Source organism: Streptomyces sp. NRRL F-5126 (genome assembly GCF_000721265.1).
Taxonomy (GTDB): domain Bacteria; phylum Actinomycetota; class Actinomycetes; order Streptomycetales; family Streptomycetaceae; genus Streptomyces.
This window is the reverse complement of record NZ_JOFZ01000011.1, coordinates 226,177-283,847: the sequence shown is the minus strand read 5'-3', so window position 1 is coordinate 283,847 and position 57,671 is coordinate 226,177. Positions and strand designations below refer to the sequence as shown.

47 protein-coding genes (2 of these 47 only partly in view) are annotated in these 57,671 nt (G+C 70.3%); 31 read left to right on the top strand and 16 right to left on the bottom strand.

Annotated features, from left to right (window positions below):
• Positions 1–74, bottom strand: partial view of a UDP-N-acetylglucosamine 1-carboxyvinyltransferase gene (gene murA, locus IH48_RS0124615; RefSeq protein ID WP_030908675.1) — the start only. The gene continues 1,273 nt to the left of window position 1, outside the view; only the first 74 of its 1,347 coding nucleotides appear in the window; it begins with the start codon at positions 72–74; its stop codon lies off the left edge, out of view.
• Between the two features lie 267 nt (positions 75–341).
• Between murA and IH48_RS0124610 the strand changes: the two genes are divergently transcribed.
• The 11 genes from IH48_RS0124610 (at position 342) to IH48_RS36345 (ending at position 16,671) form a co-directional block, all read left to right on the top strand.
• Positions 342–902: a YqgE/AlgH family protein gene (locus IH48_RS0124610; protein ID WP_030908667.1), complete on the top strand. Its 561-nt coding sequence runs from the start codon at positions 342–344 to the stop codon at positions 900–902.
• A 110-nt stretch (positions 903–1,012) separates the two neighbouring features.
• Positions 1,013–1,318 (top strand): DUF3039 domain-containing protein, encoded by a 306-nt coding sequence (locus IH48_RS0124605; RefSeq protein WP_030908665.1) that lies wholly within the window; start codon positions 1,013–1,015, stop codon positions 1,316–1,318.
• Positions 1,319–1,760: 442 nt separating this feature from the next.
• Positions 1,761–3,479: a beta-N-acetylhexosaminidase gene (locus IH48_RS0124600; RefSeq protein ID WP_051840506.1), complete on the top strand. Its 1,719-nt coding sequence runs from the start codon at positions 1,761–1,763 to the stop codon at positions 3,477–3,479.
• Between the two features lie 263 nt (positions 3,480–3,742).
• Positions 3,743–4,639 (top strand): FAD binding domain-containing protein, encoded by an 897-nt coding sequence (locus tag IH48_RS0124595; protein ID WP_030908661.1) that lies wholly within the window; start codon positions 3,743–3,745, stop codon positions 4,637–4,639.
• Positions 4,636–6,744: a (2Fe-2S)-binding protein gene (locus IH48_RS0124590; protein WP_051840504.1), complete on the top strand. Its 2,109-nt coding sequence runs from the start codon at positions 4,636–4,638 to the stop codon at positions 6,742–6,744. The genes IH48_RS0124595 and IH48_RS0124590 overlap by 4 nt, the downstream gene beginning before the upstream one ends.
• Complete coding sequence (locus IH48_RS0124585) at positions 6,741–9,065, top strand: molybdopterin cofactor-binding domain-containing protein (protein ID WP_030908657.1); 2,325 nt, start codon at positions 6,741–6,743, stop codon at positions 9,063–9,065. The genes IH48_RS0124590 and IH48_RS0124585 overlap by 4 nt, the downstream gene beginning before the upstream one ends.
• 159 nt (positions 9,066–9,224) lie before the next feature.
• Complete coding sequence (locus IH48_RS0124580; protein ID WP_199809994.1) at positions 9,225–9,764, top strand: hypothetical protein; 540 nt, start codon at positions 9,225–9,227, stop codon at positions 9,762–9,764.
• A gap of 1,732 nt (positions 9,765–11,496) precedes the next feature.
• Positions 11,497–12,786, top strand: a complete 1,290-nt coding sequence (gene mycP / locus IH48_RS35235; protein WP_234434369.1) for a type VII secretion-associated serine protease mycosin — start codon at positions 11,497–11,499, stop codon at positions 12,784–12,786.
• Positions 12,787–13,038: 252 nt separating this feature from the next.
• Positions 13,039–13,470, top strand: a complete 432-nt coding sequence (locus IH48_RS0124570) for a hypothetical protein (RefSeq protein ID WP_030908652.1) — start codon at positions 13,039–13,041, stop codon at positions 13,468–13,470.
• Between the two features lie 16 nt (positions 13,471–13,486).
• Positions 13,487–15,859 carry a hypothetical protein gene (locus IH48_RS0124565; RefSeq protein WP_051840502.1) on the top strand — a complete coding sequence of 791 codons (2,373 nt, stop codon included), beginning with the start codon at positions 13,487–13,489 and terminating at the stop codon, positions 15,857–15,859.
• Between the two features lie 92 nt (positions 15,860–15,951).
• Positions 15,952–16,671 carry a hypothetical protein gene (locus IH48_RS36345; RefSeq protein ID WP_158710349.1) on the top strand — a complete coding sequence of 240 codons (720 nt, stop codon included), beginning with the start codon at positions 15,952–15,954 and terminating at the stop codon, positions 16,669–16,671.
• A 202-nt stretch (positions 16,672–16,873) separates the two neighbouring features.
• Here IH48_RS36345 and IH48_RS0124560 read toward each other — a convergent pair whose 3' ends face one another.
• Together IH48_RS0124560 and IH48_RS0124555 are read right to left on the bottom strand one after the other, a co-directional pair.
• Positions 16,874–17,065 (bottom strand): DUF397 domain-containing protein, encoded by a 192-nt coding sequence (locus IH48_RS0124560; protein ID WP_030908646.1) that lies wholly within the window; start codon positions 17,063–17,065, stop codon positions 16,874–16,876.
• The gene (locus tag IH48_RS0124555) at positions 17,062–17,964 is read right to left on the bottom strand and encodes a helix-turn-helix domain-containing protein (protein WP_051840536.1); all 903 of its coding nucleotides are present in this window, start codon (positions 17,962–17,964) and stop codon (positions 17,062–17,064) included. The genes IH48_RS0124560 and IH48_RS0124555 overlap by 4 nt, the downstream gene beginning before the upstream one ends.
• A 296-nt stretch (positions 17,965–18,260) precedes the next feature.
• On the opposite strand from IH48_RS0124555, the gene IH48_RS0124550 reads away from it, so the two are divergent.
• The 6 genes from IH48_RS0124550 (at position 18,261) to IH48_RS0124525 (ending at position 23,372) form a co-directional block, all read left to right on the top strand.
• Entirely contained in the window at positions 18,261–18,854 is a 594-nt protein-coding gene (locus IH48_RS0124550; RefSeq protein WP_037843187.1) for a YdeI/OmpD-associated family protein, read from the top strand.
• Positions 18,855–19,088: 234 nt separating this feature from the next.
• Positions 19,089–19,460 (top strand): hypothetical protein, encoded by a 372-nt coding sequence (locus tag IH48_RS34520; RefSeq protein ID WP_051840500.1) that lies wholly within the window; start codon positions 19,089–19,091, stop codon positions 19,458–19,460.
• Positions 19,453–20,556, top strand: a complete 1,104-nt coding sequence (locus tag IH48_RS0124540; protein ID WP_030908639.1) for a polyprenyl synthetase family protein — start codon at positions 19,453–19,455, stop codon at positions 20,554–20,556. The genes IH48_RS34520 and IH48_RS0124540 overlap by 8 nt, the downstream gene beginning before the upstream one ends.
• Positions 20,557–20,647: 91 nt before the next feature.
• A complete protein-coding gene (locus IH48_RS0124535) occupies positions 20,648–21,835 on the top strand; it encodes an oxygenase MpaB family protein (protein WP_030908636.1) in 1,188 nt (395 codons plus the stop codon).
• A gap of 188 nt (positions 21,836–22,023) precedes the next feature.
• Positions 22,024–22,713 carry a hypothetical protein gene (locus IH48_RS0124530; protein WP_030908633.1) on the top strand — a complete coding sequence of 230 codons (690 nt, stop codon included), beginning with the start codon at positions 22,024–22,026 and terminating at the stop codon, positions 22,711–22,713.
• Between the two features lie 92 nt (positions 22,714–22,805).
• Positions 22,806–23,372 (top strand): hypothetical protein, encoded by a 567-nt coding sequence (locus IH48_RS0124525; protein ID WP_030908630.1) that lies wholly within the window; start codon positions 22,806–22,808, stop codon positions 23,370–23,372.
• Positions 23,373–23,438: 66 nt separating this feature from the next.
• Here IH48_RS0124525 and IH48_RS0124520 read toward each other — a convergent pair whose 3' ends face one another.
• Positions 23,439–25,469 carry a S9 family peptidase gene (locus IH48_RS0124520; protein WP_030908625.1) on the bottom strand — a complete coding sequence of 677 codons (2,031 nt, stop codon included), beginning with the start codon at positions 25,467–25,469 and terminating at the stop codon, positions 23,439–23,441.
• Between the two features lie 146 nt (positions 25,470–25,615).
• Here IH48_RS0124520 and IH48_RS0124515 point away from each other — a divergent pair, with 146 nt between their 5' ends.
• From IH48_RS0124515 to IH48_RS0124500, 4 genes are all read left to right on the top strand, one after another.
• Positions 25,616–27,202, top strand: a complete 1,587-nt coding sequence (locus IH48_RS0124515) for an MFS transporter (protein ID WP_030908622.1) — start codon at positions 25,616–25,618, stop codon at positions 27,200–27,202.
• Positions 27,203–27,305: 103 nt separating this feature from the next.
• The gene (locus IH48_RS0124510; protein WP_030908619.1) at positions 27,306–29,090 is read left to right on the top strand and encodes a DEAD/DEAH box helicase; all 1,785 of its coding nucleotides are present in this window, start codon (positions 27,306–27,308) and stop codon (positions 29,088–29,090) included.
• A 316-nt stretch (positions 29,091–29,406) separates the two neighbouring features.
• Complete coding sequence (locus IH48_RS0124505) at positions 29,407–30,048, top strand: IclR family transcriptional regulator (RefSeq protein ID WP_030908616.1); 642 nt, start codon at positions 29,407–29,409, stop codon at positions 30,046–30,048.
• A gap of 134 nt (positions 30,049–30,182) precedes the next feature.
• Positions 30,183–30,971, top strand: coding sequence for a S16 family serine protease (locus tag IH48_RS0124500; RefSeq protein WP_030908613.1), 789 nt, complete (start codon positions 30,183–30,185; stop codon positions 30,969–30,971).
• Between the two features lie 30 nt (positions 30,972–31,001).
• Here the strand turns inward: IH48_RS0124500 and IH48_RS0124495 are convergent, their stop codons facing one another.
• Both IH48_RS0124495 and IH48_RS0124490 read right to left on the bottom strand, forming a co-directional pair.
• A complete protein-coding gene (locus tag IH48_RS0124495) occupies positions 31,002–34,190 on the bottom strand; it encodes a discoidin domain-containing protein (RefSeq protein ID WP_158710348.1) in 3,189 nt (1,062 codons plus the stop codon).
• Between the two features lie 82 nt (positions 34,191–34,272).
• Positions 34,273–34,761, bottom strand: a complete 489-nt coding sequence (locus IH48_RS0124490; protein WP_030908607.1) for an Lrp/AsnC family transcriptional regulator — start codon at positions 34,759–34,761, stop codon at positions 34,273–34,275.
• 128 nt (positions 34,762–34,889) lie between these two features.
• On the opposite strand from IH48_RS0124490, the gene hppD reads away from it, so the two are divergent.
• Positions 34,890–36,059: a 4-hydroxyphenylpyruvate dioxygenase gene (hppD, locus tag IH48_RS0124485; RefSeq protein WP_051840497.1), complete on the top strand. Its 1,170-nt coding sequence runs from the start codon at positions 34,890–34,892 to the stop codon at positions 36,057–36,059.
• Positions 36,060–36,144: 85 nt separating this feature from the next.
• Here hppD and IH48_RS34515 read toward each other — a convergent pair whose 3' ends face one another.
• Complete coding sequence (locus IH48_RS34515; RefSeq protein ID WP_158710347.1) at positions 36,145–38,241, bottom strand: tetratricopeptide repeat protein; 2,097 nt, start codon at positions 38,239–38,241, stop codon at positions 36,145–36,147.
• 107 nt (positions 38,242–38,348) lie between these two features.
• On the opposite strand from IH48_RS34515, the gene IH48_RS0124475 reads away from it, so the two are divergent.
• From IH48_RS0124475 to IH48_RS0124465, 3 genes are all read left to right on the top strand, one after another.
• Positions 38,349–39,767 carry an FAD-binding oxidoreductase gene (locus IH48_RS0124475; RefSeq protein ID WP_051840492.1) on the top strand — a complete coding sequence of 473 codons (1,419 nt, stop codon included), beginning with the start codon at positions 38,349–38,351 and terminating at the stop codon, positions 39,765–39,767.
• Positions 39,768–39,862: 95 nt separating this feature from the next.
• Positions 39,863–40,066 carry a helix-turn-helix domain-containing protein gene (locus IH48_RS0124470; RefSeq protein ID WP_030908595.1) on the top strand — a complete coding sequence of 68 codons (204 nt, stop codon included), beginning with the start codon at positions 39,863–39,865 and terminating at the stop codon, positions 40,064–40,066.
• A 7-nt stretch (positions 40,067–40,073) separates the two neighbouring features.
• Positions 40,074–40,541: a Clp protease N-terminal domain-containing protein gene (locus IH48_RS0124465; RefSeq protein WP_030908593.1), complete on the top strand. Its 468-nt coding sequence runs from the start codon at positions 40,074–40,076 to the stop codon at positions 40,539–40,541.
• A 39-nt stretch (positions 40,542–40,580) separates the two neighbouring features.
• Here IH48_RS0124465 and IH48_RS0124460 read toward each other — a convergent pair whose 3' ends face one another.
• The 3 genes from IH48_RS0124460 to IH48_RS0124450 form a co-directional block, all read right to left on the bottom strand.
• On the bottom strand, positions 40,581–41,357 hold the full coding sequence (locus IH48_RS0124460; RefSeq protein ID WP_030908590.1) for an SAM-dependent methyltransferase: 777 nt from the start codon (positions 41,355–41,357) through the stop codon (positions 40,581–40,583).
• Between the two features lie 112 nt (positions 41,358–41,469).
• Positions 41,470–42,063: a pyridoxamine 5'-phosphate oxidase family protein gene (locus IH48_RS0124455; protein ID WP_030908587.1), complete on the bottom strand. Its 594-nt coding sequence runs from the start codon at positions 42,061–42,063 to the stop codon at positions 41,470–41,472.
• A 118-nt stretch (positions 42,064–42,181) separates the two neighbouring features.
• On the bottom strand, positions 42,182–43,861 hold the full coding sequence (locus tag IH48_RS0124450) for a beta-1,3-glucanase family protein (RefSeq protein WP_030908584.1): 1,680 nt from the start codon (positions 43,859–43,861) through the stop codon (positions 42,182–42,184).
• A 351-nt stretch (positions 43,862–44,212) separates the two neighbouring features.
• On the opposite strand from IH48_RS0124450, the gene IH48_RS0124445 reads away from it, so the two are divergent.
• On the top strand, positions 44,213–46,240 hold the full coding sequence (locus IH48_RS0124445; RefSeq protein WP_030908581.1) for a HelD family protein: 2,028 nt from the start codon (positions 44,213–44,215) through the stop codon (positions 46,238–46,240).
• 149 nt (positions 46,241–46,389) lie between these two features.
• Here the strand turns inward: IH48_RS0124445 and IH48_RS0124435 are convergent, their stop codons facing one another.
• The 5 genes from IH48_RS0124435 to IH48_RS36340 all read right to left on the bottom strand — a co-directional run bounded on the left by IH48_RS0124435 (position 46,390) and on the right by IH48_RS36340 (position 52,637).
• Complete coding sequence (locus IH48_RS0124435; protein WP_051840489.1) at positions 46,390–47,571, bottom strand: CapA family protein; 1,182 nt, start codon at positions 47,569–47,571, stop codon at positions 46,390–46,392.
• Positions 47,568–49,757 carry a prolyl oligopeptidase family serine peptidase gene (locus IH48_RS0124430; RefSeq protein ID WP_030908577.1) on the bottom strand — a complete coding sequence of 730 codons (2,190 nt, stop codon included), beginning with the start codon at positions 49,755–49,757 and terminating at the stop codon, positions 47,568–47,570. The genes IH48_RS0124435 and IH48_RS0124430 overlap by 4 nt, the downstream gene beginning before the upstream one ends.
• On the bottom strand, positions 49,754–51,040 hold the full coding sequence (locus tag IH48_RS0124425; protein WP_030908574.1) for an MFS transporter: 1,287 nt from the start codon (positions 51,038–51,040) through the stop codon (positions 49,754–49,756). The genes IH48_RS0124430 and IH48_RS0124425 overlap by 4 nt, the downstream gene beginning before the upstream one ends.
• A complete protein-coding gene (locus IH48_RS0124420) occupies positions 51,033–52,199 on the bottom strand; it encodes a HesA/MoeB/ThiF family protein (protein ID WP_051840487.1) in 1,167 nt (388 codons plus the stop codon). The genes IH48_RS0124425 and IH48_RS0124420 overlap by 8 nt, the downstream gene beginning before the upstream one ends.
• Positions 52,200–52,313: 114 nt before the next feature.
• Positions 52,314–52,637 (bottom strand): hypothetical protein, encoded by a 324-nt coding sequence (locus IH48_RS36340; RefSeq protein WP_158710346.1) that lies wholly within the window; start codon positions 52,635–52,637, stop codon positions 52,314–52,316.
• A gap of 102 nt (positions 52,638–52,739) precedes the next feature.
• On the opposite strand from IH48_RS36340, the gene IH48_RS0124415 reads away from it, so the two are divergent.
• The 3 genes from IH48_RS0124415 to IH48_RS0124405 are packed head-to-tail and all read left to right on the top strand — an operon-like array spanning position 52,740 to position 54,750.
• Positions 52,740–53,135, top strand: coding sequence for a GntR family transcriptional regulator (locus IH48_RS0124415; protein WP_030908570.1), 396 nt, complete (start codon positions 52,740–52,742; stop codon positions 53,133–53,135).
• Positions 53,132–54,052 (top strand): ABC transporter ATP-binding protein, encoded by a 921-nt coding sequence (locus tag IH48_RS0124410; protein WP_078849986.1) that lies wholly within the window; start codon positions 53,132–53,134, stop codon positions 54,050–54,052. Before IH48_RS0124415 ends, IH48_RS0124410 begins: the two co-directional genes overlap by 4 nt.
• A complete protein-coding gene (locus IH48_RS0124405; RefSeq protein ID WP_030908566.1) occupies positions 54,052–54,750 on the top strand; it encodes a hypothetical protein in 699 nt (232 codons plus the stop codon). The genes IH48_RS0124410 and IH48_RS0124405 overlap by 1 nt, the downstream gene beginning before the upstream one ends.
• 121 nt (positions 54,751–54,871) lie before the next feature.
• Here IH48_RS0124405 and IH48_RS0124400 read toward each other — a convergent pair whose 3' ends face one another.
• Positions 54,872–55,690 (bottom strand): helix-turn-helix transcriptional regulator, encoded by an 819-nt coding sequence (locus IH48_RS0124400; RefSeq protein ID WP_234434368.1) that lies wholly within the window; start codon positions 55,688–55,690, stop codon positions 54,872–54,874.
• A 132-nt stretch (positions 55,691–55,822) separates the two neighbouring features.
• Between IH48_RS0124400 and IH48_RS0124395 the strand changes: the two genes are divergently transcribed.
• Positions 55,823–56,887 (top strand): aldo/keto reductase, encoded by a 1,065-nt coding sequence (locus tag IH48_RS0124395; RefSeq protein WP_030908562.1) that lies wholly within the window; start codon positions 55,823–55,825, stop codon positions 56,885–56,887.
• A 129-nt stretch (positions 56,888–57,016) separates the two neighbouring features.
• A protein-coding gene (locus tag IH48_RS0124390) for an acetyltransferase (protein ID WP_030908560.1) crosses the window boundary here: on the top strand, positions 57,017–57,671 show its 5' portion. The gene runs 131 nt beyond the window's last position; only the first 655 of its 786 coding nucleotides appear in the window; the start codon lies at positions 57,017–57,019; the stop codon falls past the right edge of the window.

Below are 57,671 nucleotides of genomic sequence, written 5' to 3'. Positions count from 1 at the left end.
CGTACGCGTATCTCGCCCTCCAGCGGGGTGCCGCCGTGGACAAGCAGGACATCATCGGAGCCGGTGCCGGTCATGAATCTCGCGTTCCGGAGTGGGCGGGCGGGGGGTGGGCCGAACATACGGCCCGCACAAGCGTAAGGCGCGCCGGACCCCCCTCCGTAGGCCTGCGCAGGGGTCGGGAACGTAATGACTTCGGCACAACACCCTGCGTGCGGCGGCGCTCACGGGTGGTCGCCGGCACGGGAGTTGCCGTCCGCGCTCCCCGTGCACCCTGAACTGCGCGCACACGCGCCGCGTACGCGCGTGCCCACGGGAGCGCGGGATGCGGGATCATGTGTCGCATGACCGAGGTGTCCTCGCTCACAGGGCGGTTGCTCGTCGCCACACCGGCCCTGGCGGATCCGAACTTCGACCGGGCGGTCGTCCTCCTGCTCGACCACGACGGGGAGGGCTCGCTCGGCGTGGTGCTCAACCGCCCCACCCCGGTCGACGTCGCGGACATCCTTCAGCCGTGGGCCGAGCACACGGGCGACCCGGGCGTGGTCTTCCAGGGCGGCCCCGTCTCGCTCGACTCGGCGCTCGCGCTCGCCGTCATCCCGGGCGAGGAGGGCCCCATCGGCTGGCGCAGGGTGCACGGCGCGATCGGCCTCGTCGACCTGGAGACCCCGCCCGAGCTGCTGGCGCGTGCGCTCGGCTCGCTGCGGATCTTCGCCGGGTACGCGGGGTGGGGCCCGGGCCAGCTGGAGCGCGAGCTGAAGAAGGGCGCCTGGTACGTGGTGGAGTCGGAGCCGGGCGACGTGTCCTCGCCGCACCCCGAGGCGCTGTGGCGCGCCGTCCTGCGCAGGCAGCGGGGCGAGCTCGCCATGGTCGCGACATACCCGGACGATCCATCGCTCAACTGACGGGCGCCCCTCGCCCGACCGGCGGCGGCGCGAAAGCGTGAGCGCCCGGCTGCGGAGTGCTTCCACCCGCCCTCCGGGAAAACCACGGCCGATGAGTACTCTTGGCTGTTATGAGCACTCTTGAGCCCGAGCGCGGGGCAGGTACGGGCACCCTCGTGGAGCCGACACCGCAGGTGTCGCGAGGCGACGGCGACCACGAGCGCTTCGCCCACTACGTCCAGAAGGACAAGATCATGGCGAGTGCCCTGGAGGGCACCCCCGTGGTGGCACTGTGCGGCAAGGTGTGGGTACCGGGGCGCGACCCCAAGAAGTACCCGGTCTGCCCGATGTGCAAGGAGATCTACGAGTCCATGGGCCCCGGTGGCGAGGGCGACAAGGACAAGGGCAAGGGCGGCGACAGGAGCGGCAAGAAGTAGCGCCGCCGCGGGACGCCCGGGCCGCGCTGTTCCGCCCGGGGCCCGGGCGCCCCGCGCGGCCGGAGCTTCCCGGCCGCAGCCCGCGCGAACGCTTGCCCTCTTCCGGCTCAACCGTGCAGTGAAGGGCCCGCCGACCGCACCGTGCTGGTGGGCGACGCGATGGTGGACCCCGGTCTGCTCAGCGCGACGACGGACACCGCCGGGGCCGTCGCCGCGTCCGTGCCGTCGGACGTGCGGGTCCGTCAGGTGCTCTCCCGTGCCCGGTCTCGCGGCGCCGTCGTGGATCCCGCCCGGGGCTTGCCCTTGCCCTGCGCGCCCGGGCGGGCTCGCCCGGGCGCCCTTGCCGTATCCGCCTCCGTGTGCTGGTCTTTCGTAATTGGTACAGACCTGTTCGGGCCCGTCCGGTCCGCACCGGTCGGCCCGACCACTCGGCGGAGGAGCAATGGCGACACACCCCGCGACCCCGGACACCGCTCACCCGGCACTGATCCCCGCCCCAGGCGCCGCGCGCGCAGGCGGCGGGGACTTCGCCGTCCCGGCGGGACTGCGCGTGGACGCCGGGCCAGGGACGGAGGCGACAGCGCGCTGGCTGCGCGCGACGCTGGGCGCCGCGACCGGCCTGCCGCTCGCGGACGCCGCCGCGCCCGGCGGTGCGGGCGCCACGGACGGCGCGGGCGGTGCGGGACATGCCCGGATCGTCCTGCGCGTCGACGCGGACCTCGCCGCAGCCCGCGGCCCCGAGGCGTACACCCTCACCACCGCGCCCCCCGGCCGCGGCGACGGCGCGCCCGCCGTAACCATCGAGGGCGGCGGTCCGGCCGGCGTCTTCTGGGGCGCCCAGACCCTGCGCCAGCTGCTCGGCCCCGACGCCTTCCGCCGCGCGCCGCTCGACCCGGGCCGCGTCTGGCGGCTGCCCGCCGTCGCCGTCGAGGACGGCCCGCGCTTCGGCTGGCGCGGCCTGATGCTCGACGTCGCACGCCACTTCACGCCCAAGGAAGGCGTGCTGCGCTACCTGGACCTGCTCGCGGCGCACAAGCTGAACGTCCTCCACCTCCACCTCACCGACGACCAGGGCTGGCGCCTGGAGATCCGCCGCCACCCGCGCCTGACCGAGGTCGGCGCCTGGCGCCCGCGCACCAAGTGGGGCCACCGCGCGTCCGAACTGTGGAGCGAGACCCCGCACGGCGGCTTCTACACGCAGGACGACATCCGCGAGATCGTCGCGTACGCGGCCGAGCGGCACATCACCGTCGTGCCCGAGATCGACGTGCCCGGCCACTCGCAGGCCGCCATCGCCGCGTACCCGGAGCTCGGCAACGCCGATGCCGTCGACACGTCCGCGCTCGGCGTCTGGGACACCTGGGGCGTCAACTCGAACATCCTCGCCCCCACCGACGCCGTCCTGCGCTTCTACGAGGGAGTCTTCGAAGAGGTGCTCGAACTCTTCCCGTCGCGCTACATCCACGTCGGCGGCGACGAGTGCCCCAAGGAGCAGTGGAAGGAGTCCGCCGCCGCACGCGAACGCATCGCCGAGCAGGGCCTCGGCGACGAGTACGAGCTGCAGGCCTGGTTCATCAGGCACTTCGACACCTGGCTGACCGCGCGCGGACGCCGCCTGATCGGCTGGGACGAGATCCTGGAGGGCGGCCTCGCCCCCGGCGCCGCCGTCTCGTCGTGGCGCGGCTACGGCGGCGGCGTCGCGGCGGCCAGGGCGGGCCACGACGTGGTCATGTGCCCCGAGCAGCACGTGTACTTCGACCACCGGCAGGCGCCGGGCGGCGACGAACCCATGCCGATCGGCTACGTGCGCACCCTGGAGGACGTCTACCGCTTCGAACCCGTCCCCGAGGAACTGGACGCCTCCGAGGCGCGGCGCGTACTCGGCGCCCAGGCCAACGTGTGGACCGAGGTCATGCAGGACATGGGCCGGATCGACTACCAGGTCTTCCCGCGCCTCGCCGCGTTCGCCGAGGGCGTGTGGTCGTCGCTCGGCGCCCCGGCCGAACGGGACTTCGCCGGCTTCGAACAGCGCATGGCCGAGCACTACCGCCGTCTCGACGCGCTCGGCGTCGCCTACCGGCCGCCGTCGGGCCCGCTGCCCTGGCAGCGCCGCCCCGGCGTACTCGGCCGCCCGCGCGAAGGAACACCCCCGAGCGTGTGAGGCGGCGCGTGCGGACGCATGAGTCGCGGTGGGCGCACAAGCCGCACAAGTACCCACGTCAGCCCGGGAATACCGCGTTCCGCCCGATACGCTGAAGGCGGGGCGAATCCGGCGTTCCTCGGGTAAGGGGCGAATGCGCCCTTCGTGGACCCTCGCGTCGGGCTGCCCCGAAGATGTGCCAGAGTTGCCACGTCCGGCCTGTGAGCACGTACGGTACGGCACACAGGCGGGACTGCCGGGGACACCGGAAAGGGGCAGCTGGGTTGACCACGCACGCACCGCAGACAGCACAGTCCGTGACGCTGCCGGCCTCGCTCGACGAGGCCGTTGCGGCGCTCGCGGCCATGCCCGCCGCAGTGCCTGTCGCAGGTGGGACGGACCTCATGGCCTCCGTCAACAAGGGGCTGCTTCGGCCCGCCGCGCTCGTCGGGCTCGGACGCATGAGCGAACTGCGCGGCTGGCACTACCAGGACGGCCACGCGCTGCTCGGCGCGGGCCTCACGCACGCGCGCATGGGACGCCCCGACTTCGCCGCGCTCATCCCCGCACTCGCCGCGTCCGCGCGCGCCGCGGGCCCGCCGCAGATCCGCAACGCCGGCACGCTCGGCGGCAACATCGCCACCGCCGCTCCCGCAGGTGACACCCTGCCGGTCCTCGCCGCGCTGGAGGCCGCCCTCGTCGTCGCCGGTCCGGGCGGCGCGCGCCGCGAAATCCCCGTCACCCACCTGCTCGCGGGGCGCGAGATGCTCGCGCCCGCCGAACTCATCGGCTTCGTCCGGGTACCGCTCCTGCACGCCCCGCAGGTCTACCTCAAGGCGACCGCGCGCACCGGCCCAGGCCGCGCCACCACCTCGGTCGCCGTCGTGCTCGATCCCGCGAGACGCGGAGTGCGGTGCGCGGTCGGCGCCGTCGCGCCCATGCCGCTGCGGCCCTTGGAGGCCGAGCGGTGGATCGCGTCGCTCATCGACTGGGACGGCGCGCGCGGGCTCACCCAGGAAGCGCTCGCGGCCTTCGGCGAGTACGTCGCCGCCGCCTGCGTCCCCGACCCGCTGCCGCCCGCCGACGGGGGAGAGGCGCCGCAGCCCTCGCCCGCCGTACTGCACCTGCGGCGTACCGTCGCCACGCTGGCCCGGCGAGCACTGGGGAGGGCGCTCTCGTGACCGACAACGAAACACCAGGCGCGGGCGGCCGGAACAGCGCCCGCCCCACCGGCGAATGGCCGGAGCCCGACCCCGGCGGCCAGGGCGACCAGGGCGGCTGGCAGCCCGTGCCGCACGGCGGCGAGTACGACGCGGAGGCCACCGCCTTCGTCCAACTGCCGCCCGAGGACGGCGCGGACGCGCCGCTCGCCGCGCCCGGCCACGGCTACGTGCCGCCGATGATCACACCACTCCAGCCCGACCCGTCCGTCGCGGGCACCTGGGGCGCGCCCGACCCGCAGGCAGCGCAGCACGGCGCGACCGTCGACGAGCAGGGCCAGACGCAGGCCCAGGCCGACGACCGGCAGGCAGCGCAGCAGCCGTACGGCGGCGACCCGTACGGCCAGGTCCCCTACGCGCAGGGCCCGTACGGCCAGGACCCGTACGCCCACGCCCCCTACGCGCAGGCGGACGCCTACGGCCAGGGCTCCTACGGGTACGAGCCGCGGGACCAGGACCCGTACGGGCAGGAGCAGCCGCACGACGGGCCCGGGCAGGGCTACCCGCACGCCTCGCAGCCGCAGGACCCGCGCGCCTCGCAGTCGCACGACCCGCACTCCCAGGACCCGCACGCGACGGCGCACTGGAACTTCACCGAGGCCCTCGGCGAATCAGGCCCCGCCGCCCCCCACGACGCGCCCCCCGAGCCGCCCGCGGCACACGAGCCCCCCGCCCACACCGGGCAGTGGCGCATCCCGCTCGCCACCGGCGAGGTGGCCGACGACTCGGGCGAGTTGAGCGCCGCGCTCGCGGCGTCCCCGTGGAACGCGGGCGTCGCGCCCCCGGCCACCCTTCCCGGCGGGGCCCGCGCCCCCTGGGCGACCGACCCCGAGCCGGCACCCGGGCCCGAGTCCGGGCCGGACCCGGAGCCCGTGCAGCCGCACCAGGCGCACCAGGCGCCGCCGGCCCCGCACGGTCCCGACGCAGCCCAGCAGTTCTGGGCCCCCACGGCGGCCGCCGCGGCGCAGGACCGCGCAGGGACGGACGGCGCGCCCGAGTGGGCGGCCGACGAGCCCACGGCCGACGGCGGGGAAGCCGAACACGCCGCAGCGGGTGCCGGGGAGCATGGCACCGCGGAGCACGTAACGGAGGAAGCCCCGGCCCGACTGGACGGGCAGGACGGGCAGGACGGGCCCGCGGAGCCGGAGGAGTACCCGGAGGAGCCCCCGGCGGACGAGCCGACGGCCGGACCGCCCGCCCCGGTCGCGGACGAGCCGGAGCCCGGCGCACGGGCGCCGTACGAGCCCGCGTTCGCGGCGGACGACGCGCCAGAACCGGAGCCCGACCCGCGGACGGCCACAGGGGCGGACGCGGACGCCGACACCGGCGCCGCGGCCGCGGCCGACACGGCCCCCGAACCCCTCGCAGGGGTATCCGAGCCGGCGGTCGAACCGGCCTCAGAACCGGCGCCCATGCCCGAGCAGCTCACCATCGGCACCGACACCGTCGAACACCCCTCCTGCTCCTACTCCCTGCGCGTCAACGGCCAGGAGCGGCCCGTCAACGACGCCTGGATCGGCGAGTCGCTGCTCTACGTCCTGCGCGAGCGCCTCGGCCTCGCCGGCGCCAAGGACGGCTGCTCCCAGGGCGAGTGCGGCGCGTGCAACGTCCAGGTCGACGGCAGGCTCGTCGCCTCCTGCCTGGTGCCGGCTGCGACCGCCGCCGGGTCCGAGGTCCGCACCGTCGAGGGGCTCGCCACCGACGGCGAACCGTCCGACGTGCAGCGGGCACTGGCCGCGAGCGGCGCCGTGCAGTGCGGCTTCTGCGTGCCCGGCATGGCCATGACCGTGCACGACCTCCTTGAGGGCAACCACGCCCCCAGCGAACTGGAGACACGCCAAGCACTCAGCGGCAACCTCTGCCGCTGCTCCGGCTACCGCGGCGTGCTCGAAGCCGTCAGCGAGGTCGTCGCGGGCCGCGCCGCACTGGCCGAGGCCGCCGCCGCACCCTCCGACGCCCCCGAAGGGCCCACCACGGACGGGCGAATCCCCCACCAGGCACCACCGGGAGCGGGCGGCTTCCACGGCGCCCACGACCCCCGGACGAACGAAGGAGGCATGGCGTGAGCACCGACCAGGCCACCGCACCCGCCTCCCCCTCGCCCTCCTCCGCCACTTCCGAAGCCCAGGAACGCGAGGAGCCGACCCTCGGCATCGGCGCGTCCCTGCCCCCGGCCGACGCGCGGGCGAAGACCGAGGGCACCTACCCCTACGCCGCCGACCTGTGGGCCGAGGGCCTGCTGTGGGCGGCGATCCTGCGCTCACCGCACCCGCACGCGCGCATCCTCTCCATCGACACGACCGCCGCCGCCTCCATGCCCGGCGTGCGCGCCGTCGTGACGCACGAGGACGTGCCCGGGGACTCCTCGTACGGCAGGAGCGTCGCCGACCGCCCCGTCTTCGCCTCCGACCTCGTGCGCTACCACGGCGAGGCCATCGCCGCCATCGCCGCCGACCACCCGGACACCGCACGCCTCGCGGCCGCGGCCGTCGCCGTCGAGTACGAGGTGCTCGAACCGGTCACCGACCCCGAGAAGGCGTTCGCCGCCGAACCGCTGCACCCCGACGGCAACCTGATCCGCCACATTCCGCTGCGCTACGGCGACCCCGCCGTGCAGGGCGACATGGTCGTCGAGGGCCTCTACCGCATCGGCCGCCAGGACCCCGCACCCATCGGAGCCGAGGCCGGGCTCGCCGTGCCGCGCCCCGACGGCGGCGTCGAGATCTACACCGCGTCGACCGACCCGCACACCGACCGCGACCTCGCCGCGGCCTGCTTCGGCCTCCCGCCCGAACAGGTGAAGGTCGTCGTGACCGGCGTACCCGGCGCCACCGGCGACCGCGAGGACCCCGGCTTCAACATCCCGCTCGGCCTGCTCGCCCTGCGCACCGGCTGCCCGGTGAAGCTCGCCGCCACCCGCGAGGAGTCCTTCCTCGGCCACGCCCACCGCCACCCCGCCCTGCTGCGCTACCGCCACCACGCGGACACCGAGGGCCGGCTCGTCAAGGTCGAGGCGCAGATCCTGCTCGACGCCGGCGCATACGCGGACGCCTCGTCCGAATCGCTCGCCGCCGCCGTCGCGTTCGCCTGCGGCCCCTACGCCGTGCCGCACGCCTTCGTCGAGGGCTGGGCCGTCCGCACCAACAACCCGCCGTCGGGCCACGTGCGCGGCGAGGGCGCCATGCAGGTGTGCGCCGCATACGAGGGCCAGATGGACAAACTGGCCGCCAAACTCGGCATCGACCCGGCCGAGTTGCGGCTGCGCAACACCCTCGCGACCGGCGACATCCTGCCCACGGGCCAGACCGTCACCTGCCCCGCCCCGGTGGCCGAACTCCTCCGCTCGGTCAAGGACTTCCCCCTCCCCACACTCCCCAAGGACACCCCGGAAGAGGCCTGGCTGCTGCCCGGCGGCCCGGAGGGCGCGGGCGAGCCGGGAGCGGTGCGCCGAGGCGTCGGCTACGCGCTCGGCGTGGTCCACATGCTCGGCGCCGAGGGCACCGACGAAGTCTCCACGGCCACCGTCAAGGTCCACGACGGCGCCGCCACGGTCATCTGCGCGGCCGTCGACACCGGCCAGGGATTCGCCACACTGGCCCGGCAGATCGTCCAGGAGACACTGGGCATCGAGGACGTCCACGTGGCGCCTGTCGACACGGACCAGCCACCGGCAGGCGCCGCCGCCCACGGCCGCCACACCTGGGTGTCGGGCGGCGCGGTGGAACGCGCGGCCAAGATGGTCCGCACCCAGCTGCTACAGCCCCTCGCCCACAAGCTCGGCATGTCGACCGAGCTGCTCCAGATCGCCGACGGCAAGATCACCTCGTACGACGGGGTGCTCTCCACGACCGTCACCGAGGCCATGGACGGCAAGGAACTGTGGGCCACCGCCCAGTGCCGCCCCCACCCCACGGAGCCGCTGGACGACTCCGGCCAGGGCGACGCCTTCGTCGGCCTGGCCTTCTGCGCGATCCGCGCGGTCGTTGACGTCGACATCGAACTCGGCACGATCCGCGTCGTCGAGATGGCCGTCGCCCAGGACGTCGGCCGCGTCCTCAACCCGGCCCAGCTGCGCTCCCGCATCGAGGCCGGCGTCACCCAGGGCATCGGCGCCGCCCTCACCGAGAACCTCCGCAGCAGCCACGGCCTCCTGCGCCACCCCGACCTCACGGGCTACGCCCTCCCGACCTCCCTGGACGCCCCGGACATCCGCATCGTCCACCTGGTGGAGGAACGCGACGTGGTGGCCCCCTTCGGCGCCAAGCCCGCGAGCGCGGCCCCGGTGGTCACCTCCCCGGCCGCGGTCGCCTCGGCGGTACGCGCGGCAACGGGCCGCCCGGTCGGCCGCCTCCCCATCAGGCCCCAGGCGGCCGTGGCCCAAGGGTGACGCCAACACCGTTGCCCCGGTAACCCTCAGATGCGTACTGTCACTTGTAGTCGTTAGACTGGGCCAGAGACCTGATTGGCGTCCGGTTTCGGCAGATTCACCAGCAGGGCGATGCGCGCACGACCATCCGCGCAGCGACGGGGACGGGGGTAGACAGTCGTGGAAGCGGCAGCAGCGGGCGGTGGCGGAGGGTCCCCGGCGGACGGCCTCAGCCTGTTCGGAGGCTTGTTCGGCGGAGTGATCGGCGGCGTGGGCGCCGCGGTCAACGGCGTCATGAGCGACCTCGCCGACATGAAGAAGTTCAAGAAGGACGTCGACGACCTCCTCACGATGCTCCACAAGTCCCAGGCGTCCCCGACCCGAGTCGGCCAGGACCGCATGGCCCGCACACATCTGGGCGGCCACGGCTTCCACGAGGCGCAGTTCTTCTACGCGTCGTACAACAACGTGCACGACGAGCTGGAAAACCTCTCCAAGACCCTGGGTCTCCAGATCGAGAGCCTCAGCCTCGCGATCGAAACGTCCGGCAAGAGCTACAAGAACCTGGACGACGACATCAAGGCCCGCATGCACAAGCTGAACAGCGAGATCGAGGCGCAGTACCACCCGGACCGGGACCCGTACCACAAGCACGGCGGAAGCAAGCACACGGGCGGCAAGAGCGTCGGCGGCTACGGCGCAAGCGGAGGTGCGAAGTGAGCGGACACGGGGGCGGCAAGCCGGTCGCGGGCACGACCGACTTCGAGTCGATGACGCACGAGGAGATGCTGGCTCTACTGAAGTCGGCGAACCACCAGACGGTCAGCGACGTGTCCGTGAAGCTGGCGGCGGTGGCCAAGACGGTCAACACGATCGGCGAGCACCTGAAGGCGCACGTCACGGGCCTCCAATGGGAGGGCGAAGGCGGCGACGCGTTCCGAGAGTGGAGCCACCAGACGGCGAACGCCACGCTGAGGCTGAGCGACTACGCGCAGGATGCCAGCAAGTACACGGGTGTCGTCGCGCAGTCGATCGCGGATGCACACTCCAAAATGCCGACGCTCTCCCAGACGATAAGCGCACAGGCGGACCTGCACCATGCGAACAATGCACTGAAGCACCACGACTCTCCGAGCCCGAGCCTGGAGAAGAGCGTGATACAGGCGAACTCGCGCATCGAGTCGACCCGCGGCGACGCAGCCTCGGCGATGCGCGCGCTGGCAACGTCGTACGTCCACAACGGCGGCCAGATCAACGCCCTGAAGCCACCTACGTTCCCGCCCCCGGCGAGCGAGCTGGATAAAGACTGGTGGGAATCTCACGCCGATGTAAGCCGCCCAGGAGCGTCAGGTGGGTATGGAAGCAGCACCCTGCCGGGTGGCGGTAGTACACGGCACGCTTACAGCGTGAGCGGCAACAGTTCCGTCGTTGCGCCCAGCGGGGGTGTGCCGGAGTCAAAGCATCTTGCATACGAAGGTGGCACAGACAGCCCAGCGCCCATCCCGCACGTGCCCGATGCCCATATGGAGATCAACAGCACCGCTCCTCCGGTAGCACCACCGACCCCGATTACTCATGGCGCTCCTACTCCGAGCCCGAACGGCTCACAAGCGGCGCCGTTGGGTGTCGTCCCTCCATCTTTCGGAGGGCCAGCGGGAAGCCTCCCTCACTTCGGTGGCAGGCCAGGAGGCAACTTCAGCGTGCGCCCGGGAGGCGGCTTTTCGGGCGGGCGGGTACCAAGGTTCGGTTCCGAGTTCTCAGAAGGCACCACGCCAGTCGGCACAAATGGTTCTATGCCTCGCCCGAATGGCATCTCGGGCGGGCGGCCAGTGCAGTCACCTAGCGGCAGGCCCCCTGCCCGGTTGCCCCGCGGCATGGTCGTTGGTGGTGAGGAGTCTTCGAACGGATCGTCTGGACGCCCCATGATGGGCCGAGGCGCCTCGGCCATGCGTATGGGCGGCGAAGGAGCTGCAGGAGCGGGGCGAAACGGTCTCGTGGGTGGACGCAGGCTCGCTTCAGATCCAGGTGGAGTGGTCGGTAGACCTGCACAGCCTGGGAAGCTGGGTGGCAGGCCGTTCACGCAGGGAGGCTCTGGTCTCGTACGAGATGATGAGGAGAACTCCCGTCAGCAGTCGAGGAACGGCCGTATGGGCATGACGCCTCGCGGAAGGAACAGGTCACGCCGTCGTGAAGATGAGCGTGGCGGCGAGCGCCCGGACTACCTGACAGAGGACGAGGAAACCTGGCAGCAGGGCAGCCGACAGGTTGTGCCTCCTGTGATCGATTGAGCCCGCCGGAATAGGTCAGAGGAATAATGCGCAGAGCACATGGACGGTCGCTGGGTCTCAAGGCTGTCGCGACATCAGCTGTAGCCGTGTTGCTACTGGGTATTTCAGCTCTTCCCGCGTGGGCTTCTGACACTGTGCGAGAGAGGCAGTGGCATCTGGATGCCATGGAGGCTGACTCGATCTGGAAGATCACCACGGGCAAGGGTGTCTCGGTAGCGGTGCTCGACTCGGGTGTGGACAAGTCCTTGCCTGACTTGCAGGGGCAAGTCCTGCCAGGAAAAGATTTTTCCAAGCAAAAGGGCGACGAGTATACAGACGTCGCAGAGCACGGGTCAGGCATGGCGGCCCTCATCGCCGCCACGGGGAAACTGGGCCCGGTGCAGGGCTCATGGGGCCTAGCACCTGGTAGTAAAATCATCCCCGTTCGGCTTCCTTATTCGTTTGAATCGCTGGCGAAGGATGGTGAATCGGAAGACACCAGCATGGCCCATGCGATCAGGTGGGCTGCGAATACGTCGGCCAGAATCCTCAGCATTTCAGTTGGTAGTGGGGGTGGAGACAGTCCGGAACTTCGGGCGGCTGTGAAGTATGCGCTCAGTAAAAATAAGCTGATCTTTGCTGCCGTAGGAAACGATGCGGAAAAGGGAAACCGGGTGCAGTATCCTGCCGGAACGCCTGGTGTCGTAGGGGTAGGCGGCCTAAGCCGTAAGGCCACTCTCATGCCGTTCTCGGAGACCGGGCCGGAGGTTGATATTTCTGCACCTGCGCAAGACATCATCAAGGCATGTGTCGGAACCACCGGGCTGTGTGGTGGTAGCGGTACGAGTGATGCGACGGCCCTCACGTCTGCATCAGCGGCGCTCCTTTGGTCGGTGCATCCGCACTGGACCAACAATCAGGTTCTGCGCGTTCTGTTGAACACCGCGAGTCACCCTACCGACGGGCACACACACAACGAGAACGTCGGCTACGGTGCCGTCCGCCCCTACCAGGCCCTGCTTCACCCCGGAAACCCGGGACCTGCCGACGTCTATCCCCTGCCCGACCTGGCGGCCTCCGAGAAGAAGTCGGCGTCGCCCTCTGTCTCGGCTGGTTCTCCAGCCAACAAGGGCAACGCCGGCAGCGAGCACAGCAGCAAGCCGACAGCCGGAGCAGTCTCGGACGCCGGCGGAGGCGGCGGTCTCGGCCTGTGGATCGGCGTAGGGGCAGCCGCAGTTGTCGTCCTCAGCGGCGGCGCCTACGCGGTAACCCGCTCTCGCCGCAAGGCAGCAGCCCTCGCAGCGGCCGCCCCACCGCCGCCCTCGTACTACGCGTACACGACGCAGCCCCAGCAGTACTACCCGCCACAGTCGCCCGGCCAGCAGCCCCAGCAGGCACAGCCGTACCCGGGACAGCAACCACCACAGCCTCCGCAGGGCAGAGGAGGGAATCTGCCACCATCGGCCGAAGCCTGATGCGTCGGCAGTCACCCAGCCGCGGTGCTACGGGTTCACTCCCACAGAGAAGGCCGCAGGTCAGGTGTGTGCTTAATTGCTTCAGCACACAGCCGTTGCCCCGTTGTTTTGTCCAATAAGGCCAGAAAGCTCGATACGTTCTAGTAATTGGACTCCCGCAGGATGACAAAGAGACGATAAAGTACTCGGGCGCATGAGAAGCCGAGCGACGTCCTGGCGCGCGGCGACACGGGGATGGAAGGACGGGGCACCTTGTCGTTCGAAGATGAGTGGGCGTCTGCTCGGGGGCAGGCGGCACAGAACGTCAGTATGAAGCTGAACCATCTGGCGCCTGAGCCAGGCGGTTCGGGTGGCCCGTCCGCCAAGGACTTGCAGGTCAACCAGGACCACCTCGGGGCGCTAGGCAGCGCCGCATACCACCTGCACGACACGCTGACGACGGATGGGCGTCTCGCGGAAGAGAGCACGCAGACCGCAGCATCGATGCTGACAGTCAGCAGCTTCCGGACCGGTCGAGCCTTGCAGACGGTGCACGACAACTGGAAGTCTCAGGTCGACACCCTGTTGGGTGCCTGTGCGCTCATCTCGAACCACCTGGACTACAGCGCATCGTCGCACGCCAAGGAAGAGGCCGACATCAAGACCTCGATGCAGGTGTCCGCCATCAACTCTTACTTCAAGTGAGCGGACAGGAGCAGGCGTGCTGACCTACAACGATGTCTACAACGTGCCACTGGACAAGCTTGCCGATGCCATGAACGACTGGTCGTCAATGGCCGGCAAGTTGGAGACACTGGCCAAGACGGCGCGTACGACGATGGCTGACAAGGCCAAGGACGAGTACTGGACCGGCAGTAACGCCGACGTCACCAAGCCTTTCATCGACAAGACCGCGAAGGAATTCAGCGACGCGGCCAAGGAAGCGAAAGGCATCCACGCCATCATCTCGGAGGCGCACACCGCTTTCAAGAAGGCGCAGAAAGACCTCCAGAAGCTCATCGATCATGACGCCCCTGCGCAAGGCCTCGTGATCGGGCCGCATGGCAAGGTGGAGGCGCTCCATCCGGTCGAGAGTAATAATCTCGCTCGGCACGACCCGGACTTTTCCGAGATTTACGGGAAACAGCAATCCCGCATTCGTGCCATGCAGAGGCGGGTCGACGCCATCGTCGAGACGTGCGATGATGCGGACATCTCTGCCTCCAATGCGCTCAAAGCCGATGTTACGCCGGACAAGCACCAGTTCAGCACTCCTGCGTACAGCAGTCTGGACGCCGAAGAAGCCCATCGCGCAGCCGCTCTGGCGAGGAAGGGTGCAAAACTAACGCACACCCAACTACAGCAGCTGAATGAGTTGCTGAGTGATAACAGCAAGTCACGAGAATTCTCCCGAGACTTCTACAAGGATCTAGGGCCAAAGGAATCACTCGTATTCTACGGGCAGCTCGCGGAGAGCCCCTACGGGCTCGGCAACGACATCGACAAGCAGCGTCTCAAGGACGTTAAAGTGCTCCAGAAGAACCTGGGGATGACGTTGGCGACGGCCACGCAGTCGCAGGGCAAGAACGATGATTGGCCGTCCAAGTGGTCTAGCCAAATGCGCCACTTGGGGACGCAGCAACTGCAGTTGAGCAAGAACACCATGAACCCCAACGCGGCACCCTACGGATATCAGTTGCTCGCTGGAATGCTGCGATACGGTGACAATTACAACCCGAAATTCTTGGATCCCATTGCGGAACATGTGACGCAGTTGCATGCGAAAGACCCCTACATGTTCATGCAGAACAAGGGGATCAATGTCCCGAACGATCCGAACTTCTTCAATCCGTCGGGGAAGGACGGCGCGGGATATGATCCCGTGAACGGTGTCCTCGAAGCGCTCGGTCACAGCCCGGACGCCTCAAAGCATTTCTTCCACGACTCCCCGCATGCTTACGACCAGGATGGTGACCTGGTCAGCGGACCACCGAAGGACGCAGACGGTAAGGAGATCAAGAGCTACTTCAAGTTCTTCGCCAATGGTGATTACCAAATGGCGCCAGACAGTACAAGTCTGGACCCGAAGGACATGAAGGCCGCCGCCAGCTACACCACAGACGCTTTTGGTCATGCTTTGGAGTCGGCAACACTTGGGTATCCGTATGACGATCCCAATCCCGATCCGACCGAGGCTATGAAGCATCGCGACGCTCTGTCGGCGAGCATCATGAAGCAAGTCATCACGACCTACGGCGGTGATTCCGGCGCCGAGCTGATCTTTAAGCACCAGCAGGCTCTGTCTGACAGTCTTGGGAATATGGCTGCGGGTTACGTTGACGATCTAAACTGGGCCGCCTCCGGAGACCATGCCGACAGCGCCTTCGCTCCATCCGACAATTCCGCAGGCCACGTAAAGATCGGCCAGGTTGAGGCCACACAGTTCGTCAGCACTCTCGGGCAGAGTCCGGATGCTTATGCGACGCTGTCACAGGCAAACCGTGTCTATGCCGATTCTGCGCTGGAAAAATTCGCTGGTTCTAACGGCCATTCTCCCGAATGGGGGCGCCTCGATGAGGTAGGTCGTTTCACAGCAGGGATGCAAGGCACATTGGATGATGGTCGTGCCGCAGAGATTGCTGCCCAGCATGGGCATACTGCAGAAGAGTACAGCAAATCCATGGAAGAAAGATCCTTCTGGGTGGATCTCGGCACGGGAGCCGCAGTTGCCGGAGGAGTAGCAGCCTTGCCGATCGCTGCCCCTGCGGCCGGTGTGTCGGCAGTTCTCGTACCTTTGGCCATGAACAACGGTCAGGAAGTAGTAAACCATTACCTCGGAAAGCTTACTGGTGGTTGGCTCGATACGAGCGATCAAACCGACCAAATTGAGCAAGAGGGTCGTGACCAATCTCGCGACGTCATTGTAACCGGCTGGAAAAACGCGCAGCATCCCCTGAATCTGTTCATCCGGAACCACCACTTGCACTACGGAAGCGAGCATGTGCAGTCACTTCTGAGTCAGAGCGACCATTCATACGGGGAGAATTCAAACCGCGCCTATTGGCTGCGGAGTAAATCTCAGACGAATGACTGACAAAGTCTCTACGGGAAGCGCTTTGAGGACAACGAGCAGGGCAGAAGGGTGTAAGAAGGATGAGTCGGCGGCTGGGGCCAGTCGGAGTGTTGGTGAGTGTCTTCTGTTGCGTACTCGCGGGATGTACAGCGGGTAGCGATGAAAAACATCATTCGTCCGCGTCGCATTTTGTGTCCGCACGTCATTTGTGTGGCAGCGATGGGCTTTCCCCGGAGGCGGCGAAAGCAGTCGAGTACCTTGCAAACTCTACAAAATTCGATAAAGACCTTGGCGGACTCAGCCCTCAGGCTGCCGCAGATGCGCTTGCCGGAGATTACCTGCCGGGTCATCCAACGGACCCACTCAAAGATGTGAAACAGCTGCGTGCATGCGATATCAACTTGCACGACGGTGAGTGGGGAGCGATCACTGCCGAGCTTTCTATTGTTTCCGATAGTGAGATTCATGATGAATCTAGTGATATAAACGGGGGGACATATCGTCTCGGAAAAAATGCAGCCTACTCCTATCCGGGTGGGGCGGATCTCTACTTCAAGTGTGTCAGTGACCAGTTGGCTGGTAGCTCACTTGACCACCCTCTGGTGCGGGCGGAGCTGAAAGTTGCTCCGTCACTTTGGCACCTCCCCGGACACAAGGAAGCCGATGTTCAGAAAGCGCAGTTGGTGCTGATCAACGGGATCGCTCTTACGGCGAGTAAACACCTTGGCTGCACCGATGACGGCGGGCTGCGGTCGATGGCGAAGCCGCAGTTGGTGGCTGAGCATCATGGATCGTCGTCATCTGCCAGTGCCGCCGCCACTCGGCGAGAGTGATCTACGCCGACCGCCGCAGTGTCCGATGACGCGGTCTCCAGGGCAGATGGATGAAGATCGCAGCGTTGCTGCTACTACCCGTGTGAGTAGGGCAGTTGGAGTGGACGGGCCGTTATCCTGCGCCCGCAGGCCCCCTGGCGAACTCGGGTTGCGGCTGCTCTGGGCGTGCTGCCAACCAGGGCGGGCAGCACGCCCGCGTAGGTCAACGCTTCGACGCAAAGCGCACGAAGTGGCCCCAGCCCTGGCCGCCGACAGTGAAGCTCGGGCCGGTCGAGTCCTTGGAGTCCCGTACGTGAACAGCGCGTTCGTTGATTGCGATCTCTACGCAACTGTCGCCCTGCGTTCCGCTGTAGGTGGACTTGAACCAAATGAGTTGCTTCGTGCCGCTGCTCATAGCTGTCCTCGCAATCGCATCAGCAGGTCCCGGGATTCCTTGGGGTTCAGGGCCTGTGAGCGCAGTGTGTCATAGCGTCGGCAGAGCAGACTCACCTCTTTTGAGTCGGAGATCAGCCGTCCGTTCTGCTGGCCCTCGGAGTACCCGAGGCGACGTCCCCCTGGCGTCTCCAGCACCTGTACAGGTCCGTCGAGGCATCCGTGGAACTCCAGCTCCAGCGGTACGACTTGCAGGCTCACGTTGCGCGGCGCTGTGAGCTCCAGAACGTGGTCGAGCATGCTCGACTGCACCTGCGTCCCACCCAGTCTGCGCCGGAAGGCGGACTCCTCGATGATGAAACCGAAGGGGACAGTCGGACGCTCTCGCAGTATCGTCTGCCGTTCCATTCGTGCGGCGACCTGCGCCTCGGTCTGCTCGTCGGTGAGTAGCGGGATGCTGTTGTCGAAGACCGCCCGCGCGTAGGCCTCCGACTGCAGCAGGCCCGGCACCAGCCGGCACTCGTATGTGCACAGGCTCACTGCCTCTCGTTCCAGCCGTGCCCAGCGGCGGAACCATGTCGCCAGGCCTGCCTCGCCCCGGGTGAGGTGGCGGGCGGCCTTGCGTAGCGCGCCGGTGTTGCCGAGGGCCTCCTCCGCGCGTTCCACGAACGTCTGGTCCGGCATGCGGCGGCCAAGCTCGATCGACTCCACCGTGTGTTTGGAGTAGCTGACCCGCTCACCGAGGTCGGCACGGCTCAGGCCGGCGTGCTCGCGCAGGGCCTGGACGAAGGCACCGAACGTGCGCAGGCTGTCTGACGGGTGTGGCTCCCGCTCGTACTCTGCTGCCGGGGGTGCCGCTCCCGCGCCATCGCGCCCGGTGCTCCTTGCGGCGCCCGTCGAATCCTCGTCATCTGTGCCCATGTCGCCTCCCCTGTCCATCCCTGCACCTGACGCGTCGTCACGTACTCGGCTCTATGGGGACTCAGCGTGACGCACTCGTGCCCGTACCGTCCACAATGTGTGTCCGTACGCTGACGCACCGTACGGGCACGGTAGCCGGGCAGCCGGCTGTCGGGCGGTCATGGCCCTGAGCTAGGTCGTGGCTTCCGCCGGGCCGGGTCGGCGTGTGCAGCGGCGCCGCACGCCCCGTACGGAACGCAGGGGATCAGCTCGCTCGCACGAGGGAGTCGCACGCCTCTGACGCAAGCGGGCCGGGTCTGTGGTTCGCTGCTGATGTGACTCAGGACTTGGAGATCGTCGCGTTCGAATCCGCCGAGGCATTCCGCGCATGGCTCGACGAGAACCACGCCGTCTCGCCCGGCATCTGGCTCAAGCTTCGCAAGAAGGGGCCTGGGGTCGCCGCGCTGGACTACGCCCAGGCGCTCGACGAGGCGCTCTGCTATGGCTGGATCGACGGTCAGAAGGCCAAGTTCGACGATCAGTGGTGGCTCCAGCGGTTCTGTCCGCGTAGGCCGCGCAGCAAGTGGTCACAGGCCAACAGGGACAAGATGGCCGTCCTGATCGAGCAGGGCCGGATGCGGCCGCCGGGACGGGCCGAGGTCGACCGCGCAAAGGCGGACGGCCGTTGGGAGGCGGCTTACGCCGGCGCGAGGACCGCCACGGTGCCGGACGACCTCGCGGCGGCCCTGGCCGACGACCCGGCCGCGGCGGCGTTCTTCGAGACACTGGACCGGCAGAACCGCTACGCGATCCTGTACCGGATCCACGATGCCAAGAAGGCCGAGACCCGGGCGCGCCGGATCGAAAAGTACGTAGCGATGCTGGCGAAGGGCGAAAAGCTGCATCCGTAGCACGGGAAGGGACCGCCGCCGTGTCCTGCCGTGGGCTCCCGGAGCGCGTGCGGCGCCCGGCAGGAGCCGCCAACGCCGCCTGCGCCGTTCAGAGCGCCGTGGGAACAGTTCACTCACACGAAGGAATTGCGCGCCTCTGACGAGGGACTGTGAGGCAGAAGAGGGACAGGGCCGGGTCGCGGTCTGTTGACTGGACGCTCCTTGACGATCCGTCGTGCAGAGGGGGCACCGGGCGTGACCGGACAAGCGCAGGACCAGTCGCATCAGACCCAGCAGACGCAATCACCGTCCCAGCAAACACCTTGGAATCCGTTCGCCACCCTGGAACAGGTCGGCCTGCTCGCGCTGGGGGCCGTCGATCTGGCGCTCGACCAGGTGCGGCGGGCTGCCGATCGGGGGCAGGGTGTGGCGAGCCGGTCCGACCTGCGGGAGCTCGTCGCAGACGGGGTACAAGACCTGAAGGTGCGCGGGGAGCTCGCGTCGAAGCGCGTGATCGCCGCTGACAGCGAGAACTACCTGGAGCTGATGGCCCACCGGGCCATCGCGCGCAACGGCATCACCGGGAGTGCCCCGGCGGACGGCAAGGCGGCGCCGCCTCGTGCGTGACGCTCTTGCGCTCCGGCAGCGCATCGACACGTATCTGCATCAACTGGCGGACGACGAGGAGGCCGAGCTCGTACGGCTCTCCCCTGAACTGGCGCCGCTGTGCGTTCAGTTACGCAGCGCGCTCACTCGGGGGAAGCGGATGCGTGCCGCGTTCCTGTACTGGGGCTGGCGGGCCGCGGGCCAGCCGGACTGCGACGGGGTGATCAGGGCGGCGGCGGCCATGGAGCTGGTGCACGCAGCCGCGTGCACGCACGACGACATCATCGACGACAGTCGGCTGCGGCACGGGCTGCCCACTGCCCACGTCGCCTTCGCCGAGGCCGGCGCGCGTCGATGGGGTAGTGAGGACTCGCACTTCGAGCCCGTCCGGCATGGCCCCCTGCCGCACACCTCCGTGCGGCAGGAGAAGTCCGCCGCGCTCGCCATGATGCTCGGCGACCTACTGATCGGCTACGCGGCCCAGGTCTTTGCCACCTGCGGGTTGCCGGGGGCGTACGTGGCGAGGACGGTGCCCCTCTGGTCGACGCTTCTGCGGGAGACCGTCGCGGGCGAGTTCCTGGAGGTGCTGCGTACCGGCAGCGATACGTCCGAGGTCGGCGAGTCGCTGGAGGTGGCCCGCTACAAGACCGCCAAGTACACGGTGGAGCGTCCGCTGCACATGGGCACCACCCTCGGGGGCGCCCCGCCCCGGATGATGGAGGCGTTCACCGCGTACGGGGTGCCGCTCGGCGAGGCTTTCCAGCTCCGTGACGATCTGATCGGGACCTTCGGCGTCCCCGCCGAGACCGGCAAGTCGAACCTGGACGATCTCCGGGACCGCAAACCCACCGCGCTGCTCGCCACGACCCTCTCCCTGCTGGCGCCCGACGCACGCCGGCTGCTGGAGAAGACTCTCGACAACCCAGCGCTGGACGAGGACGACGCGGCGCTGGTGCGGCAGCTGATGGACGAATGCGGGGCACGCAGGCGCATCGAGGAAATGATCGCGGAGCGCGTATCGGCGGCCCGCAGCGCCCTGGATTTGGTATCGCTGCCGCTCCAAGCGCGGTCAGCGCTGCTTGAGTTGGCCACCTCGGCGGCCGAGCGGACGCTGTGAACCGGCCCGCTCTGCGCCGCCGGCCTCCGTACCCATCTTCGAACAGCACCGACACGCGACACGCGCCCCGCGCGCCACAGAGGAGCACGCCGTGACGACGACCCAGGCCCCGAAGCAGTACACCGACGCGACGCTGGACGAGCTGCGCGACCAGGGCGACCCGCTCGCGGACGACACCGTGGCCGCCATGTTCGAGCGCGGGGAGGTGCGGGACTTCAACACCCTCATGCGCTTCTTCAGCACGGCAGGTCACAAACTCCCCGACGGACTGCCGGAGTCGGCCGTCTCGTTCCTTGAGGCCACAGGCATGCCGCCGACGTGGGTCGACTGGGACGTCATGGAGCGCGCCCGCCTCTTCTTCATGGACAACGCCGCGCACATCAACACCGGCCTGTCCTTCGCCGCGATGCCCGCCACGTACGCGGTGCCGCGCGTCGCCAAACTCCTCGCGTCGACGCACTCGATGGACTACCCGTCGCGCCGGATGGCCAACACCGGCCAGTTCGTCACGTACCTGATGCAGACCAACGCTTTCGAGGAGGGCAGCAAGTTCATCCCGGCGGCGCAGAAGGTGCGGCTGCTGCACGCGGCCGTACGCCACCACCTCACCAAGTCGGGGCGCTGGGACGTCGAGGGGGACGGTGTTCCCATCTGCCAGGAGGACCTGATCGGGGGGCAGATCTGCTTCTCGATCCTCGTCCTGGACGCCATGCACAGGCTCGGCATCCACATGAGCGAAGAAGGGGCAGAGGCGTACTACTACGCGTGGCGGGTCGTCGGCTCCATGCTCGGCTGCGACATGGAGGCCGCCCCGGACAACCTCACCGAGGCCCGCGCCTTCGCGGATCTCTACCTCACCCGAAACCTCGGCCCCTCCGAGGACGGCGTCCGGCTGAACAACCAACTGATCCGGATGTACGAGGACGTCGTCCCCGGCACACTCCTCGACCCCATCGTTCCCGCGACGGTCCGCTTCCTCGTCGGCCCCACCATCGCCGACTGGCTCCAGATCCCGCGCAGTCCGTGGGACACCGCCGCCAGGGCCGTACCCATCGTGCTCGGCCTGATGGAGACGGTGGAGGACAGCGGCCCACTCGGCGAATGGGCCCTGGACAAGGCGGGCGGCCTGCTCACCACCTTCGAACTGGCCTCGCTCACTCGCGGGAGGGTCATGCAGTACGCGATTCCCGAGGAGCTCAAGGGGGAGTACGGCGTGCGGTCGCAGGCGTCCCGGAACCACCGCTGGGTGCCTCCGGGTCCGACCCCGTACGTGCCGTAAGCCGCCGGGGACGGCGGCTGCCTGCCGTCCCCGGCGTCCGTGTGCTCCCTTTCCGGCGGCCAGGCCGGCCCCTTGCGGCAATGCAGGGGAAGGTACGATCAAGTAACTGCCGGACAGCGGACGGTAGTGCTGACTGCATCACGGGGGACCGGCGAGGCATCTCGCTGGATCGGGGGAGGGTTTCGGGCATGAGGCCGTTGCTGAAGGCTGCTCGCAGCAGCCGGATGGTCCGGCGACTTGGCGTCGCCGCTGGGCTCGGGGGGCTGCTCCTCAGCTTGACAGGCTGCGGCGGGTCGGACGATGCGAAGTCGCCAGGGGAGCCCCGGGCTTGGGGACAGGTGTGCGGCGGGATCATCAGTTCCGAGACGCAGCACTATATTCGCCTCCACTCCGACCTCGGTAAGACCGTCTACAAGGTTCGGGGCCGTGATGGCAACGCAACGCATGACGCGTTCGCCGTCGCGGTGAAGGACTTGGCGAAGGGGCCCGGTGCCTCGGGGCACGATTCTGTGTGCCGGGTGACGGACAAGAGCGGCAAGCGGCTCCTCGAGTTGTCGTTCTACTGGGACCTGGACGACTTCTCGGACTTTGCGACTGCGGACGGCGATGGACGGGTGAGGCGGCTCAGCAAGGCGTTCGCCCTCTCCGATGACGGGGGTTACGGCGTGCTGAGTGTCGACTGCCGTAGGCCGGGCCACGTGGAGCCGGGCGGTTACCCGGCGACGCTGCACGCCTTCCTCAACATGCCGAGTGCTGACACGCGCGCGGAGGCGCAGGTTCTCTACGCGGCTACGCGGAAGATCCTGCCCGGACTGAACTGCACCAACCATGTGACGGTGCCGACCGCACTACCCACACGCGATCCGCGGATGAAATGAGGGGAGGAGGAACGGTGTTGCGACGAGCGGTGCCCCGTGTACGGGCTGCATGCAGGAGGCGGCGCGTTCATGGGCTCGGGGCAGTGGTTTCGGTGCTGGCGCTCGTAGGGCTTGCGGCGTGCGGCAGTGGTGAGCAGGGCAAGGACCGCAGCCGCCACTGGGGTAAGGAGACGACGCTCGAACGGGCCTGCGGGGGGATCTTCGACGCTGCGTCGGTCCGGGCTGTTCACGGGGCCGACGCCGAAACGGAGAAGGTCTACGTATTCAGTTACCTTGAGTACTCCCGTGCTGAATTGGTCAAGAAGCTCGCCTCAGGTGACGACGATGAGACTTTGTTTCAGTGTCGCTTGAATGACGCGGAGGACAGGCCGCTTTTCACGATGAGTTTCCGCCCCTCTGTTGGTACCGGTTTCCCGAAGGGTGCGACAGCTGACTTCAGGTCCCTTGCGGGGGTCTTGCCTTCGGAGGTACTGGACATCGACTGCGGAATGCCCGGCAAGGCGCCATCTTTGGAGGGTCTTCTGACGGCGGGCCCGGGTGTGATCGATCTGCCAGTGCGCCGCGCAGTGCTCGAGCATGCCGGAGCGGAAATTGTAGCCGCCGCTCACTGCCCGAAGCATGTTGCGTTTCCGCCTGTACCTGTCTTCGTCTCGGGGTGAGTTGGCGGGATACCGGTGTTTGTGCCGCCTCTGTTGCGGCGTGGAATTTCGCAAGCCCTGAGTTCCCTATGACGCCTTCAAGTGCCGCCGCAGGAACTGCGCCTGGCGGCGGAGCAGCGGCTCGGTCAGTGGGCCGCCGATCGCGCGGTGGCCGGTGCCGGGCAGGAGCAGGGTCTCGTGCGGGCGGCCTGCGTGGAGCAGGGCCTCGGAGAGGCGCAGTGTGTTGGCGGGGTGGACGTTCGTGTCGCACAGGCCGTGGATCAGCAGCAGGGGGCGGGTCAGGCGGGGCGCCGCCAGGAGCAGCGAGTTCTCGCGGTACCGCTCCGGGTGCTCGTCCGGGTGGCCGAGGAATCGTTCGCGCCAGTGGGCGTCGTAGAGGCGCTGGTCGGTGACGCCCGCTCCGGCGACCGCCGCCTGGAAGACGTCGGGTCGGTGCAGCACGGCGAACGCGGCGAGCGAGCCGCTGTACGACCAGCCGCGGATGCCGACGCGTCCCAGGTCGAGGTCGGGGAAGAGCCGGGCGGCCTCGTGCAGGGCGGTCACCTGGTCCTCAAGGACGGGTCCGAACAGGTCGCCGTGGACGGCGCGTTCCCATTCCGGGCCGCGTCCCGGCGTGCCACGGCCGTCCGTCACCAGGACCGCGAAGCCCTGCTCGGCGAACCACTGCGACGCCAGGGTGCTCCAGTCGAGTGCGGCAGTGACCCGCTGCAGTGCGGCTCCGCCGTAGGGGTCGAGCAGGACCGGCAGCCGCCCTTCGCCGGGGCGGTGCCAGGAGGGCAGGTGGAGTGTGGCACGCAGGGCGCGTTCTCCGAGGACGAGGCGGGTGGAGTGGACGTCGAGCACGGGGCGTTCGGCCCGGGAGGCGATGGGGAGGGGCGGGCCGCCCGCGCGTACGACCTCGCTGTGACCGTCCGGCCGGTCCGCGTGCCGGGCTGTCCGTACCAGCGTGCCGCCGGCGAGTGCTCCCGCGTGTACGCCGCGTCCGTCGCTCAGCCGGCGCAGGCCGCGGGCGGCGCCGTACGTCCACAGGTGGGTCTCGGTCGGCTCGTCGGACGCGGTGAACAGCACCTCGTCGCCGTCGACGGCGAGTACTTCCCGTAGTTGGAGGTCCTGAGGGGTCACCGGTGTTCCGTCGAGCGTCAGGTGGCGGGTGTTCCGCAGGTCGGCGTGGTTGACGAGGCCGCCCGACCGCAGCCGTGCCGGCAGCCCGGGGACGCACTGCACCCAGGCCTCGTCGTGCAGTTCGTCCAGGACGGTGGTGGCGCCGGTCGCCGGGTCGATGGACAGGAACAGGACCGTGCGCTGGTCGCGCGACTGCACCACGGCGTACGGGCCGTGCGCGTCCCAGCCCGCCCCTGTCACGTAGGGGAGGGCGGTGCGGTCCCATCGGGCCTCGGTCCGTGTGCCGTCGAGTGCCGTGACCCAGAGGGTCACGTCGGCCTGTGGCGTTCCAGCCGCCGCGTGGCGCAGGGGGCGAGGGGCGTCGGCGGGGGCTGCCGGGTCCGTGGTGTACCAGAGTTGGACGTCCGTGCTGTCCGTGCGCGCGATCAGCAGGTGCTCGCCGTCCGGCGCCCACCAGTAGCCGCGTGGTCCGCTCGTCGACGTCGCGACCGTGTGCTCGGCCCGTCCGTACGTCACGGCGGGGCCTTCGGGGGTCGCGATCGCGTGGTTGTCCGTTCCGTCCGCCTCGATCAGCCACAGGGCCTCGTCGTCGCGGACGTACCCGATGCGGCGTCCTGTGGGGTCGGGGCGGGCGTCGGTTGCCGTTCCTGGCAGCGGTAGACGCCTCGTCGCGCCTGTGGCGACGTCCGCCATCCACAGGTCGCCATCCAGCGTGAACGCGGCTGTCCGCGCGGCCGTGTCCGTTGCGTAGCCCTCGATCCCCGCGGCGGCGGGCAGTTCGGCGGGGTCGGCCAGCAGACGTTCCGCGCCGGAGGCCGCGTCCAGCGCCCACAGGCAGGGCCGCGGATCGTCGCCCGCCCTGCTGCGCAGGTAGAGGACCGTCGCTCCGTCCGGTGCCACGGTGAACTGCGCGGGGACGCCGTGTGTGAAGCGTCCCGTGCGGAAGATCTGGGCGGGGAGGGTGTCGGACGGCATGACGGGCACCCTGCCATGCCCACCAGGTATTGCTCAAGCGTTCGAATTAAGGCATCGGAGCGGTCTCGGGTCGTACGACCAACGGACCAGGGCGGCCGCGACGATCGCCAGGGGTCAAAGCCGCTTGTGCCCCTTACTCTGGCGTGATGAGCACCCCCGAACCGCGCGACGCCGATGTCGCCGCTGCCGCCCTCGTCACGCCCTCCGCCGTCGGTGAGAGCAGCACGAGCAGCGGCGCGGGCGTCGGCGGCGCGGGTGGCGGGGACGCCGGGGACGCCGGAGGACCCGTCGCCGCGGGTGGCGTGCTGAGCGCGCCCTATCGCGCCCTGAGCATCGGCATCGTCTCCGTCGTGCTGCTCATCGCCTTCGAGGCGACCGCCGTCGGGACGGCCATGCCTGTCGCCGCGCGCGAGTTGCACGGGATCCCGCTCTACGCATTCGCGTTCTCCGCGTACTTCACCACCAGCCTCTTCGCCATGGTGTTCGCCGGCCAGTGGTCCGACCGGCACGGGCCGCTCGCCCCGCTCGCGACCGGCATCGGGATGTTCGCCGCCGGGCTCGTCGTGGCGGGCACCGCGTCCGGCATGTGGGTGTTCATCCTGGGGCGCGCCGTGCAGGGGCTCGGTGGTGGGCTCGTCATCGTCGCGCTGTACGTGGTCGTCGGCCGCGCCTACCCCGAGCGGCTGCGGCCCTCGATCATGGCGGGGTTCGCGGCGGCCTGGGTCGTGCCGTCCGTGGTGGGGCCGCTCGCCTCCGGGACCGTCACCGAACAGCTGGGCTGGCGCTGGGTGTTCCTCGGCATTCCCGTCCTGATCGTGCTGCCGCTCGTGCTCGCGCTCCCCGCGATCCGGCGGATGGCGGCGGGGCGCGCCGACCCGGACGCGCCCGCGCCCGGCTTCGACCGGCGCAGGATCGTCCTCGCGCTCGCGCTGTCCGTGGGCGCGGGGCTGCTCCAGTACGCCGGCGAGGAGTTGCGCTGGCTGTCGCTCGTGCCTTTCGCGGCCGGGGGCGTCCTGCTCGTCGCGTCGGTGCGCGAGCTGCTGCCCGCGGGGACGTGGCGCGCGGCGCGCGGGCTGCCGGCCGTGGTGGCGCTGCGCGGCGTCGCCGCCGGGTCGTTCATCGCCGCCGAGAGCTTCGTCCCGCTGATGCTGGTGACCCAGCGCGGCCTGTCGCCGACGATGGCAGGACTCACGATCGCCGTGGGCGGTGTGACCTGGTCGCTGGGGTCGTACGTCCAGTCGCGGCCGAGCCTGCAGGGCCACCGCGAGTCGCTGATGGCGATCGGGATGGTGCTGGTGACCCTCGGGATCGCCGCCGGGCCCACCGTCCTGATCCACGCCGTGCCCGTCTGGGTGCTGGGGGCCGCCTGGGCGGTCGGCTGCGTCGGCATGGGCACCGTCATCTCGTCGACGAGCGTCGTCCTGCTCAGCCTTTCCGCGCCGGAGGAGGTGGGCGCCAACTCGTCCGCCCTGCAGATCTCCGACGGCCTGTCGAACGTCCTCATGCTGGCCGTCGGCGGCGCCGCGTTCGGCGCCCTCGGCGGCGGTTCCGTGGGCGGCGGCGCGGGCGCGGGCACCTCGGCCGCCGCCGGGACGGCGGGGGCCACCGGCGCCCATCCCGCCGCGTTCGCCGCCGTCTTCGTGCTGATGGCGTTCGTCGCGCTGGCCGGCATCCGGGTCGCCACGCGCGTCCGCGTGCGCACGGCGGCCGCGCCGTCCGGCGCCGCGATGTGACACATCCCGCACCCGCGCCCGGGCCGCCGCGTTCGTACGAGGATCATGGCGGGCCCCCGATAGGGTGGCCCGGTTGTCGTACGCCAGGTTCGGAACGGAGACCGTGTCCACTCCCGCCTCCCACCACCTCTCACCCGCCTTCCCCGGCCGGGCCCCCTGGGGCACCGCGGGCAAGCTGCGCGCCTGGCAGGAGGGCGCGCTCTCGCGCTACCTGCAGGAGCAGCCGCGCGACTTCCTCGCCGTCGCGACCCCCGGCGCGGGGAAGACCACCTTCGCGCTCACCCTCGCGTCGTGGCTGCTGCACCACCACGTCGTGCAGCAGGTCACCGTCGTCGCGCCCACCGAGCACCTCAAGACGCAGTGGGCGGACGCCGCGGCCCGCATAGGCATCAAGCTCGACCCCGACTACAGCGCGGGGCCGGTCAGCAGGGAGTACCACGGCGTCGCCGTCACCTACGCGGGCGTCGGCGTGCGGCCCATGCTGCACCGCAACCGGTGCGAGCAGCGCAAGACGCTCGTCATCCTCGACGAGATCCACCACGCCGGCGACTCCAAGTCCTGGGGCGAGGCGTGCCTGGAGGCGTTCGAGCCGGCGACCCGGCGGCTCGCGCTGACCGGCACGCCGTTCAGGTCGGACACCAACCCCATCCCGTTCGTGGTGTACGAGGAGGGCAACGACGGCATCCGCCGCTCGTCCGCCGACTACACGTACGGCTACGGCAACGCGCTCGCCGACGGCGTCGTGCGGCCGGTCATCTTCCTCAGTTACAGCGGCAACATGCGCTGGCGCACCAAGGCGGGCGACGAGATCGCCGCGCGCCTCGGCGAACCCATGACGAAGGACGCGATCTCGCAGGCGTGGCGCACGGCGCTCGACCCGCGCGGCGACTGGATGCCCAACGTGCTGCGCGCCGCCGACCAGCGCCTCACCGAGGTGCGCAAGGCCATCCCCGACGCGGGCGGCCTGGTCATCGCCAGCGACCAGGACTCCGCGCGCGCGTACGCGAAGACCGTGCGGGAGATCACCGGCACGAAGGCGACCGTCGTCCTGTCCGACGAGGCCTCCGCCTCCAAGCGCATCGACGAGTTCGCGGAGGACGGCTCGCGCTGGATGGTCGCCGTGCGGATGGTGTCCGAGGGCGTCGACGTGCCGCGCCTGGCCGTCGGCGTGTACGCCACCACCATCTCGACGCCGCTGTTCTTCGCGCAGGCCGTGGGCCGCTTCGTACGGTCGCGGCGGCGCGGCGAGACCGCGTCCGTGTTCCTGCCGACCATCCCCGACCTGCTGGGCTTCGCCAACGAGATGGAGGTCGAGCGCGACCACGTGCTCGACAAGCCGAAGAAGGGCGGCGAGGAGGACCCGTACGCCGAGTCCGAGAAGGAGATGGACGAGGCCAACAAGGAGCAGGACGAGGACACCGGCGAGCAGGACACGCTGCCGTTCGAGGCGCTCGAGTCCGACGCCGTCTTCGACCGGGTCCTCTACGACGGCGCCGAGTTCGGCATGCAGGCCCACCCCGGCAGCGCGGAGGAGCAGGACTACCTCGGCATCCCGGGGCTGCTCGAGCCCGACCAGGTGCAGATACTGCTCCAGCGCCGGCAGGCGCGGCAGATCGCGCACAGCCGCAAGAAGCCCGACGAGGAGGCCGACCTCCTCGAAATGCCCGCCGACCGCAGGCCGGTGGTCTCCCACCGCGAACTGCTCGACCTGCGCAAGCAGTTGAACACCATGGTCGGCGCGTACGTGCACCAGAGCGGCAAGCCGCACGGTGTCATCCACACCGAACTGCGCCGGGTGTGCGGCGGCCCGCCGAGCGCGGAGGCCACGGCCGGGCAGATTCGCGAGCGGATCAAGAAGGTCCAGGAGTGGGCCACGCGGATGCGCTGATACGCGTGGGCTGATGCGTATGGACCGCCGGTAAAGACACACCCCGTCCCCCTATGCGGGGCACATGGTGTCATCTACGCTCTTTCCACCATCAATTCGGCGCGTGTGACCGGATTCTGGACCGGGTCTTCCGCTCAGCGGTATGGCTCGCTACTGTCCGGACACATGAACACGCGCCGTGGCAGCGCCGCCGCGCAGCGCAGCCGTCGTGTCCCGCTCCGGTAGCGGCCTCGCCGCGACCCGCCGACGGCACCGGTGCCGGGCCAGGGGAGAGCGCCGTCGCCACTCACTCCGAGACGTCGAAGGAGAGTGCGTCGTGACCGCCGAGACATCCCAGACGCTCGACAGAGGCCTGCGTGTCCTCAAGCTGCTCGCCGACACCGACCACGGGCTGACCGTCACCGAGCTGTCCGCCAAGCTCGGTGTCAACAGGACCGTCGTCTACCGCCTGCTCACCACGCTCGAGCAGCACGCGCTGGTCCGCCGCGACCTCGGGGGCCGCGCCAGGGTCGGCCTCGGTGTGCTGCGCCTCGGCCGCCAGGTGCACCCGCTCGTACGGGAAGTGGCCATGCCCGCACTCCGCTCGCTTGCCGAGGACATCGGCGCCACGGCGCACCTCACCCTCGTCGACGGCACCGAGGCGCTGGCCGTGGCGGTCGTCGAACCGAGCTGGACGGACTACCACGTCGCCTACCGGACGGGGTTCAGGCACGCCCTGGACCGCGGCGCCGCGGGCAAGGCCATACTCGCCGCGCGCGGCGCCCTGCTGACGGAACCGCCGTGCGCGCTCACGCACGGCGAGCTGGAGACGGGGGCGAGCGGCGCGGCGGCGGCGCTGGTCGGGGTCAGCGGCATCGAGGGGAGCGTCGGCGTCGTGATGCTCGCCGACTCCGTGCCCGAGCGGGTCGGCGCGCGGGTCGTCGACGCGGCACGCGAGGTGGCGGACGCCCTGCGCTGACGCCCCGCGCTGACGCCCTGCGCTGACGCCCTGCGCTGACGCCCTGCGCTGACGTGCTGTGCTGACGTACTGCGCTGACGCCGGGCGCCGAGGGCGCGGGGCCGGGCGGGGAGTGCGGCCGATAGATTGGCACCGTGTTCACTCGTCTCTCGCGCCCCGTCCTCCTCACGCTGTGCGCCGTGCCGATCGTGGCACTGTTCGCGGTGGTCGCCCTGGCGCCGCTGCCGTACGCGATCGCCGTGCCAGGCCTGACCGCCGACGTGCTCGGGACGAATCAGGGGCAGAAGGTCATCACCGTCACCGGCGCCCCGGTACGCACGACCACGGGCCAGCTGCGCATGACGACCATCGAGGCGACGGGCCCCTCGGCAACCGTGCGCATCGCCGACGTCGCCAAGGGCTGGTTCAGGCCCAAAGAGGCCGTCCTGCCGCGCGACGCCGTCTACCCGGCGGGCGAGTCCGTCAAGGAGATCCGGAAGACGAACACCGGCGACATGGTGCGGTCGCAGAACCACGCGGTCAGCGCGGCCCTCTCCTACCTCCACAGGAAGCCCGGGTCCGTCGACATCAAGCTGCACCTCGCCGACGTGGGCGGCCCGAGCGCCGGCCTCCTGTTCACGCTCGGCATCATCGACAAGCTGGCGGGCAACGGCTCGGGCGGCGACCTGACGGACGGCCGCGTCATCGCGGGTACGGGCACGATCGACGGCTCGGGCAAGGTCGGCCCGGTCGGCGGCGTCGCGCTGAAGACGCAGGCAGCCGCCCGCGCGGGCGCCACGGTGTTCGTGGTGCCGAAGGCGGAGTGCTCCGACGCGCAGGTCAACCTGCCGAAGGACATGCGGCTCGTCCCCGTCACCACGCTGACCGGCGCGGTCACGTCACTCAAGGCGCTCGGGACGGGCGGCAGGCTCCCCAGCTGCTGAGGCTGAACCCCGGCGGGGCAGGCCGGCTGCTCAGCCGGCCGGGCCCCGGTACACCTCCACCTCCACCACCTGCGCGGTCGCCGTGCCCACCGCGGTGTACCTGACGTAGCGGGCCCGCACCGGCGGGGCGGTGACCGTCGTGGCGGACGCCGCCGTCGCCGCGACCGGCGCGCCGAACGGTGTCCACGTCTTTCCGTCCGCCGACACGTCGATCCGGTACGCGGTGGTGGCGCCGTACGCCGTGACCCGCGCGCGCCCGACCGTCGTGGCCCGCCCCAGGTCGACGGTGAGGGACGCACCGGGTCCTGTCGCCTTCCACCGGGTGCTGGGGCTGCCGTCGACGGCGGCGACCGCCGGGAAACTGGGGTCGGCCGTGGTGGCGCTGACCGTCTTGCAGCGCGCCGCGTCCTGCGTCGGCGCCAGGTCGGGGCGGCGGGTGGTGACCGTGATGCTGTGGTGCCCGTGCAGCTTCGTGCGATGCCCGTCCGCCGACACGACGAGTGTGTGGCCGCCGCGCAGTGTCACGCGTGTCCCGTCGTGCCGGATGGAGACGTCGAAGGTGTTGCCGTGCCAGTGCAGGCCGGTGAGGTCGATGCCCGGGATCCCTGGCGGCAGCATCGGGTCGACGGTGACCGCGTCGGACCCGAGGCGCAGCCCGGTGAAGCCGTAGGTGAAGGCCTGCAGCACACCGCCGATGCCGGTGGTGAAGGTGAAGGCGCCGCCCCCACGCTTCTCGGCGAACTGGTCGAACGGCGCGTACGTGTAGGGGTCGAGGCTGCGCTTGAGGAAGGTCTCGGTGACGCAGCCGGGCGTGCCGAGGCGTGCGCTGTCGATCAGGTTGATCGAGTCGGTCATGGAGGGGCCGTTGATGTCCGTGCGCGGCGTGTAGTAGTCGAGGTCGGCCTGCGCCTGCTCGTCGGTCATCGGGTAGTTCAGCGGGTACTGCAGCATGACGGTGTCGGCCTGGTTGATCGTGCTGCCGTTGTAGCCGTCGTACTCCGGGTGCACGCCGGTGGCCGGGTCGACGGACACGGTCAGCCCGGCGGCCACCTGCGCCCACCGCGGGTCGGGCTGTTCGCCGACGAGCCGCGCCGCCTCGGTGGCGATGCCCAGGACGGTGATCGCGCCGGCGTTGGTGTACGCGCTGTTGGTCTCGTGGTCGTGGTTCTCGTCGGGGGACTGCACGTCCGCCAGGTCGTAGCCGCCGTGGCCGTCGGGCGTGACGCGGCTCGCCCAGAACCGCGCCACCGACTTGATCACGGGCCAGCCCTTGGTGCGCAGCCAGTCCAGGTCCCCGGTCGCCTCGTAGTACTGCCACTGGCCGAGCGCGACGTCGGAGTCGATGTGGATCTCCCGCGGGTGGATGCCCACGTCGCTGCCGGTGTCCGCGCTCTCCCACGGGTACTGGGCGCCCTGGTAGCCGTGTGCCTCGGCGTTGGCGCGTGCCGCGCCCAGCAGCGTCGAGCGGTAGTCGAGCAGGCCCCGCGCCAGGTCGGGGTGGGCGGCCAGCAGCGCGGGGTTCATCCAGGTGTCGGCGTCCCAGAAGACGTGGCCGTTGTAGTCGGCGGAGGACATGCCGCCGGGCGAAAGGCCCCAGTCGACACCGTCACGCACCGAGGAGAGCAGGTAGAACATGCCGGCGCGCAGCCGCTGTGTCAGCTCGGTGTCGCCGGGGACCGTGATGTCGGACTGCCACAGGCGGGCCCACGCACGCTCGTGCGCGGTCTCGACGGGCCGCAGCCCCTGCCGGGCGGCGTGCGTCGCGTAGCCGAGCGCGGCCGCCCGCGGGTCGGCCGGGCCGTCGGTCACCAGCGGCGCCGAGCCCTGCGCGGTGTCGTTCGAGGACGCGATGCCGACGAACTTCGTCGCCGCGTACGTCTTCCCGGCCCGTACGTGGAGATCGGCGCGCTGCGCGAGCGAGTCGGCGGGCACGTCCGTGTACGGCTCGGTCGCCATGCGGCGGCCGTCCACGCGCAGCACGGACGCGAGCCCGGCGCGCATGCCGATCTGCTGGGTGGTGAGGCTCTCGCTGATCGCCGCCGACGACCGGTCGACGCGCCCCGACGAGACCTGGGTGAGGTCGACGGGCTTGGCCAGCCGGTGGTTGGCGGGGAGGGTGTCGGCGCGCCCGTCGAGCATGTCGATCACCGACAGCGGCCCGCTCCAGTTCAGCGGCGTGATGTCGACGTGGGTGACGCCGAGGTGGGCGTTCGCCCGGTCGACGATCACCCGGTAGGTCAGCCTCGTCGCACGGCCGGCCGGCGAAGTCCACGTCAGGGACGTGGTGATGGTGCCGCGGCGCATGTCGAGGGACTGCTTGTAGTGGGACGTGGTCCCGATCGGGGTCTTGGGGGCCGGTGCGGTGTCCACGGCGGACAGCGAGATCTCGTCCACGTTCGCCAGGCAGCTGTCGCCCGAGGCGCAGGTGACGGCCACGGTGTTCGTGCCGGCGGTGACCGGGACGTCGAGCGTGGCCGTCCCCCAGGCGTCCCAGGAGCCGGTCACCGGCAGCCGCAGCCGGACGGGCGCGGCCCCGTTCACCTGCGCGCTGAGCGTCTGCGCCGTGGTGCCGCCCGCGGAGTAGCGGACGGTGAGGCGCGCGGTGCCGGCCGGCGCGTGTCCTATGGTCACGGCCGCGGAGGCGCCGGGCGCCGGTTTGCCGCCGGGGCCGTAGCCGGCGACGAATCCCGAACCGCCGTAGTCCTTGTGGTTGGTGGCGGCGAACGCGCCGCCGGTCAGCTTCCCGGTCTCCGCCTCGCAGAGGGTGCCGAACTCGCAGCCGGCCGCCGATGCGACGTTGCCGTAGGTGGCGCTGCCGTCGGAGATGCCGAGGGTCGACCAGGCGGGGATGTTCACGCGCTGGACGGAGATGCCGGGGCCCTGCCCGTAGAAGCCCGCGAGCTGGGACTCGGTGAGCAGGGGCGAGGCGGAGAAGCCGGCGCCCTCCGCGGGCACCCGGGTGGAGAAGTAGCCGTTGCCGAGGAAGGCGGGGGTGTAGTCGGTGGACGGGTCGGTGGTGCTGAGCACCCAGTCGTCGCCGCTGCCCCTGGCCGGGTGCTGCTTGGCCGGGTGCTGTTTGGCCGGGTGCTGTTTGGCCGTCGCCGCCCCGGCCGCCGTGGCGGACGACGGGTCGAGCGCGCCGGACGAAACCGTCGACAGCACCAGCGCCGCCAGGACGACGCCAAGTCTTCGGCGCACTCCGGACGTTGACAACAGCATGGGCACGCCTCCGGGTCCGCGGCTCGTCGGGCAGTCCGGAACTCTACGCCGCGGCCCGCGATTTCCCCAGGGAAGCGACGGGCTACGCGCGGTGGCCGCGCTCGTGGTCGTCGGCCGCCTGCTCGACCAGCGGGATGATCCGCAGCGGCACCGGGTTCTCCATCACGATCGCCGTCGACGCGCGCATGATGCCCTCGAACCCGACCACCCGGTCGATCACGCGCTGGAGGTCCGCGTTCGAGCGGGCCACCAGCCGGCACAGCATGTCGCCGCGCCCGGTCGTCGTGTGCAGTTCGAGCACCTCGGGCACGGTGTCGAGGTGTGCGCGCACGTCGGTGCCCTGCCCCTGCTTGATCTCCAGCGTCGCGAACGCGGTGACCGGGTAACCGAGCGCCGCCGGATCGACGTTGGGGCCGAAGCCGCGGATCACACCGCTCGACCGCAGCCGGTCGAGCCGCGCCTGGACCGTGCCGCGCGCGACGCCCAGCCGCCTGGACGCTTCGAGCACGCCGATCCTGGGCTCGCGCGCCAGCAGGACGAGCAGCCGCCCGTCGAGTCCGTCGATGCTCATCCCGGCCGCCCCTTTCACCGTGGTCATCCTGTACAGATCGTCCGATGATTGTCGCTCATCGCTGTACAGATTGCCCAGTGAAGTCCGGAACTGTTGCGCACCTTGCAGTACGGGGAGACCCTGTGCCCATGGCAGACACCTCGATGCACGACACCGCGCCGCAGACCGGCACCGTCCCCGAGACCGCGCGCGAGGCCGACCCGTTCCCGGTGAAGGGGATGGACGCGATCGTCTTCGCCGTCGGCAACGCGAAGCAGGCCGCCCACTACTACTCCACCGCCTTCGGCATGAAGCTCGTCGCCTACTCGGGCCCCGAGAACGGCAGCCGTGAGACCGCCAGTTACGTCCTCACCAGCGGTTCGGCCCGCTTCGTGTTCACGTCCGTCGTCAAGCCGTCCACGGACTGGGGCCGCTACCTGACGGAGCACGTCGCCGAGCACGGTGACGGCATCGTGGACCTCGCCATCGAGGTGCCGGACGCGCGCGCCGCCTACGCGTACGCCACCGGGCAGGGGGCGACCGGCCTCGTCGAGCCGCACGAGATCAAGGACGAGCACGGCACGGTCGTGCTCGCCGCCATCGCCACGTACGGCACGACCCGGCACACGCTCGTCGAGCGGACCGCCTACGACGGCCCGTACCTGCCCGGCTACGAGGCCGCGCAGCCGCTCGTCGCCCCGCAGGAGAAGCGGAGCTTCCAGGCCGTCGACCACTGCGTCGGCAACGTCGAACTCGGCCGGATGAACGAGTGGGTCGGCTTCTACAACAAGGTCATGGGCTTCACCAACATGAAGGAGTTCGTCGGCGACGACATCGCGACCGAGTACTCGGCGCTCATGTCGAAGGTCGTCGCGGACGGCACGCTCAAGGTGAAGTTCCCGATCAACGAGCCGGCGGCGGGCAAGAAGAAGTCGCAGATCGACGAGTACCTGGAGTTCTACGGCGGCGCGGGCGTGCAGCACATCGCGCTCGCCACGAACGACATCGTCACATCGGTGCGGCAGATGAGGGCCGCGGGCGTGCAGTTCCTCGACACGCCGGACTCCTACTACGACACGCTCGGCGAGTGGGCGGGCGAGACCCGCGTGCCGATCGAGACGCTGCGCGAGGAGAAGCTGCTCGTGGACCGCGACGAGGACGGCTACCTGCTGCAGATCTTCACCAAGCCGGTCCAGGACCGGCCGACGGTCTTCTTCGAGATGATCGAGCGGCACGGCTCGATGGGCTTCGGCAAGGGCAACTTCAAGGCGCTGTTCGAGGCGATCGAGCGCGAGCAGGAGAAGCGCGGCAACCTCTGACGTATGGCGCGGCCGCGGCCCCGTGGGTGGACCACCCACGGGGCCGCGGCCGTGTTCCCGGCCGTGCGTCCTCGGTTGCGCTCGCTCAGGGGCGCTGCGGCGACGAGGCCGGATCCCGGCCGGGTGGTAGGGCGCCTGCGCCCGCCGCGCCGTCCGCGGGGGCGGCGTTCGGCACGGAACCGTCCGGCGCCGCTCCGTTGGGCGCCGCTCCGCCCGGCGCGGCCGGGGCGGGCGCGATGTCGGCCGGTGTCGTTCCGGCCGGGGCGGGCGCGGCCGCAGCACCGGGGGTGCCTGCCGGTGCTGCTGGGGCTGCCGGTGCGGCGGGTGCCGGGGGTGCCGCCGGGCTCCCCGACTTCGCCGGGCCCGCCGCGCCGATCGTGCCGCCCAGCGCCTTCAGCGCCGCACGCGCCCGGGGCGCCAGCAGCGGGGAGAAGTACGGGTTCGTGCGCAGGGCCTCGTCCAGGTGCCTGCGCGCCTGCGCCTTCATGCCGAGCTTCCGCTCGATCTCGCCCCGGTGGTAGGAGTACAGGGCGTTCTTCGGCCCATCGCTCGTCGCCGTCGTCGCGTACGTGAGGGCGCGCGCCGCGTCACCCGACTTGTACAGCGCCCAGCCCAGCGCGTCCGCCGCCTCGACGCTCCTGCGGCCGCTCGTCCACTCCGCCGTCAGCCGGGCCACGGCAGCGCCGGCGCCGCCGTGGTCGGCCTCGTACCGTCCGAGCAGCAGGTTCTCGTCCACGCCGTCGCCGGCCGCCTTCGCGGCCTCGGAGCGCACCTTCGCGTACTGGGTCTGCGCGTCGCCGGTCAGGCCGAGCGACTCGTACAACTCGCCGAACTCCAGGGCCGTCTCGGGCCTGGGCTGCTTGGCGAGCGCCGCCTGGTAGGCCTCGTACGCGTCGTCCGTCCTGCCGAGCGCGGCCAGCGCACGGCCGCGGCCCGCCTGCGCGGCGGCGAGGCCGGGCGTCACCTTGAGCGCCGCGTCGTACTGGCCGAGCGCCTCCTTCGGCTCGCCGCGCTCCCACGCCAGAGCGCCGAGTTCGGCGAGGCCCGCGGCCTTCTGGACGGGCGAGGCGGCGTGGTCGACCGCGTCGGACGCCTTGGCCGCGGCGTCCTCGCGCCAGCCGCGCCCCTCGTACACGTGGGCGTAGGCGCCGGAGATGGACGCGGCCTTCGGCCGGGCCGCGGCGAGCTTGTCGAGGGCGCGGCCCGCGGCCTCGTAGTCGCCGATGCCGTTGTACGCGTCGATGAGCGGGGGGTAGACGGCCCAGGCGGACGGGTGCTTCTTCTTCGCCAGCTCGCCCCACTTCTTGGCCGTCATGTAGTCGTGGCGCGCGTTGGCGAGGGCGGTGAGCCCGATCAGCGCCTCCTTGGGGGCGGCCGCCGGCGCCGAGGGCGTCGCCGCGACGGACGTCGGCGAGGCGGGTGCCTTCGCGTCGACCGCCCCGCCGCCGGGCCGACGCGCGCCGCTTCCGGAACCGGCGGCGCGGGCGGCCGAGACAGGGCCGGCGGCCGGCGTACCCGCGGGCACGGCCCCTGGGCCGGTGCCGGGCACGGTGCCGCCGGGCTGCTGCTGTGCCGGAGCCCGGGTCGCGGGCGCCGCCCCCGCGGGCGCCGTCACGGTCCCGGTTCCGGCGGGTGCCGAACCCGTGCCCGGGACCGCGGCGGGCGCTGACGGCGCCGAGGGTGCGGCGGGCGCTGCGGGCGCGGGCGGCGTGGCGGGTGCGGCGGGCGGCGCGGAGCCCGTCCCCGGGTTCGTCGCCCCCGCGCTCCCCGTCCCCGCACCCGGGGTGGCGGCGCCCGGGGTGGCCCCGTCCCCGTCCCCGCCCGCGGATCCGTAGAGCGCGCGGTCCAGGGCGCGCTCGGCCAGGGGGTACGAGGACGGGTCCGCCTGCTGGACGCCCCGCGCCACATACGCGGAGCCGAGCACGGCCCAGGCCTTGGCGTCGTCCGGATGCGCCCGCACCCGCGCCTCGCGGTCACGGATGAGCGCGCTCAGGTCGGCGCGCGTGGCGGGCGCACCGGCGGTGACGGCGGCGAGTGCGCGCCCCTCGGGCCCCGGGGCGGGCGGCGCGGCGGCCTCCTTCTTCTCGTCGGGCACGAACACCAGCACGCCCGCGACCAGAAGGCCGCCGACCCCGGCAGCCACGGCGGCGCGCCTGACATGTCTGACCTGATCCGACTTCATGGCGTTCATAGTTATTCACTGTGCGTCAATATGAAGATCACACCGCGCTGTGTGGGGTGGATCGCATACGGGTTCACACCGATGGCGGTCGGTGCGAACCTGGGATCATGGACGATCTGCTGGAACCCCGCGCCGGAGCGACGACCGCCCCCACCTCGCAGGCCGAGCTGGTGGCGCGGCTCGGGGCGGGGCTGCCCGCGGAGGCGCTCGTCACCGACCCCGACGTGATGGTGTCGTATGCGCACGACATGGCGAGCTTCTGTGCGGCCGGGGCGCCCGCCGTGGTCGTGCTGCCGCGCAGCGTCGAGCAGGTGCGGCACGTGATGCGGACGGCGACCCAGCTGCGCGTGCCCGTCGTGCCGCAGGGCGCCCGTACGGGCTTGTCCGGTGCGGCGAACGCGTCGGACGGGTGCATCGTGCTGTCGCTCGTCAAGATGGACCGGATCCTCGAGATCGACGCCGCGGACCGGGTCGCCGTCGTCGAACCCGGCGTCGTCAACGCGACGCTGTCGCGCGCAGTGGCCGAGCGCGGCATGTACTACCCGCCGGACCCCTCCAGCTGGGAGACCTGCACCATCGGCGGCAACATCGGCACCGCCGCCGGCGGCCTGTGCTGCGTGAAGTACGGGGTGACCTCGGAGTACGTGCTCGGCCTCGACGTCGTCCTCGCGGACGGGCGGCTGCTGTCCACCGGGCGGCGGACGGCCAAGGGCGTCGCGGGGTACGACCTGACGCGCCTGCTCGTCGGGTCCGAGGGCAGCCTCGGGATCGTCGTGAAGGCCGTGCTCGCGCTGAAGCCCCAGCCGCCGGCGCAGCTCGTGCTGGCCGCCGAGTTCACGTCGGCGTCGGCGGCGGGCGAGGCGGTGCGCCTGATCATGGAGCGCGGGCACATGCCGTCCCTGATGGAGCTGATGGACGGCACCACCGTCCGCGCCGTCAACACGATGGCCCACATGGGGCTGCCCGAGACGACGGAGGCGCTGCTGCTCGTCGCGTTCGACACCGCGGACCCGGCGGCCGACCTGGCGGCGGTGGGCGAGCTGTGTACGGCGGCCGGCGCGACGGAGGTGGTGCCGGCGGACGACGCCGCCGAGTCGGAGATGCTGATGCAGGCGCGGCGGCTCTCGCTGCCCGCCCTTGAGGCGCAGTTCGGCACGACGATGATCGACGACGTGTGCGTGCCGCGCTCGCGGCTCAGCGACATGTTCGAGGGCGTAGAGGCCATCGCGGAGAAGTACGACACGAAGATCGGCATCTGCGCGCACGCGGGTGACGGCAACACCCACCCGATCGTCTGCTTCGACCCGCAGAACGAGGACGAGGTGCGGCGCGCCGAGGAGGCGTTCGACGAGATCATGGCGCTCGGGCTGCGGCTTGGCGGCACCATCACGGGCGAACACGGCGTCGGCGTCCTGAAGAAGGACTGGCTGGCCCGTGAACTCGGCCCGGTGGAGCTTGAGTTGCAGCGTCAGATCAAGAGGGCCTTCGACCCGCTCGGGCTGTTGAACCCCGGGAAGCTGTTCTAGCGGCAGAGCGGGGCGGGGCGGGGCTGCGGCGTCAGTCTGGATTGACAAGAGCAGATTGTCAGTCCAGACTGACATCGTCATGGAATACTGACCGCATGGATTCCGCAGACCTCTCGTCCCGCCTGACCTCGCTCGATCCCGCCGTCGGACTACGGGCCGTCGGCGCGCTGCACCGCCTCGCCGAACAGGTGGAGGCGTCGTCGGTGGCGCGTGCCCGCGCACAGGGGTGGTCGTGGGAGCAGATCGGCGACGCGCTGGGGGTGTCGCGGCAGTCCGTGCACGCGAAGCACGGGAAATGAGGCGACGATGTTCGAGCAGTTCGCGGGGGAGACCCGCGCGGCGGTGAGCGACGCGCTCGAAGAGGCGCGGCTGCGGGGCGACCGGCGCATCGGCACGGAACACCTGCTGCTGGGGGCGCTGTCGCAGCAGGGCGCCGCTGCCGGGACGGGGCTCGGTGTGGACGCGGGCGCGGTGCGCGAGGCGCTGCGGGAGCTCGACACGGAGGCACTCGCCGCCGTCGGGGTCGACGCGCGCGGTGCGGACCGGCCGCCGATCCCGTCGTCGCGCAAGCACACACCGTTCACGTCGTCGGCCAAGTCGGTGCTCAGCGGCGCGCTGGCCGAGGTGCGCAGTCAGGGCGCGCGGCGGATCACACCGGCCCACCTGCTGCTCGCGCTGCTGGAGACCAAGGAGCCCGACCCGGCCGCCGACGTGCTGACCCGGCTCGGCGTCGACCGTGCGGCGGCGCGGGAGAGGCTCAGGCGCGCGGCCTGAGCCTCAGCCCCTGCCCCAGCCCCTTCCGAACCGGGCCGTTCACCGCTTCCGCGCGACCCCGGCGTAGTTCGGATGCGGCCCGGTCTCCGGCGGCACCGGCGCGTCCCCGCGCCAGCGCGGCGTCGCCACCACACCGGGCTCGATGAGCTCCAGGCCGTCGAAGAAGCGCTCGATCTCCGCGACCGACCTGCTCTGTGCCTCGATGCTGCTCGTGTACGTCTCGTTGAGCTTCGCGCCCTCCTCGGCGAAGCCGTCGAGGGACACGTGTGTCAGCGCAAGGTAACTCCCGGACGGCAGGGCGTCCATGAGGGTGGACACCACCCCGTACGGGTCGTGCGCGTCGACGACGAAGTGCATGATCGCGAGGAGCGACAGGGTGATCGGCCGCTCGAAGTCCAGGAACTCGCGGGCGTGGTCGAGGATCGCGCCGGGTTCGCGGATGTCCGCCTCGACGTAGTTCGTCGCGCCCTCGGGCGTGCCGACGAGCAGCGCCTCCGCGTGTCGCATGATGATCGGATCGTTGTCCGCGTACACCACCCTGGCCGCCGGGTGGACGCCCTGCGCGACCTGGTGCAGGTTGGGCGCGGTGGGAATGCCGGTGCCGATGTCCAGGAACTGGGTCACACCGTTGTCCGCCGTCCACGTGACGGCCCGCCGCATGAAGGCCCGGTTCTCGTGCGCCGCATCGCGCATGAACTCGGGCAGCCTCTCGCCCAGTTGCCGGTCCACCTCGTAGTGGTCCTTGCCGCCGAGCAGGTAGTCGTAGACGCGCGCGGGATGCGGGCGGCTCGTGTCGATCCTCGGTTTCGCACCCATCGATGTCACTCCGCTGAAGATCGGTTGATGCCTGCCGCGCGAGTCTCCCACACGGCCTGACCCCGGCACGCGCCCCGAGCGCTCGCCCCCGGCACGTACGGCCCGGCGACGGTTACGCGGTCCCCGTGAGCGGTGGGAGGGGGAGCGGCAGGCCCGGGAGGCCGTCGATGCTCGTCGCGATGTGCTCCTTCTTGTGGAAGTAGGCGTCGAGCGACTCGTCCGTCTCGCGCGCGAAGCGCGAGCCGTGCAGCGGGCGGTCCTCGTCGTACGTCATGAACGGGACCGCGTACCCGCAGGTGTCGCGGATCTTCTCCGCGGCCACGACGATGATCGCCCGCAGCCCGTGCCTGGTCGGGTCGATGCCGGGGAAGCGGGCCAGCAGCCCCGCCCACCGCGCGTCGTCGCGGAAGACCGGCTCCCCGCGGCCGTGCACGCGCACGATGTTGGGCGGGCCGTCGAAGGCGCACCACATCAGTGTGATGCGGCCGTTCTCGCGCAGGTGGGCGATCGTCTCGGCGTTGCTGCCCGCGAAGTCGAGGTAGGCCACGGTGTGTTCGTCGAGCACGGCGAACGAGCCGTTCAGGCCCTTGGGTGAAAGGTTGACGGTGCCGCCGCTGCCCAGCGGCGCCGTGGCGGTGAAGAAGATGTGCTGCGCCTCGATGAATGCGCGCAGCCTGCCGTCTATCCGCTCGTAGCTCTTTCCCATACGCCGATTATGGCCGGGTGGTGTCCGCGCGGCACGCGTACAAGGCGTGCGTCTCACGGTGTGGCCGCCGGCCGGTGGCAGCGTCGAACCGCTACCGGCCGGCAACCACCGCGGGCGGCTACTTCGTGAACGTGAACCAGTTCACGTTCACGAAGTCCGAACTGCTTCCGGCGAAGACCAGGTAGACGTCGTGCACCCCCGTGGCGCCCGCGACGATGTTGGCCGGTACCGTCTGCCAGTTCTGCCAGCCGCCGTTGTTGGCGAAGTCGATCTCGGCGACCTTCGTGCCCGATCTGCTGTCGAGCCGCACCTGCACCGCCCCGCTCACGCCGGCGGCCGCGCCCGAGGCGAGGCGGGCGACGAACTGGCTGGGCGAGGACGAACCGAAGTCCACCGAACCGTACTTGAGCCAGTCGCCGCCCGAGATGTAGCCGACGTCCTGCCCGCCGCCCGAGTCCGTGCAGCTCTCCTTCGTCGTGCCGCTCTGGCCGCTGTACGACTCGGCCTGGATCGTGGAGTACGCCCCGGTGCCCGACCCGCCCGGAGGCTGGTCGCCCCCGCTACCCGCGCCGGCGCCGAGCGCGACCGTCCACGACGTGGGGGCACTGTCCTGGATGTGGCCGTCGACGGGGGCCGCGCCGGTGGGGCCGACGTCGTCGTAGGGGAAGGCGTAGCCGATGCTCGCGTACTGGTGGACGAGCCTGGCGTAGTGGTTCGTGGTGGGATCGGTGTAGTACTGCGACGGCGTCACACCGTCGGGCTGGTTGTCGCCGCCGGAGACCAGCAGGCTGCTCCGGTTGAGCGCGGCGGCGAGGCGGGCCGCGACGGCGCCGCGCGCGTCGCCGCCCGAGTTGTAGAGGGGCCCGCTCGCGCACCCGAAGATGTCGACGGCGCTGGGCTTGGTGAACGGGACCCCGTTGGTGTTGAGCCCGGCGAACGTCAGCACGCCGCCCGACACCGTGCCCTGGTAACTGCCTATGCTGCCCTGCCCGTTCACGGTCAGAGTGTGCGACTGGTAGTGGTTCCACACCGCGTCCAGGTACCCGTTCCAGTAGCCGCCGAAGTCGACGGGCGAGTGCCCGGGCGCGAGCACGCGCACCACCGCGCCCGAGGAGTCGGTGGCGACGAGCCGGTCCCAGGGCGCGCCGTCCGCGGCGTGCTGTGCCCGCAGCCCGGAGGCGATGGAGGCGAGCGCCCCGTTCGGCAGCGGGCTCACCGACTGCGATCCTGAGCTGCCGGTGCTGGCCATCGACACGGGCAGCGCGACCATGTCGACGTAGCTGATGTTCGCGTACAGGTTGGCGCTGTTGTACGTGAACTCGCAGAACGTCCAGTTCGTCTGCCAGTTGGGGTCCGACGACGTGAAGCCGGGCTGCACGAGGCCGGGCACGCCGCCGTTGCCGCCCGGCGGATTGACGAAGAACTGGATCTTCTTGCCGACGGAGAACCAGACGCGCCCGCCGATGATGTACTCGCCGAGTGTCAGGCGGGTGGGCGCGGAGCCGGAGGCGCCCAGCGGTATCGAGTAGTCCGGGATCGGCGTGACGGGGCTCGACGGGCTGGGCAGCCGGTTGAAGCGGCCGTCCGAGCCGACGAATCCGGGCCAGCCAGAGCTGTCGGCGCCGCTGACGTAGGCGTAGACGGTGCCGCTGCCCGAGTTGTTCTGCAGGGCCAGCGGCAGCGAGGGCGACGCCGCCCACGCTTTCGGCGCGAGCGCACCGGAGACGAGGGGCGAGCCGAGAGCGGCGGCCACTCCCGTCGCGCCGGCGGCCGTGACGAACGAGCGTCTGGAGAGCACGTGTTCCTCCTGGGGGAGGCGGGGACGGTGTGGGGGCGGCGCTGCACAGTCGGGGGGATGGACGGGGTGTGGCGGATGTGGCGGGCGCGGGGGAGCCCGGGGAGCGGATGCGGAAGAAGCCTTTCAACACTATTGGTCTAGGCCAGACATGGCGTCAAGGGAGCGGACGGAATCCCCTCCGACTCGCCCCTTGACGCCATGGATGCCGTCGTAAAGACATTGCTTCAGCAGGTAAGTCAAGACTTACCTTCGAAGGACTTTTGACCGTATGGTGTGGCGCGAATCGAAGGAGCCCTGTTGCCGAAAAAGAAAAATTCAGCCGTGTGTGCACTTGAATCCGAGCAGGATTATGTGTCCTCGTTGTACGAGCTGCTCAGCGAGCGGCTTTCCGAGGCGCGAGCGCACCGGGCGAGTGTCCTGAAATCCCCGGCGGAAAGCGCCGGCGAGGCATACGAGAGGGAAATCGCCGCCGAGCGTCTGGCCAAGGAAATCGGCCGTCTTGAGGGCGCAGAAAAGGGACTGGTCTTCGGGCGCATCGACCGGACGGACGGCACGGCTCTGCGCATCGGGCGGCTCGGGCTGCACACGGAGGAGGACGACCTCCCGCTGCTCGTCGACTGGCGCGCGAACGCGGCGCGGCCCTTCTACGAGGCGACACCGGTCCACCCGATGGGCCTGCGGCGGCGCCGGCACCTGCGCATCGAGGAGCGCACCGTCGTCTCGGTGAGCGACGAACTGCTGGACGGCACCGCCCCGACCGACGACGACGTCGTGGGGGACGGCCCGTTGACCGAGGCACTGTCGGCGCGGCGCACGGGCACGATGCACGCGGCCGTCGCGACGCTGCAGGCCGAGCAGGACGAGATCGTCCGCTCGGCCCACCGCGGGGTGACCGTGGTGCAGGGCGGGCCCGGCACCGGAAAGACGGTGGTCGCCCTGCACCGGGCGGCCTACGTCCTGTACGCGTTCCCGCGCGCCGCGCAGGAGGGCGTCCTGGTGGTGGGCCCGAACGCCCGGTTCCTCGACTACATCTCCCAGGTCCTTCCGTCCCTCGGAGAGAACGACGTCGACCTGGCGACCTGCGGCGAACTGGCCGGAGTGGCCACGGACACGGCGGAGCCGTTCGCCACGGCGCGCCTCAAGGGCAGCTCCGGTCTCGCCGGCGCCCTGGCCGGCCTGCTGCGCGCCCACCAGGCACCCGCGGGTGACTTCACCGTGCGGGTGGGACAGCAGCTCGTCCACCTGTCCGCCGGGGAGGTCGCCACGGCGCGCGACGCCGCAGTGGCCGCCGTCCCGGGGCACAACCCCGCGCGACAGGTGTTCACGGAGCTCCTGGTCGACGCCGTCACCGACGCGCTGGAACGGGACATGGGCGATGTCCTGGAGCGGATCGACGCCGACTCCGCCAGGATGACGGGCATGGACCTCGACCGGTTCACGGGGGCCGACCGGCGCCGCGTCGAAGGCGCGGCGGAACCGGGCCCGGCGCACGAGCTGGATCTGGACGCCGTCCGTGCCGATCTCCTCGACGACGCGGGCGTCGACCGGGCGGTCGAGGCGCTGTGGCCGCGGCTGGCACCCGGTGACCTCGTGAAGGCGCTCCTGACGGACGCCGGCGCCCTCGCCGGGCACCTGCCCCGCCTGAGCGCGCACGAGCGGTCCCTTCTGCTACGCGGTCCCGACGACCCGTGGACCGACGCCGACGTGCCGCTGCTGGACGAGGCGGCGAGCCTGGTCGACGGCTCTCCCGAGCGGACGTACGGGCACGTCGTCGTCGACGAGGCGCAGGAACTGACCGCCATGCAGTGGCGGATGATCGTCCGCCGCTGCCCGGCAAGGGCGATGACGCTCGTGGGCGACTTCGCCCAGGCAGGCCCGGTCGCGACGGCACGCGACTGGAAGGAAGCACTGAGCCCCCACGTCGGACCGCGGTTCACGCTGCACAACCTGACCGTCAGCTACCGCACCACGCAGGAGATCCTGGAGAGCGTCCGCGGCCTGCTCACACGGATCGCTCCTGACCAGCAGCCCACACGGTCACTGCGCAGCGGTGAGAGCCCCCGCGTTGTGACCACACCTCCGGACGGGCTGCTCGCCGCCGTCGTGGCGGAACTGCACGCCCAGAGCGCCGCGCACCCGGGCGAGCTGCTCGGCGTGATCTGCGCGGACTCCAGGGCGGGTGAGCTGGCGGCCCGGGGCCTCGCCGACCACGCACGCATCGTGCCGGCGTCCGAAGCGCGCGGCCTGGAGTTCGACGGGGTCGTCGTCGTGAACCCCGACGAAATCAGCACGGCCCGCCCCGGCGGGGAGCGGGACGTGTACGTAGCCCTGACCCGCGCCACCAAGCGCCTGTGCACGATCACGGTCCGGCACGCCTGACCGCGTTCGCCCTGCTGTTCGTCTACGGTCTGTGGCACGACCTGGTCCACCGCCCCGCGGCGACCAGGCACTGCTGAGCCGGGGCGATACGCCCGCCCGGCTGGGAGGACCCTGGCGCGCTGGAGGTCGGGTTCACTGCCGGGCAATGCCTACCGCGGTGAGAGGCGCCAGTAGGCGTAGCCGTCGTCGTCCTCGACGGACAGGTCCGCGGGCATGGGCACGTGCTCCATGCAGGTGCGCATGTGCGCGAGGTCCTCCTGGTGCCGGCCGTCCGAGGACCGGAGCGGCTCGACCGCGCCTTCGGGGGCGATGCGGCAGGGGTAGAGACCTACCGAGGTGATGCCGTCGGCGCCGACATCGCAGCGTGCCACTACGGTCCTGCGGGCGTCGGGGTGGAAGGGGAGCAGCGGGTACCCGGCCCGTGGAAAGATGCCGTACTCGCCCAACTCCCGTACGCAGGAAGCCTCGTCGTCAAAATCCTGTTCGGGCGTCTCCCGGTGGAGGTCGGCCGCGAGCCCGGGCAGGTCGCAGGCGATGTTGCCGAGACCGTAGAACACCGGTTTTCCATCGACGAATCCGGTGCCGCGCAGTAGATGCTGGTGGTGTCCGAGCACGATGTCGGCCCCCGCGTCCACGAGGAGTTGTGCCACCTGGGGTTCGCAGTCGGTGAGCACGTGGGGCCGGAAGGGATCGCCCCAGTGCACGCTGGCCACGGTGACGTCGGCGAGTTCCGCCGCCCGTCCCACAGCCTCTTCCGCCAGGGCCGAGTCGCCCTCGTCGACCGCTGTGATGATCAGTGGCGCGCAGCCCGGATTCCAGTAGGAGGGGTCCGGGTTGACGTAGAAGGTGTGCGCGCGCAGGGTCGCGATGCCGGGTACTCCCGCGCGCGCCTCGTAGCCCGCGGGGAAGACGGTCGACACGGCGACGAAGGCGACGGTCAGACTGTTGCGGGTGAGCACCGCCGGCTCGAACGCCTCGGCGAGGTTCAGCCCGGCACCGACCGGCCGCACTGCCCGCGCCCGCAAGGCCTCGATGGTCTGGCGGAGCCCTTCGTGTCCGCCGTCCACCGCATGGTTGTTGGACAGCGACATCACGTCGAAGCCCAGCGTCCGCAGCGCCTGCGCGTTGGCTGTCGCCGCGACCTGCGGGCCACGCGCCTGCGGTGCCCGGTCGGGCGAGGACGAGTAGGCCCCCTCGCAGTTGCCGAACACGATGTCTCCGCTCGCGAGCAGCCCCGCCAGTGCGGAGAAGTCCGCGGCGGCGGGCGGCCGGTCCACGAACACGTCTCCGACGGCCAGGATCCGCACCGTGCGACGCGAGTGCTCGTTCACCGCTGAGGCTCCGATCCGGTGGTCACGGCCGGCTCGCCGGCGGCCGTGACCACACCGGTCTCGCGCAGGATGAAGGCGAGCACCTCGGCCTCGTCCATGAGGTCGTCGTCCGCGTCCGAGTGGCCGAGATGGCCGGTGCCGTCGATCCGCACGAGCACCGGCCGGCCGCTCGTAGTGACCCGGCGGATGCCGGCGGCGAACCGCAGTGGCTCGGCCGCACTCACCCGGACGTCCGACAGGCCCGCGGTGAGCAGCATCGCCGGATAGCGTCCCGGCGCGACGTTGTCGACGGGCGACAGCCGGGCCAGGGCCGCCCGGGCACCGGGGTTCTCGATCGGGTTGCCCCACTCGTCCCACTCCAGGGCGGCCAGCGGGTCGTCCGGGCGAAGCAGCGTGGCGAGACAGTCGACGAACGGGACCTCCAGCACGCCCGCGCGAAACAGGCCGGGGTCGCGGTTGACCGCCGCTCCCACGACCGCGGCGCCCGCACTGCGAGCCCTTGCCACCAGCGCATCGGGCACGGTCAGCCCGGAACCGGTCAGCAGCCGGGCGCAGGCCAGGTAGTCCTCCACGGCCCGCAGCTTGTTCGGCCCGTTGCCGGCACGGTGCCATGCCGGGCCGTGCTCTCCGCCCCCGCGTACGTGGGCGACGGCGAAGGCGACGCCGCGGCGGAACAAGGAGGGCCGGAAGACGGAGTACTCGGGATCGACCGGCAGCCCGTACGCACCGTACGCGTACAGGACCGTGGGAAGGGCACCCGTGGACCCCGCGGGCCGCAGCAGCGTCAGCGGGACGATCGTGCCGTCGTCGGACCTCGCCTCCAGACCGAGCACGTCCACGCCCGGTGCGGCAGGACCGGCGCCCGAGGGTGAGCCGGCGTCGTCGCGGGGGACGGCGGAAGGGCGCCGCTCGTCCAGGCGGTACCAGCGGGAGGGGTCGGTCCAGCAGGCACGGACAACCTCGGCGGCGCTGCCCGGGGGGCGCACGCCGGGCACGAGGTGGAGGGCCGCGAGCCGGTCACCGGCTGCCGAGCGTGCCTTCCGGTGCCCCCCAAGGGCCGTTGAGGACTCCGGGGCGGTGACCCGTCCTGTGTGCGGTACGTGCTCCCCGACCGGAAGGGGATCGGGGAAAGCGACGGGCACCGGTTCGCCGCCCGCCGACGCCGCGTCCACGTCGAAGCGCAGCAGGCGCTGGCCGTGGCCGTGGCGCAGCACCACGTGGATGTGGCGGTCCGACACCACCACGTCGTCCAGGTGTTCCCCCGGCCGCGCCCGGTAGTGGGTGGTCCAGCGGGACGCCGGAACAGGCAGTACGCGCAGGTCGGTGGCGGACATCAGGGTGCTCGGGGACCGCCCGTCGGAGACGATGGCCGCGCAGCGCCCCGCGTGCACGTCGGCGCGTACCTGAAGATCGTCCCCCGGTGGCAGGAGCGGCGCAGGCGCACCGTGGTTCCCGTCGAGCAGGAAGACACTTCTGCGCGTGTGCAGTTCCGTGCTCAGCAGGACGTGCCGGCCGTCCGAGCCGGAGGAGAGTTCGACGTACTCACCGGTGGGTTCCAGCGCCGCACTGACCGTGTGCTCGCCGGTCAGCGGGTCGAGGGCGTGCAGCCCGACGGGCGTGCGGTTCACGTCCAGCGCCAGATGGAGCAGGCGGTTGTGCCGGGTGTCCCAGGCCAGGGACGGCGCGGCGGATTCGGCCACGCGCCGGGATGCGCCGGCCGCGAGATCGCGGATGCGCACGTCGAACGTGTCGGCGCCGGTGCGATCCACGGTGTAGGCGAGGTACGCCCCTGCCGGGTCGAGCACAACGTCACCGAGGATGAACTCGCCCTCGTCCTCATCCCCGTCCCCGTCCTCGTCCTCGTCAACCTGACGGTCCCGTCCCGTGTCCTCGGTGGGGTCTTGCGCTGCTTCGGCGGCGAAGTCGAGCAGGACCTCCCACTCGGACTCGCCGCCCGGCCTTTCCCGCAGCAGTCGGGGGAAGAGCGCGCCGGGCGGGATGGTGAGGACATGGAGCAGTCCGTTGGCCGTCAGCAAGGACAGCGGAACGAGGCCCGTCTCCGCGTCCTGCGCCCGGAACTCTGTCCTGAGCCGCTCGTGCAGGCCGCGCAGGGGCGTCGTGTAGGCGGACCAGGCCGCGGCCTCGCTCTCCACGGAATCCTCGCCCGCCTGTTCGGCGCCGCTCATCCGGCCCTGACGGATTCCGCGTCGGGGACGGGCTCCTGCCGGGCGGCCGCCGGTTTGCGTCGGCTCAGTCCGAAGCCGGTGAGGTCGGCCACCACCGCCGCGCAGCCGCCGACCAGCAGCAGCGTGGCGGCGGACATCCGCGCTGACAGCGAACCCACGCCGGCGACCGACACAGGCTCGAGGCCGAACGATGTCGCACGGGCGATGCTGTTGACCCTCCCGAGATACTGCTCGGGCGGGAGGGTCTGCAGCAGGGTGCGGTAGTACGTGGCCGCGGGGCCGGCCGCGAGTCCGCTGCCGCAGTACGCGAGCACGGCCAACGGCAGGTCCCGTGCGAGGCCGACGGTTGCCAGCAGCGCATCGCTCAGCATGAACAGGCTGAAGATGACCTTCTGCGACGACTGCCACGACTTGGGCAGCCGGTTGCAGAGCAGGGTGCCAAGTACCAGGCCGGCGCCGAAGGCCGCGCTGAGGAACCCGAGTCCCTGGGGCCCGGCCTTCAGGATGTTCTTCGCCATGAGCGGGATGGCCACACCGATGAGACCGAGAATGAACAAGTTCGCCACGGCGAAGACGGGGAGCAGGACTCGCAGCCTCGGATGGTTGAGTACGAACGACAGGCCGCCGCGCAGTTCCTTGAGAATGGCCTGGCGCTCTTCTCCGGCCGGCCTGCTCAGTCTGGGCAGCAGCAACATGAGAAGACTGCTCGCGCCGTACAGGGCGGCTCCGGCGTAAAGGGTGCCGGGCGAGCCGAGAGCCGCGACGAGGACCCCGCCCAGTGCAGGGCCGGACGTCATGGCTGCCCACTCGCGCAGGCTCACCCACCGGTTCGCCTGCACCAGCCGGTCCTGGTCCACCAGCAGGGGCAGCATGGCGGCTCCCATCGGCAGCCTTACCGCGTCCAGGATCCCGAGGGCCGCCGCGAGGCCCAGCCAGAGGCCGAGCTCCTGGTGCCCGGTGATGAAGGCTCCCGCCAGGTTGAGGAGCGCCAGCAGGAAACCGACCGCGATGGCCAGGAACCTCCTGTCGCTGCGGTCGACCAGCACACCTCCGAACAGCAGTAAAAGGCCACGCGGCACTGCCCAGACCGCCAGAACCAGTCCGAGCGTGCCGCCGCCGAAGGCATGCAGAGCCGCCCAGGTGATCGACACCAGCACCAGCTGCTCGGCGAAGTCCGTACACGTCTGGGACCAGAACATCGCCTGGTAGAAACGGTTGCGGCTCAGCGGCCTGGCAGACGCCGTGGCGCTGACGCCGGGCTCGCCGCCGGCGGACTCAGTCATGGGCCCCGTCCGCGGGGAGTGTCCGGACCGGGGACGGGGCACCGCTGTGCGCGGCGGTCTTGGCGCACACGGGGCAGCCGGCGCGGCGCACGGTCTCATGCCATTGCTGGTCAAACGTCATGAAGTCGATTTCCAGTAGCTTGTGTGAGGTGAGCATGGTGCCCAGGCCCAATCGCCGGCGCAGCATCTCGTAGGTCAGGAAGTACCCCAGGAACATGCAGGCAGGGCCAAGCGCGCCGTTGCTCGAGTCGAGGTCGTGTGCCCGAACATAGTCCAGCAGCTCCTGGAATTCGGGGTGTTCGGCGTTCTCGCCGTCCACGATGCAGCGGTAGCAGGGGCCCTGCCCCGGCAGGACGCTGTAGGCGGTGCCCACGTGGGAGCTGATGCTGCCCGCGGTGTACGGGATGCCACGGCGTACGCAGCCCTCGTTCACCCAGAAATCGATCCAGCCGTTGGGCCTGTCCGCCAGGCAGAAGACGAAATCCGGACGTGCCGCATCCAGGATCTCCTCGATGTCCTCCAGTGATTCCAGCCGACGCTCCACGGCTGTGAAGCGAATGTCCGGATTGAATTGCCGCATGCTCTCGGCGGCTGCCTCGACCTTGGGCTGCCCGACAGCCGACGTGGAGTACAGAACCTGTCGATTGAGGTTGCTCAACTCTACGCGATCGAAGTCCACGCCGGTGATGTGCCCCACCCCGAGTTCGGCCAGCGCCAGGCAGACATTCGCGCCTATTCCCCCCATGCCGAAGACGACGACCCTGGTCTTTTTCAGAGTGACCTGCGGAGTGTGAAAATCCTCACCGGCTGCCGCGCGGGTCCGAAAGAAATTCAGGTTCCGTGAGTAGCGGCGAAGGTCGTCCGCGGAGAGTTCCGCGGGGGGAATCGCCGCTGCGTCCTCCAGAAACCCGGCCGCGTGAAGAGTCCGGACGCCTTCGTCCACCTCCGCCGTCGTGAGCGTGCCGGCCAGCTCACGTGCCAGCTCATCCCGATGACGCGTGCCGTCGAGCAGGAGGACCAAGGGCTCCCAGTGACGGTCCGGATCTTCGATCTCGCTCGCATAGGCGGGCCCGGAACCCATGCGGATGCGCCCGTCGAGATACATCACGTCGTAGATGGGGCGAATTCTGGGAAGGATCGGCAGGTCGGCGCTTTCCATCTTTATTCGTCCCCCGTGGCGGCAACACTGTGGTTTCGCGGAGCAAGGGCCCATCCGCGGCACGGATGGGCCCTGGAGGCGCGACCGCCGAGACGCGGCCGCTGCCTATGTGATTCAGCGCGCCGACGTGCCGGCCTTCGCCACGGTAACCTTACGGATCTTCATGCGGATCACCCCTCCCCATTGATGAAATGCCTGTTGCGTCACTTCGAGAATCATTTCCCGTTCGAGCGGCAGGCGAGGTGCAGCGTATCCAGGCGAAATCCGGCGTGGCAAGAATTCTAACCGGTCATTGTCGCCGGAGCTGGAGGGTTGTAATCCGGTTATTGCACCGTACCGGGCCGCGAGATCGACAAACGCCGCGGCCTGGTCGGGGACGGTGGCCGGGCGCGGCGATGCGGGCCGCCGCTCCGCTCGTGCCGCTGTTGGCAAGGTCATCCGGGTGGCCAGGATCCGTCCTGCCGCCGCGCCGTCCCGCGCCCTTGCCCGCCCTCCTAGTTCATCAGTAGAGTGGGTAACCAAGTAAGCAACGGAGGAACCATGTCACTCCCTGAGGACGGCGGGCCGATCTTCGCCCAGATCGCCGCAGAGCTGGCGAACCAGATCGCCGACGGCACCGTGGGCGAGGGCGAGCGCGTCGCGTCGAGCAACGAACTCGCGTCGTTCTACCGGGTCAACCCGGCCACGGCGGCCCGCAGCCTCACCGCCCTCTCCGAGGACGGCCTGGTGGAGAAGCGGCGGGGCGTCGGCATGTTCGTCGCCAAGGGCGCGCGCGAGCGGCTGCTGCGCGCACGGCGGCAGCGCTTCGCCGAGCGCTACGTACGGCCGTTGACGGCGGAGGCCGCACGCCTCGGCATCGACCTCGACGAGCTGCTCGGGCTGGTGCGCGACGAACTCGCCTCGGTGGAGCTGACGGTGGGAGGAGGAGCGGCATGACACCGGCGATCTCGGTGGCCGGACTCGGCCGCCGCTACCGTGACCACCAGGCGCTGGCCGACGTCACGTTCGACATCGGCACGCCGAGCATCACCGGCCTCGTGGGCCGCAACGGCGCGGGCAAGACCACACTGATGCGGATCCTGGCCGGCCAGGAGTTCGCCACCACCGGGCGCGTGCACGTGTTCGGGTCCACGCCGTTGGAGAACGACGCGGTACTGCGCCGCATGCTCCTCGTACGCGAGGACCAGGCCTACCCCGACCTGCGGGTGCGGCACGCGATCAGGGCCGCCTCGCTGGTCCACCCGAACTGGGATCCGCGCATGGCGGACACACTGCTCGACGCGTACGAACTGCCGCAGGCACGGCCCATCAAGAAGCTGTCGCGCGGCATGCGCACCGCGCTCGGCATCACCATCGGCCTTGCCGCACGCGCCGAACTCACCCTGTTCGACGAGCCGTACGCCGGCCTCGACGCGGTCGCCCGCACCCTCTTCTACGACCAGCTGCTGGCCGACTACACCGCCCACCCGCGGTGCATCGTGCTCTCGACCCACCTCATCGACGAGGCCGCCGAACTCCTCGACCGCGTCCTGGTTCTCGACCGCGGCCGTCTCGTCCTCGACGCGCCCACCGACGACCTGCGCGGCACCGCCACGACCGTCACAGGGCCGTCCCACGGCGTGCAGCGGTTCGTCGCCGGGCGCACGACGCTGAGCCTGCACACCATGGGCGGCCAGGCCAGGGCGGTGATGGCCGGCCGGCTCGACGAACGCGACCGTGAACTCGCCGGCCACCTGCGCCTGCGCCTCGAAGGGCTCACGCTCCAGCAGTTGGCGGTCCACGCCGCCGAACACCACGACGCGCCCGGCCACCACGGCCCGTCCACCCGCCCCACGACAGCGAAGGCATCCTGATGCGCCCGACCGCGCTCGTCACCGTCGCCCGCTACCTGCTGCTCGACCGCGTCACCTACGTCGTCATGCCGTGGGCCTGGGGGGCCTTCGGCTTCGCGATCGACGTGGTGATCCTGCGACTCACACCGGCGGGTGACACCGGCCAACGCTGGGTCGGCGGACTCGCCGCGGTCTTCATCGTCGTGTTCTCCGCGGGCGTGCAGACCGTCGCCCGCGCGCTGCCGTTCGCCCTCACCCTCGGGGTGAGCCGCCGCACCTACTACCTCGGCGCCGGCGGGCTGGCCCTCGCCATGGCCGCGTGCTTCGGCCTCGTGGTGACGCTCGGCCAGGCCGTCGAGCGCGCGACCGGCGGATGGGGCCTGCACATGGCCTTCTTCCGCGTCCCCTACGTCCTCGCGGGCCCCTGGTACATGTCGTGGCTCACGGCGACGACCGCGTTCGCCCTGCTGTTCGTGTACGGGATGTGGCACGGCCTGGTCCACCGCCGCGCCGGGATGACCGGCACCACGATCTTCGGCGGCGTGCAGCTCACGGCGCTGGCCCTCGCCGCGGTCATCGCGACATGGGTGCACGGCTGGACGAGCATCGTCCACTTCTTCACGACGATCACGGTCGCCGGAGCCACCGGCGTCCTGGCGATCCTGGTCGCGATCATGTTCGCCGGCGGCTTCGCCACGATCCGCCGCCTGACGGTGTAGCCGGGCGTGGGACGGGCCGGACCCTGCGACCGTCGGTGGCACCAGCACCGACCGCTGTGCCACCGACGACGGCTCGTCGCTGTGCGCGGCGCCCCGGCCGGGCGACGCTCCGGTCGACCTGTCAGCGTGTGCGCAACCGGTCCAACGCCGACCGGCTCCTGTCGTCTGCCGCACGGAAGATCAGCAATCGCTGATCCGGGTCCTGGAGCGGCATGAGCACCTCGAAATTCACCGTGATCAGACCGACGTCGGGATGGCGCATCATTTTCTTCCCGCGTCCGTTGACATTGATGTCCTGCTCAGCCCACCATCGTGCGAAATCCTCGTCACGGGCGATGAACTCGGCAATGAGGTCGGTCAACTCTCGATCCTCCGGATGCGCGGCCCATGCGGCGCGCAGGTGGGCGATCCCCTCGCGCACGACGCGCTCCCGGTCGACGTAGAACTCGCGCATGTCCGGGTGCATCAGACACAGCCACATCGCATTGCGCCGCGCCGCGGGCAGGGTGTCGAAATTCAACAGCAGCCCCGTCATCTCTCGGTTCCAGGCCAGGATGTCGTAGCGGTGGTTCATCAGCATGGCCGGCAGCGGCGACAGGTCGGTGACCAGCTGGGCCAGCGGCGGCGCCGGAGTGGTGGCGGGCTTGTCGGCGTTGCGGGGACGCTGTTGGGCCAGGTCGAAGAGATAGGCGCGTTCGGCGGGGGCCAGGCGCAGCGCTCGGGCCAGCCCCTCGACCACATCGGCTGAGGGCCGCAGCCCGCGGCCCTGTTCAAGCCGGACGATGTAGTCGACGCTGACCCCGGCCAGTTCGGCGACCTCTTCGCGGCGCAGTCCCGGAGTCCGCCGTGCCTGCCGCCGCAACGGCAGGCCCAGGGCGAGCGGGTCCAGCCGTTCGCGCCTGGCTCGCAGGAAAGCTGCCAGTTCCTCTGTTGCGTTCACGGCGTGGGACGTCATACCGGATGCAACGGGCAGGGTAGGACAGCTGTTCCCAGGAAACCTCCTCCCTTACCCCGGGCACGCGGCGGTCGCAGGCTTGTTTCTCGGCACGAATCACGAGCTCAGGAGGACATGATGTCGCTCACCCTCGATACTTACCGGCTGCTGGGCCGCTCCGGACTGCGCGTCTCACCCCTGGCGCTGGGCACGGCGACCTTCGGCACCGAGTGGGGCTGGGGCGCCGAGGAGGACGAGGCGCACAAACTGTTCGACCGCTACGTCGAGCATGGCGGCAACTTCATCGACACCGCCAACACCTACACCGAGGGCAGCTCCGAGCGCCTGCTGGGTGAGTTCACCCGTGAAAACCGCGAAAGCCTGGTGCTGGCGACCAAATACACGACGCTGCGCCGGCCCGGCGACCCGAATTCCGGGGGCCCTCACCGCAAGAGTCTGTTCGCTTCGGTGGAAGCCAGTCTGCGCCGGCTGAACACGGACTACATCGATCTGCTCTACCTGCACGTGTGGGATTTCACGACCCCGGTCGAGGAGATCCTGCGCGCCATGGACGACCTGGTCAGGCAGGGCAAGGTCCTGTACGTGGCGATGTCCAACGTCCCGGCGTGGCAGGTGTCGCGGATGCAGGCGATCGCCGACCTGCGCGGATGGTCGCCGCTGGTCGCTCTGGAGATCGAGTACAGCCTGATCGAGCGTACTGGTGAACGTGACCTGATCCCCATGGCACACGAGATGGGGCTGGGCGTCGTCCCGTACTCGCCCTTGGCCGGCGGGGTACTCACGGGCAAGTACAGCAGCGGTGACCTGACCGGGACAACGACCGCATCCGCCGAGTCCACCCGCAAGAGCTTCAATGCCGCCATGGGCATGGTCACCGAACACAACCTGACCATCGCTGATGTCGTGAAGGACGTCGCCAAGGAGCTGGGCCGCACGCCCGCCCAGGTCGGACTGGCCTGGACGCTGCAGAACCCGGACGTGGCAGCACCGATCATCGGCGCCCGTACACCCGCTCAGCTGGAGGACAACCTGGGCGCACTGGAGGTCGACTTCACCGCCGCCCAGTTGGCCCGCCTCGACGAGGCCAGCGCGATCGCACTCGGCTTCCCGCACGACGCACTCGCCAGTGACCACATTCGCAAGGTGACCGCGGGTGACATGAAGATCGACACTCGCCGCTGATACCTGCGGACTCGTAGTGCCGGATGGTGTGGCCCTCCATCCGGCACTGCCGCTACGGCCCGGCTCGTGTCCCCGGGCCCAAAAATGGGGAGCTACTAAATCGGTTGACCAGGTTCGTACGGTGTTGGCGTGAAGGACACTCTGATCGAGGAACTCCGCGCCGCGTACGACGCGCAACTGCGAGGTGTTACCCCGCCCGGCGGAAGCGCCCGCATCGAGAAGGACGGACCGCTGACTCGTGTCATCGGCTGGCACCGTGGTTTCGTCACGGGCCCGCGTGACCTCGGTGTGTACGGAGACGAGCTGGACACGCTCATCGCCCGGCAGCGTGACTTCTATGCTGCCCGTGGCGAGGCGGTCGAGTGGAAGACGCGCGCTCACGATCTCCCGGCCGACATCGAGGACCGGCTCACCGCGGCCGGGTTCGTCCCCGAGGACAGCGAGACCGTGCTCATCGGGCGGTGTGCGGACCTGGCCGCCGATCCTGTGCTGCCCGACGGTGTGACCCTCCGCCGCGTCACCGCAGGATCCGACTTCCAGCGGATCGCCGCCATGGAGGGCGCCGTCTGGGGCGAGGACTGGAGCTGGCTGGCCGACGACCTCGCCGCCCGGGTCGAGGACGCCCCGGAGAACACCATCGTCCTTGTCGCCGAGGCGCACGCCGAAGTCGTCTGCGCGGCATGGCTGGTGTTCAAGGACGGCGTCGACTTCGCCGGCCTCTGGGGCGGCTCAACGCTCAAGCAGTGGCGCGGGCGGGGCATTTACCGGGCGATGGTCGCCCACC

What these genes read in the sequence shown, in the direction of transcription:
- IH48_RS0124490 (WP_030908607.1), bottom strand. Translation starts at nt 34,761, where the DNA reads ATGAGCATCGACGGACTCGACGGGCGGCTGCTCGTCCTGCTGGCGCGC.
- IH48_RS0124470 (WP_030908595.1), top strand. Translation starts at nt 39,863, where the DNA reads ATGGATTCCGCAGACCTCTCGTCCCGCCTGACCTCGCTCGATCCCGCC.
- mycP (WP_234434369.1), top strand. Translation starts at nt 11,497, where the DNA reads ATGGAGGCTGACTCGATCTGGAAGATCACCACGGGCAAGGGTGTCTCG.
- IH48_RS36340 (WP_158710346.1), bottom strand. Translation starts at nt 52,637, where the DNA reads ATGACCTTGCCAACAGCGGCACGAGCGGAGCGGCGGCCCGCATCGCCG.
- IH48_RS0124405 (WP_030908566.1), top strand. Translation starts at nt 54,052, where the DNA reads ATGCGCCCGACCGCGCTCGTCACCGTCGCCCGCTACCTGCTGCTCGAC.
- IH48_RS0124515 (WP_030908622.1), top strand. Translation starts at nt 25,616, where the DNA reads ATGAGCACCCCCGAACCGCGCGACGCCGATGTCGCCGCTGCCGCCCTC.
- IH48_RS0124475 (WP_051840492.1), top strand. Translation starts at nt 38,349, where the DNA reads ATGGACGATCTGCTGGAACCCCGCGCCGGAGCGACGACCGCCCCCACC.
- IH48_RS0124530 (WP_030908633.1), top strand. Translation starts at nt 22,024, where the DNA reads ATGAGGCCGTTGCTGAAGGCTGCTCGCAGCAGCCGGATGGTCCGGCGA.
- IH48_RS0124420 (WP_051840487.1), bottom strand. Translation starts at nt 52,199, where the DNA reads ATGGAAAGCGCCGACCTGCCGATCCTTCCCAGAATTCGCCCCATCTAC.
- IH48_RS0124495 (WP_158710348.1), bottom strand. Translation starts at nt 34,190, where the DNA reads ATGCTGTTGTCAACGTCCGGAGTGCGCCGAAGACTTGGCGTCGTCCTG.
- IH48_RS0124455 (WP_030908587.1), bottom strand. Translation starts at nt 42,063, where the DNA reads ATGGGAAAGAGCTACGAGCGGATAGACGGCAGGCTGCGCGCATTCATC.
- IH48_RS0124605 (WP_030908665.1), top strand. Translation starts at nt 1,013, where the DNA reads ATGAGCACTCTTGAGCCCGAGCGCGGGGCAGGTACGGGCACCCTCGTG.
- IH48_RS0124465 (WP_030908593.1), top strand. Translation starts at nt 40,074, where the DNA reads ATGTTCGAGCAGTTCGCGGGGGAGACCCGCGCGGCGGTGAGCGACGCG.
- IH48_RS0124555 (WP_051840536.1), bottom strand. Translation starts at nt 17,964, where the DNA reads ATGGGCACAGATGACGAGGATTCGACGGGCGCCGCAAGGAGCACCGGG.
- IH48_RS0124395 (WP_030908562.1), top strand. Translation starts at nt 55,823, where the DNA reads ATGTCGCTCACCCTCGATACTTACCGGCTGCTGGGCCGCTCCGGACTG.
- IH48_RS0124415 (WP_030908570.1), top strand. Translation starts at nt 52,740, where the DNA reads ATGTCACTCCCTGAGGACGGCGGGCCGATCTTCGCCCAGATCGCCGCA.
- IH48_RS34515 (WP_158710347.1), bottom strand. Translation starts at nt 38,241, where the DNA reads ATGAAGTCGGATCAGGTCAGACATGTCAGGCGCGCCGCCGTGGCTGCC.
- IH48_RS0124560 (WP_030908646.1), bottom strand. Translation starts at nt 17,065, where the DNA reads ATGAGCAGCGGCACGAAGCAACTCATTTGGTTCAAGTCCACCTACAGC.
- IH48_RS0124600 (WP_051840506.1), top strand. Translation starts at nt 1,761, where the DNA reads ATGGCGACACACCCCGCGACCCCGGACACCGCTCACCCGGCACTGATC.
- IH48_RS0124425 (WP_030908574.1), bottom strand. Translation starts at nt 51,040, where the DNA reads ATGACTGAGTCCGCCGGCGGCGAGCCCGGCGTCAGCGCCACGGCGTCT.
- IH48_RS0124430 (WP_030908577.1), bottom strand. Translation starts at nt 49,757, where the DNA reads ATGAGCGGCGCCGAACAGGCGGGCGAGGATTCCGTGGAGAGCGAGGCC.
- IH48_RS0124460 (WP_030908590.1), bottom strand. Translation starts at nt 41,357, where the DNA reads ATGGGTGCGAAACCGAGGATCGACACGAGCCGCCCGCATCCCGCGCGC.
- IH48_RS0124410 (WP_078849986.1), top strand. Translation starts at nt 53,132, where the DNA reads ATGACACCGGCGATCTCGGTGGCCGGACTCGGCCGCCGCTACCGTGAC.
- IH48_RS0124520 (WP_030908625.1), bottom strand. Translation starts at nt 25,469, where the DNA reads ATGCCGTCCGACACCCTCCCCGCCCAGATCTTCCGCACGGGACGCTTC.
- IH48_RS0124610 (WP_030908667.1), top strand. Translation starts at nt 342, where the DNA reads ATGACCGAGGTGTCCTCGCTCACAGGGCGGTTGCTCGTCGCCACACCG.
- hppD (WP_051840497.1), top strand. Translation starts at nt 34,890, where the DNA reads ATGGCAGACACCTCGATGCACGACACCGCGCCGCAGACCGGCACCGTC.